Source organism: Lachnotalea glycerini (assembly GCF_003201285.1).
Classification (GTDB): domain Bacteria; phylum Bacillota; class Clostridia; order Lachnospirales; family Lachnospiraceae; genus Lachnotalea; species Lachnotalea glycerini.
In genome coordinates, this window is record NZ_QICS01000015.1 from 1 (window position 1) to 57,671 (window position 57,671).

A 57,671-nucleotide genomic window follows, 5' to 3' on the forward strand; every position below is an offset into this window, starting at 1 on the left:
CGAATAAAGAAATAAAAAAAGATAATAATAAAGGAATAAAATCATGTGTTAGATGACATAAAGTTCTTGAAAAGAACTAAAAAAAAGGTTATAATATAAAAAATATAGAGTTAAAATAGTGTCGATGAAAGCAAGAATTTAAAATTTACTTCAGAGAGCCGATGTATGGTGTGAATCGGTGTGAATTTAAATTTATCCACTTTCGGAGCCGCAAACGAAGAGTTTGAAGGTTGGTATCCTTTATCGTACTAATGAGTGGCAGTATATTTTCTGCAATTTGGGTGGCAACGCGGATTCCTTTCGCCCCATATTTATTTTTATGGTGCGTGAAGGTTTTTTTTATGCCTTGGAATGTAGAATTATGAAGCTCTTACTATGTTTTATTAAAATATGATATAGTAAGCAAACTATGCTGAATATAGGAGGAAAAATGTTAGATTTAAAGTTTTTGAGAGAAAATCCAGAGGTTGTAAAACAAAATATTAAAAATAAGTTTCAGGACAGAAAGCTTCCCTTAGTAGATGAAGTGATAGAACTTGATGTAGAAAGCAGAAAGACACAGCAGGAAGCAGATAATTTAAGAGCCAACAGGAAATCTTTATCAAAAAAAATCGGTGAATTAATGGCTAAGGGCAAAAAAGAGGAAGCTGAAGAAGTAAAGGCTCAGGTTAATGCGAATGCAAACAGACTTGCTGAATTAGAGAGTAAAGAAACTGAATTACTAGAAAAAATTACAAAAATCATGATGGTAATTCCAAATATTATTGACTCAAGTGTACCAATAGGTAAGGACGATTCAGAAAATGTAGAAATTAAAAAATATGGAGAGCCTGTTGTACCAGATTTTGAGGTACCATATCATGCAGAAATAATGGATAATTTCAATGGATTAGATTTAGACAGTGCAAGAAAGGTTGCGGGAAATGGTTTTTATTATCTAATGGGAGATATCGCCAGATTACATTCAGCCGTAATATCTTATGCCAGAGATTTTATGATTAATAGAGGCTTTACTTACTGTATTCCTCCTTTTATGATAAGGAGTGATGTTGTTACAGGTGTTATGAGTTTTGAGGAAATGGACGCAATGATGTATAAAATTGAAGGTGAAGATTTGTATCTAATTGGTACAAGTGAACATTCAATGATTGGTAAATTTATAGATACTATTATTCCAGAAGAACAATTGCCACATACTTTGACAAGTTATTCACCTTGCTTTAGGAAAGAAAAAGGAGCCCATGGAATTGAGGAACGTGGTGTTTACAGAATACATCAATTTGAAAAGCAGGAAATGATAGTTGTATGTAAACCAGAAGATAGTAAAATGTGGTTTGATAAATTATGGCAGAATACAGTAGATTTATTTCGCTCCTTAGACATACCAGTAAGAACCTTGGAATGCTGTTCTGGAGATTTGGCTGATTTAAAGGTGAAATCAATTGATGTAGAAGCATGGTCACCAAGGCAAAAGAAATATTTTGAAGTTGGGAGCTGCTCTAATTTAGGTGATGCACAGGCAAGAAGATTAAAAATAAGAGTAGTTGGGGAAGGTGGTAAGTACTTCGCGCATACATTGAATAATACAGTAGTTGCTCCTCCTAGAATGCTAATTGCTTTTCTAGAAAATAATTTAAATGCTGATGGAAGTGTAAGTATTCCAAAGGCACTTCAACCTTACATGGGTGGCAAAGAATTTATAAAATAAAAAATATTCAGTTATCAGTTATTTCCAAGCAACAGGTACTTCTATTGAAAAGCCAATTACATATAATATGTGATTGGCTTATTGCTATAGTTCATGTTATACTATAATCTGTAAAATAATATTAAGAAGGTAACATATGGATAGCACAAAGGATATTGTAAATAAAATTAATGATCAATATAATATGTTAAGTAAGGGGCAAAAGCGTTTAGCTGCTTATATCATGGATAATTATGACAAAGCCGTATTTTTAACAGCTACAAAGCTAGGTGAAGCTGTTGGGGTTAGCGAATCTACGGTTGTTCGTTTTGCAATGAATTTGGGATATAAAGGTTATCCTGAATTTCAAAAATCAATTGAAGAATTGGTTCAGGGTAGGTTAAATAAAATAGAAAAGATGGAAGTTACCTATGGACATAACAGCCAGTCACAAATTCTCGAAAATGTATTGGCTGCTGACGCAGAAAAGATAAAATATACGCTGGAACATACGGATGGGAAAGCCTTTGAGCAAGCTGTTGATACATTGATTAATGCCAGAAAGGTGTATATTATTGGTTTAAGAAGTTGTGCACCATTGGCAAGCTTTCTTGGGTTTTATTTTAATATGCTTCTTGATAACGTTTTACTGATTAATACAAATAGCACCACTGAAATATTTGAGCAAATGCTGCACATTGATAAAGACGATGCTATTATAGGAATCAGCTTTCCAAGGTATTCGATGAGAACCTTAAAGGCGCTTGAATTTGCAAATAACAAAAATGCGGCGGTTATCACCTTGACTGATAATATTCATGCTCCTATTAACTTATATTCCTCCTGCAATTTAGTCGCTAAAAGTGAAATGGTTTCCATTGTTGACTCGCTTGTAGCTCCTTTAAGTGTCATCAATGCTCTTGTAGTTGCGATCTGTATGAAGCAAAAAGAAAAGGTAATTACGACACTTGAAGAATTAGAAAGAATTTGGGACGAGTATCAGATTTATAATAACGATGAGATGAATTATTTGGATAGTCGTAGTATAGAAGAATTTGGATTGGGTGATAGGAATGAGTAAGGTTTTAATTGTTGGAGGCGGTGCAGCCGGTATGTTTGCAGCTATCTTTGCAGCTCGTAATAAAAATAAAGTAATTATATACGAAAGTAATGATAAGCTAGGTAAAAAGCTCTTTATTACAGGAAAAGGAAGATGCAATATTACAAATGCTTGTGATATGGAAGTGCTATTTGATAATGTAGTATCAAATCCAAAATTTTTGTATAGTGCATTTTACGGCTATAATAATTATGATGTTATTGATTTCTTTGAGGCTTTGGGAGTTAAAACTAAAATTGAAAGAGGAAACAGGGTGTTTCCATACTCAGATCATTCATCTGACGTTATTTCTGCTTTAACAAAAGAATTGCAAAGATTAGGTGTAGAAATTCATATAAATACGAAAGTTATGAACATTCTGATTGAAAATGGTCAGGCAAAAGGTTTGGAATTAGAAAATAAAAATGTTGTATATGGAGATCACATTATAATTGCCACAGGTGGTTTATCCTATCCATCAACAGGCTCAACAGGAGACGGATATCGGTTTGCCAGGTCAGCAGGACATAAGATAACCAAGCTTATGCCATCATTAGCACCGATAAGAGCCTTGGAGAGCTTTGTAAAGGATTTGCAGGGACTTTCATTAAAGAATGTAAAGGCGACGATATATGACGGCAGAAAGCAGCTATATAGCGATTTCGGAGAGATGATGTTTACACACTTTGGAGTAAGTGGACCACTGATTTTAAGTGCCAGTAGTTTGGTAGCAGATAAATTAAAGAATAAGCATTTAACTCTTAATATTGATTTAAAGCCTGCTTTAACAGAGGAACAGCTTGATAACAGAGTAGTAAGAGAGTTTGAAATATATAAAAATAAGCAATTTAAAAATGCAATTACAAGCTTGTTTCCTGCAAAGCTGATTCCGGTAATGATTGAACTTAGTAAGATTAGTCCTGATAAGAAGGTGAATGAAGTTACCAAAGAGGAACGAATTTATTTTGTTAATATTATTAAAAATATGGAACTTACTTTAACTGAACTTTGTGATTATAATCAGGCAATTATTACAAAAGGCGGTATTTCGGTCAAAGAAATTAATCCGTCTACGATGGAATCAAGATTGATAAATCATTTATATTTTATTGGTGAGGTTTTAGATTTAGATGCACTTACAGGAGGTTTTAATTTGCAGATAGCCTGGTCAACTGCTTATGCGGCAGGTATCGGTTTATAAATAAGCAGTTTATTTTAGGTTGTAAAGCAGATAAAAAGTTTAAGATTAAAATAAATTAATGATAGAAAGAGGATTTTACATGAGTTTTAGTATAGCAATAGATGGACCGGCTGGAGCTGGCAAGAGTACCATTGCAAAGACCTTAGCAAGAAAATTGGGATATATTTATGTTGATACAGGTGCAATGTATCGAGCTATGGCTTTATACATAATCAGAGAAAATATAAAGCCGGAGGAATCAGACAAAATTAGCATAGCCAGCAAAAATGCAAATATAACAATAGAGTACCATAAGGGAGAACAGATAGTAATTTTGAACGGTGAAAATGTAAATCCATTTATTAGATCAGAAGAAGTAGGAAATATGGCATCTGTAAGCTCCGCTAATAAAGAGGTTCGTTTAAAGCTTGTTGAATTACAAAGACAGTTAGCAGCAAAGGCAGATGTTATTATGGATGGCAGAGACATTGGAACCTATGTTTTGCCTGAGGCTGATATAAAAATATATCTAACTGCAAATTCATCAGTTAGGGCAAAAAGAAGATACGAGGAGTTGACTCAAAAGGGTATCCAATGTAATATAGAAGAGATTGAACAAGATATTATAGAAAGAGACAAAAGGGACAGTAACAGGGAGTTTGCACCTTTAAAGCAAGCAAGAGATGCTGTATTAGTAGATTCTTCCAACATGACAGCAGATGAAGTAATTGATACTATTATTAATTTAGTAAAATCTGAATAATTTGGAGGTAAGTGTGAAAGTAATATTAGCAAAAACAGCAGGGTTTTGCTTTGGAGTAAAGAGAGCAGTTGAAACCGTATATAAGCAGGTAGGAAAAGGAAATATTTATACGTTTGGTCCCATTATTCATAACGAAGAAGTGGTCAAAGATTTAGAAAATAAAGGGGTTAAGGTCATCAATTCAGAACAGGAGCTTCTCACAATCAGTGAGGGTACTGTAATTATACGATCGCATGGGGCAACCAAGCAAATATATGATATTTTAGAACAAAAAGGGGTAAACTATGTTGATGCTACATGTCCATTTGTTAAGAAGATTCATAAAATAGTTAGTGAATACAGTAAGAATGGATATGAAATTGTAATAATCGGGAATGATTCTCATCCGGAAGTTGAAGGGATAAAGGGATGGTGTAACTCAAAAGTTACGGTTATTGAAAATACGAAAGAAGCTTTGGAATATACGAATAGGAACAATCAAAAAGTGTGTATTGTGTCACAAACGACATTTAACTACAATAAATTTAAAGATTTAGTTGAAATTATTTCAAAAAAGGGTTATGATATAATTGTTTTAAATACGATTTGCAGCGCGACTGAAGAAAGACAGACGGAAGCTAGGAGAGTTGCAAGTCAGGTTGAAGCTATGATTGTTATAGGAGATAAGCATAGTTCCAATACACAAAAGTTATTTGAAATATGTAATGATGAATGTGAAAATACTTACTATATACAGACACTAGATGACTTGGATACGCAGTCCTTGCAGTTCTTTGGTAGCGTAGGTATTACAGCAGGGGCTTCAACCCCAAATAATATTATTGAGGAGGTTCATTCAAATGTCAGAAATGAGTTTTGAAGAAATGCTTGAAGAATCATTGAAAACAATACGTACAGGGGAGGTAGTTGAAGGCACTGTTATCGATGTCAAAGAAGATGAAATCATCTTAAATATAGGTTATAAATCGGATGGAATTATCACTAGAAATGAATATACAAATACCCCAAACGTAGATTTAACAACAGTAGTATCTGTTGGTGATTCTATGGAAGTAAAAGTTTTAAAGGTTAATGATGGCGAAGGACAAGTCTTGTTAACTTACAAGAGACTTGCAGCAGAAAAAGGAAATAAAAGATTAGAAGAAGCATTCAATAACAAAGAGGTACTTAAGGCTAAAGTGGATAAAGTATTAGAAGGTGGATTAAGTATTGTAGTTGATGAAGCAAGAATCTTTATTCCTGCCAGTTTGGTATCAGACAGCTATGAGAAAAATTTATCAAAATATGCTGGAGAAGAGATTGAATTTGTAATCAGTGAATTCAATCCAAAGAAGAGAAGAATTATTGGTGACCGCAAGCAATTATTGGTTGCTAAGAAACATGAATTGCAAAAAGAATTATTTGCAAAAATCAATGTTGGTGATGTAGTTGAAGGTACAGTTAAAAATGTAACAGATTTTGGAGCATTTATAGATTTAGGCGGAGCAGATGGATTACTTCACATTTCTGAAATGTCTTGGGGTAGAGTTGAAAATCCTAAGAAAGTCTTTAAAATCGGAGATACAGTAAAAGTTCTTATTAAGGATATCAGCGGAGATAAGATAGCTCTTAGTTTAAAATTTGCAGATACAAATCCATGGATAAGTGCAGCTGACAAATATGCAGTTGGAACAATTGTTACAGGTAAGGCTGCAAGGATGACTGATTTTGGAGCATTTATTGAATTAGAACCAGGCGTAGATGCTTTACTTCATGTGTCACAGATATCAAAAGAACATGTTGAAAAGCCTTCCGATGTTTTAAAAGTAAATCAGGAAATTACGGCTAAGGTTGTAGATTTTAATGCAGAAGAAAAGAAGATAAGTTTAAGTATAAAAGCATTAGAGGACAATACAGAAGAAACGACGAAAGAAGCTACGGAAGAATAATTTTATATTATGAATAAAGGATAAGGAAAACTTGCTTAGCAAGCTTTCCTTAATCTTTATGTACGCAAGCAACTAATATTTCTAAAGCTGATTGAATGTTAATGTGTAAATACTATAATATAAAAAGGAGTTGTCTAAATGGAAGGTTATGAAAAATTTAAAGACGACGTCTTCAAACTCACTAAAATTGATTTAGATGCATATAAAGAACGTCAGATGAAAAGAAGAATTGACACATTAATTACCAAAAATAATATTAAAACATATGATGATTATGTAAGAACGATAAAAGCAGATGCTAAGATGTTTAATGAATTTGTAAATTATTTAACAATTAATGTATCGGAATTTTATAGAAATCCAGAACAATGGGGTTTGCTTGACAAAGAGGTTTTTCCACGGCTGATTGAAATGTATGGTAAAAACCTTAAAATATGGAGTGCGGCGTGTTCGACGGGTGATGAACCTTATTCTCTGGTTATGGCGTTGTCTAAATTTTTACCACTTAATCAGATAAAGATAATTGCAACAGATATTGACAGTCAGGTGTTACATAAAGCTCAAGTAGGCTTATATAATGCTAAGAGTGTTGAAAGTGTTCCTAAGGAGTTTTTGAATAAATATTTCACTAAAATAGGGCAATCTTATCAGATCGGTGATGAGATTAAACAACGAGTAGAGTTTAAGCAACATAATCTTTTAAAGGATCCATATCCATCTGCCTGCAATCTAATTGTGTGCAGAAATGTACTTATTTATTTTACAGAGGAAGCTAAGGATGAAATCTATAAGAAATTTCATGATGCATTAGCTAGGGATGGTATTTTATTTATTGGGAGTACAGAACAAATTATGCAGTATAAGGAATTAGGTTTTGGTAGATATAAATCATTTTTCTATTCGAAGGAATAAATATTAACGAATTTGTATTATAATAAAATAGTAAGGAGTATACATGATATAGTACAAATGTATACTCCTTTATTTGCTTTTAAATGCTGACCAAAACATTTAATATATGCAGTACATATTTTTTAAATAAAACTTGATTGTTGAGAATTTCATCAGTTAATTCAAAAAAAGTACGTTTATCGTTATAATTTTGACGAAAACAAGGAATAATTATATTTTGCTCCTGCGGAAGAAAGTGTCCTGATTTTTTAATGTAGCAATTAGACGATTTTGCTTTTATTCGATGTTCTTTATCAACAAATGATGCAATACTTTTGTGAATCGCAATATCTTCACTTGGAAGATAGTAGTAATCTTTATAATTACTATAAAAGAACTTTAGCTCATCAGAAAACACTTTAATTTTAAGTTTTCCACTATTTTTATTACCTATAAAGTAATAGTCTTTATATCCGTAAGAAATTCTTTTAGGAAGCTCTAACTGAAAATTTAAATCTATGTAAAATTCAAATTGTTGTTGTTTATTCATGTCTGTATATTGCTTTACATGAAAGCCGGCTATAGAAAAAAGACCGTTAAAAAGCGAATGATATGAAAGCATAGGTAATAAACTGAATAGACCAAATATATCTTCCTTATTATGTAAAAGAAGTATTTGCTTTGCTTCTTCACTAGGGGTAGTTAAGTAATCTGAGTAGATATTGATTAATTGACCACCGTTATATTGGTCTTCACGTTGGATATCTAAAAAATTCTCTACTGTCTTTTGCTTTAGGTTCTCCAGTTTAAAAAACTTCTTATAAGGAGAAAGAAGTTTATACAAATCAATACTTTCTGTTTTTTCAAAAAAATTTGGAAAGTTATAATAGGCAGCTTTTTGCGTAAGATAAGGGATATCAAAACCGTTTCCGTTATAATGTAATACCGCATTGTAATTTTGCAAAAATTGAAAAAATGATTCAAGAATCGCTGGTTCATCTTGAACAGAATCAGCAAACCATTGTATTAATTTGAAAGTTTCATTTTGATAATATATACACCCTATCAAGTAACAAAAAGTATTTCGAGGTGAAAAACCTGTTGTTTCTATATCAAATATTAACACTTCTGAAAGTGTTAATTTATCTTTACAAAGAAGTGTTTGAAAAATGAAGTGAAATCCAGTCAAATCTTCATCATTGCTTTGCAAATCATAAGTTCTTATATACATATTTCTATCCTCAATTAAACATTGAAAGTTACCATCTTATATTAACTAGAAATAAAAAAATATGCAAGTACAATTCGTTTTTTAAATAAAATGAAAATACTTACATTTTAATTTTGATAAAAATTTCACATATAATATCTATTCTATGTACATTATAAAACACATTAAAATAAAAATAAAGTATAGAATTTGTATGATAAATCTAGTATATTATAAGATAGAGTAATGCGAAAAACAAATTTTATTGTAAAAAGTTACTACATTACTAAATATTAATATTTACATAGAAAGGTTGGATAATATGGGAGCGTTTACATTCAAAGGTGGTTTACACCCTTATGATGGAAAAGATTTATCAAAAGATCGACCTATTAAAACCGTTTTACCAAAGGGTGAATTAATATATCCATTATCACAACATATAGGTGCACCTGCTGTACCTGTAGTGGCAAAAGGAGATAGGGTTTTAAAAGGACAAAAAATTGCCGAAGCCGCAGGATTTGTTTCGGCTAATATTCATTCCTCCGTATCTGGTACAGTCAAGGCAATAGAACCTAGACTGACAGTAACAGGTGCAACTATTAATTCGATTATTATTGAAAATGATGGTGAATATGAAGAAATTGAGTATCAAAAAGTAAAATCTTTAGATCAATTATCAAAAGACGAGATAAGAAACCTAATTAAAGAAGCAGGAATTGTCGGTATGGGTGGAGCAGGATTTCCCACTCATGTTAAGCTCATGCCAAAGGATGACAAAGCAATAGATTATGTAATTGCCAATTGTGCAGAGTGCGAGCCTTATTTAACATCGGATTATCGAAGAATGTTAGAGGAGCCGGAAAAAATTGTAAGTGGATTAAAGGTTATACTAAAGCTGTTTGACAATGCAAAGGGAATACTTGCTGTAGAAGATAATAAACCAGATTGCATTGAGAAGTTGAATCAAATAGTTCAAAAGGAAGACAGAATTGAGGTTGTTTCATTAAAAACCAAATATCCTCAAGGAGCAGAGCGACAATTGATTTATGCCTCAACCGGAAGAGCAATTAATTCTTCTATGCTGCCAGCGGATGCAGGTTGTGTAGTTAATAATGTAGATACAATCACAGCTATTTATATGGCAGTTTGTGAAGGCAAGCCATTGATGCATAGAATAGTCACGGTTACAGGTAATGCAATTAAAAATCCTCAGAATTTCTTAGTAGCTACTGGTACCAACTATCATGAATTGATTGATGAGGCAGGCGGTTTTACAGAGGAGCCGGCTAAAATCATATCAGGAGGACCTATGATGGGATTTGCTATATATGATTTAGATGTTCCGACTACGAAAACATCATCGGCACTTCTTTGCCTGACAAATGATGATGTCGCAGAGCTTGCACCTAGTGCATGTATAAATTGCGGAAAGTGCGTCGAGGTCTGTCCTGGTAGAATTATACCATCAAGATTGGCAGATTTTGCTGAGAGACACGATGAAGCAAGTTTTGAAAAATATGACGGTATGGAATGCTGCGCATGCGGCTGCTGTAGCTTCATATGTCCAGCAAAAAGACAGTTAACACAGTCTATTAAATCTATGAGACTGCTAGTACTAGCCAATAAGAAAAAGAAATAGGAGGGATATAAAGTGAGTGATTTAAGGAATGTATCATCATCACCACATATAAGAGCTAAATTTACAAGCAGTAATATTATGCTAATGGTTTTAATTGCATTATTGCCTGCTAGTGCATTTGGTGTATATAATTTTGGATTGAAAGCGTTATTAATTATAATTATAAGCATGGCTACTTGCGTGCTAACTGAGTATTTTTATGAATATTTTATGAAGAAACCAATAACAATAGGTGATTACAGTGCCGCGGTTACGGGATTGTTGCTAGCACTTAATCTGCCATCCTCAGTACCATTATGGATTCCAGTTATTGGTGGTATTTTTGCAATATTAGTAGTGAAGCAGGTATTTGGAGGTCTTGGACAAAATTTTATGAATCCGGCTTTAGGAGCCAGATGCTTTTTACTTATCTCTTTTACAGGCAGAATGACAAATTTTACATATGACACTGTAACAGGTGCAACTCCTCTTGCGGTACTAAAGAGCGGAGAAAGCGTTAATACATGGAAAATGTTTCTTGGAACCATTCAAGGAACCATAGGGGAAACTTCTGTAGTGGCCATTATGATTGGAGCAATATTACTTTTGGCAATCGGAGTGATTAATGTTACAATACCAGCATACTACATTTTGTCTTTTGCAGTATTTATTATTATGTTTGGTGGAAAAGGATTTGATATTGATTTTGTTCTTGCACATTTGTGTGGCGGAGGTCTTATGCTTGGAGCGTGGTTTATGGCTACCGATTATGCAACTTCGCCCATTACACAAAAAGGTAGAATAGTTTATGGAATTATTCTGGGAATTCTGACCGGATTGTTTCGTCTATTTGGAGGATCAGCAGAAGGAGTTTCCTATGCAATTATTTTTAGCAACCTTTTAGTACCTCTTATAGAAAGAGTGACTCTCCCTACAGCTTTTGGAAAGGAGAAGAAAAAAGCATGAATAAAAAAATAATAAAAGATGCAGTAATGCTCACGTTAATTACATTAATTGCAGGTCTTTTGCTAGGTTTGGTGTACGAAATTTCTAAAACACCTATAGAGCAGCAGAAATTATTAACCAAACAAAAGGCTTTTCAGGCTGTGTTTGAGAATGCAGTGGAATTTAAAGAAGATGAATCGATCGATTTAAGCAAAGCACCTGAGGTTCTGGCACAGGCTGGATATGAAGAGGAATCCATTGAAGAAATTGTAGAGGCACTTGATTCAAGTGGAAGTGTTCTTGGCTATGTAATGAATGTAACAACCAGTGAAGGCTATGGCGGAGACATTACATTTACACTTGGAATACAAATGGATGGAACTGTTAACAGTTATGAAATATTAAGTATTAGCGAAACGGCAGGACTAGGTATGAAAGCAAAAGAATCTGATTTTAAGAGCCAGTTCGACAACAAGAATGTAGAAAGTTTCCAATATACAAAAACGGGTGCGTCAGCTGAAAATGAAATTGATGCAATTAGTGGTGCCACCATTACAACAAATGCAATAACAAACGGAGTGAATGCTGGAATTGTATTTTTTAATAGTATTAAAGAAGGGGGAAACAAATAATGAATAAAGTGGTAGAAAGACTTTATAATGGTATTGTGAAAGAAAATCCTACTTTTGTACTAATGCTTGGGATGTGTCCTACTCTTGCTGTAACGACTTCAGCAGTAAATGGACTAGGTATGGGACTTACGACTACAGTTGTACTTATCATGTCAAATATGTTAATATCGATGCTTCGAAATATTATTCCTGATAGGGTGAGAATGCCGGCCTACATCGTAATTGTAGCTTCCTTTGTTACAATTGTTCAGTTTTTACTAGAAGGCTATGTACCTAGTCTTTATGATTCACTTGGTATTTATATTCCTTTAATTGTTGTTAACTGTATCATTTTAGGAAGAGCAGAAAGCTATGCATCTAAAAACCCAGTTGTTCCGTCTATTTTTGATGGTGTTGGTATGGGACTTGGTTTTACAGTTGGACTGACATGCATTGGTACAGTAAGAGAGTTAATTGGTGCGGGAATGATATTTGGACATCAAATTATGCCGGCAGCTTATGAGCCTATTACTATTTTTATTTTAGCACCGGGAGCTTTCTTTGTATTAGCATTGCTAACAGCAATTCAGAATAAAGTAAAATTAAATATTTCAAACAAAAATAATACAACGGTATCAACAGGATGCTCAGAAGGTGGCTGTGCAAGCTGCACGAATGGAAGCTGTGGTGGAAGAGTTTTTACAGTTGATAAGAAAGAAATGTAGGGGGTGGACATAAATGAAAGAATTAATTATTATACTTATTAGTTCCGCATTAATCAATAATGTTGTATTAAGCCAGTTTTTGGGACTATGTCCATTTCTTGGAGTGTCTAAGAGAGTTGAGACAGCGGCTGGTATGGGTGGAGCTGTTATATTTGTTATAACAATTGCATCTGCTTTTACAAGTATCATATATAAATTTGTATTGGAAAAAACTGGTTTGGAATATATGCAGACAATTGTATTTATTCTTGTTATTGCAGCTTTAGTACAATTTGTAGAAATGTTTTTAAAGAAAACAAGTCCTGGATTATATCAGGCACTTGGAGTTTATTTACCACTTATTACAACCAATTGTGCTGTATTAGGTGTTGCATTAAACAATGTAACTAAATCATATAATATTATACAGGGTGTTGTAAATGGATTTGCAACGGCGGTTGGGTTCACTATTGCAATCGTTATTATGGCAGGAATCAGAGAAAAAACGGAATATAATGATGTTTCACCAGCTTTCAAAGGTTCACCTATTGTATTAATAACAGCAGGTCTCATGGCAATTGCATTTTTTGGTTTTGCTGGACTAATATAGGAGGAATAAACATGAGTATAACAGGAATTATAATAGCAGCAACTGTAGTTGGTGCGACTGGATTAATCATTGGATTATTCCTTGGAGTAGCAGGCGAAAAATTAGAGGTTGAAGTAGATGAAAAAGAACTACAGATTAGAGATGCATTACCTGGAAACAATTGTGGAGGATGTGGCTACGCTGGTTGTGATGCATTAGCAAAGGCAATTGCACAAGGCGAAGCAGAGGTAGGTGCCTGTCCGGTAGGTGGAAGTCCTGTTGCAGAAAAAATTGGTGGAATCATGGGTAAACAGGCAGGAGAGACAGTTAGAATGACAGCCTTTGTAAAATGTGCAGGAACCTGTGACAAAACGAAACAAAATTATGAATACTATGGAGTAGAAGACTGTAAGATGTTGGCATTTGTTCCGGCGGGTGGACCGAAAACCTGTAATTATGGCTGTATGGGATATGGAAGCTGTGTAAAGGTATGTCCGTTTGATGCAATTCATATTGTAGATGGAATTGCGTATGTGGATAAGGAAAAATGTAAGGCATGCGGTAAATGCGTAGCTGAGTGTCCAAAGCAGTTGATCGAACTGGTTCCTTATGAGACAAAGCATTTGGTGCAATGTAATTCTAAAGATAAAGGTAAAGATGTAATGAAAGGCTGCTCAGTTGGCTGTATCGCATGTAAAATGTGTGAAAAAGTATGTGAATTTGACGCGATTCATGTTGTAGATAATATTGCACATATTGATTATAATAAATGTACGGCATGTGGTAAGTGTGTAGAAAAATGCCCGAAGAAGATTATACTATAAAAATAATGATATAATACATTTATCTGTATGTAAATGTGATGCTGCATGAATAGAGGAAAATATGAATGCTGAATTACTAAAATGCTTAAAACCTGTAACAGAAGAAGAACAAAGAATACTAATTGGAGATAAACAGATTAATAGGGGAATTTATACAACGAGTAGTGAATTTACAATTGACAGCAATAAAATGCTTAATAAGGGAAGCTTAATTGACATCAGAACACATACTCGTTTTATAGGTTTTCCAGCCCATAAACACAATTACATTGAAATTATGTATATGTGTACAGGAAAAACAACGCATATTATTAATGGTAACACAAGAGTCATTTTGGAAAAAGGTAATTTGCTGTTTTTAAACCAGTTTTCTTATCATGAGATTTTACCTGCAAAAATGAATGATATAGGAATTAATTTTATCATTTTACCAGAATTCTTTGACGAAGTATTACCTATGTTAAATAAGGAAAATGCTTTAAGTGATTTTCTGGTAAACACATTAAGGCAAAATACGAAACGAGCCAGTTATCTGCATTATAAAGTAGCTGATATCATACCGATACAGAATCTGGTTGAAAATCTGGTGTGGGATTTACTCAATAAGCAGCATAATCATAGACAAATTGATCAGACCACTATGGGACTTCTATTTATGCAGTTAGTAAATCAAACGGAACGTATTGAGCATGATGAGCAAAATCTAATGTATCATACGGTTGCAATTAAGGTACTTAAATATATTGAAGAAAGTTATAAAATTGCGAATCTTACTGAATTGGCAAACCAGCTTAATCATTCGGTATCCAGTCTTAGCAAGATGATAAAAAGCAGTACGGGAAGTACCTTTAAAGAGCTTTTGCAAAACAAAAGGTTAAATCAGGCAACTCATTTGTTAACAGCAACTAAACTACCTATAACAGATATTATTTATATGGTAGGATATGATAATACCAGCTATTTTCATCGCATTTTTAAAAAGAAGTATAATGTTAGTCCAAAACAATATAGAGATATGGAAAATAAGGACGTAAAAATATAAAAAACAAGTCCTTGTTTCAAGAACCTGCTTTGTATATAATCAATATATAAAGCAGGTTTTTTATTTCATAAGAAAGACCTTGTTGTTAACATATACAAGTATTGATTCCTATGAAATAAAAATACAATGCGCACGAATGCAAGTGGAAAATGTCACTGAGTGACTACATTCGGCATTGGAAAGCGGTCAAGTCTTTCATGAGTGAGGGATTAGAGAGCTGATGCGGACTAGTCAGTTTTTTTGATCTAAATTGTACAAATTTTTATTTTAAGTAAAATATATAAAGTGATCTAAAAGATTATTGTGTGAGAAAGGGAAAGGTGGAGAAATAGAATGTATGATGTAAAGAAAGGCTATGAGGTAGCAAAGGAATTTTATGCCCAGTATGGTATAAATGTAGACAAAGCAATAGAAATAGCAAATGCTACGCCAATTTCAATGCATTGCTGGCAAGGGGATGATGTTGCCGGCTGTGAGAAAAAAGAGGATTCAACCTTAACCGGAGGAATACAGACAACTGGAAATTATCCGGGTAAAGCCAGAAATGGAGAAGAGTTGCGTGCAGATATTGAGACTGCTATGAAATTTATACCTGGTGAGCTTAAGCTTAATTTACATGCAAATTATCAAGAGTCAGATACATTTATCGATCGTAATGAAATCGATCCAAAGCATTTTGATAAATGGGTAGACTGGGCAGTAGAAAAGGGTATTGGTCTGGATTTTAATCCAACTTATTTTTCGCATCCAAAGAGTGCCAAAGCAACTTTATCCTCCGCTGACAATGAAATCCGTGAATTTTGGATTGAGCATGGAATCAGATGCCGTCAAATTGGCGAATACTTTTTCAAAAAGACAGGAAAACCGTGCATTATCAACCATTGGACGCCAGATGGTGACAAGGAAGTACCAATTGATACAATCGGACCAAGACAAAGACTAAAGGATAGCTATGACCAAATCTTTGAGGCAACCAAGGATGTGAAAGGTGTTATTGATGGTATTGAGTCAAAGGTATTTGGTATTGGAGCAGAAAGCTTTACAGCGGGTTCTCATGAATTTTGTATGGGTTATGTAATGAAAGCGAATAAGGATCATATTATTATGACTCTTGATACTGGGCATTACCATCCAACAGAAGTGGTTTCTGCAAAATTAGCCTCTATCTTTACTTTTTCAGACAAAGTATTATTACATGTATCACGTCCGATTCGCTGGGACTCCGATCATGTGGTAAGTTTTGATGATGAAACAAGAGCAATTATGGAAGAGCTGGTGCGTATGGACAAATTAAAGGATACTTATATCGCTACTGACTTTTTTGATGCATCAATAAATCGGATTGTTGCTTGGGTAACAGGTCTTAGAAATACAAGAAAAGCTATGTTGGCGGCTTTGCTACAACCAGTTGATGTGATGAAAGAAATTGAGAGGAATGGAGACGTTAGTGCGCGACTGGCATATAAGGAAGAATTTAAGGCAGCCCCATTTGCATTCGTATGGGATTACTATTGTCAACAGCAAGAGGCAGGAGTTGGACTTGAATGGCTAGATGAAGTAAAGAAATATGAAGATGTGATTCTATCAAAGAGAGCTTAATCATTTAATTAATAAATATGTAATAACAGTCGTAATAGCAGGAGCGTTGATATAACAGCTTTTCGCATTACGGCTGTTTTCATGTGAAGAAAATTGTTAGAAATCGAAAGCATGTGCTATGCTTTGGCAAAAAGGTAAGTGATAATAAAAATCATTCTGGAAGTCTTGATAATTCACTATAAAAGAGAGTATAATAAGAAAATATGGAGTTTATTGGATTTTACAGTTAGAAGCAAAAAATGATCTTTTTCGTATTGAAAACAAGATGAAGAAAGGAAATTAAAATGACAAAAATTGATATTATATCTGGCTTTTTAGGAGCTGGCAAAACAACTTTAATAAAGAAACTAATTAAAGAAGCCTTTGAAGGTGAAAAATTAGTATTGATTGAAAATGAGTTTGGAGAAATTGGAATTGATGGAGGCTTTTTAAAAGATTCGGGAATTGAAATTACAGAAATGAATTCCGGATGTATCTGCTGTTCTTTAGTTGGAGATTTTGGAACAGCCTTACAGGAAGTATTAGACAAATATGTGCCTGATCGAGTAATCATTGAACCCTCAGGTGTAGGAAAACTTTCAGATGTAATTAAGGCTGTTCAAAATTTAAAAAACGAAAATATAAAATTGAATAGCTTCGTAGCTGTGGTAGATGCGATTAAGTGCAAAATGTTTATGAAAAATTTTGGAGAATTTTTTAATAATCAAATAGAGAGTGCTAAGACTATCGTCCTTAGTAGAACGGATAAATTAAGTGATGAGAAGCTTGATACATGTGTAAAAGCCATTATAGAGCATAATGAATATGCAGCAATTATAACAACTCCTTGGGAAAAGTTGAATGGAAAAACAATTTTGGAGGCAATGGAGAAGAAAGAAGATATGGCAGAAAAACTGTTGCAAGAAGTAAAAGAGCATGACGAAGCGTGTTGCGGTCACGATCACCCTCATGAGCATGGCGAGGAATGTTGCGGTCACGATCACCCTCATGAGCAGCATGGCGAGGAATGTTGCGGCCACGATCATTCTCATGAGCATGACGAAGCGTGTTGCGGTCATGATCACAATCATGAGCATGGCGAAGCTTGTTGTAGTCACGATCATCCTCATGAGCATGACGAGGAATGTTGCGGTCACGATCACCATCATGAACATGACGAGGAATGTTGCGGTCACGATCACCATCATGAACATGACGAGGAATGTTGCGGTCATGATCACGATCATGAGGGACATCATCATGCAGATGAAGTATTTACCAGTTGGGGAAAGGAAACCCCTAGGAAGTATAATAAGTCAGCTTTAGAGGAGATATTAAAAAAGCTGGCAAATACTACTGACTTTGGTGTGGTTCTTAGAGCAAAAGGTATTGTGCAGTCAGATGAGGGCACTTGGATGCAGTTTGATTTAGTTCCGGGTGAATATGAAATCAGAGATGGCGAACCGGATTATACAGGCCGTTTGTGCGTAATTGGTACTAAATTAAAGGAAAGCGAAATTGAGACATTGTTTAACAGGTAAGAAAGGAAAGAAAGATGGAAGTACCAGTTTATTTATTTACAGGATTTTTGGAAAGTGGGAAAACTGGATTTATAAAGGATACCATACAAGACCCCAATTTTTCACATGGTGAAAAGACATTAATTATTTTGTGTGAAGAAGGGTTGGAGGAGTTTGATGAAACATTTTTAAAAGAAAACGGCGCTTCAATTGTTATTGTGGAAAGTGAAGAAAAATTCACCGGGCAATTTCTGAAAGACTGTAGCGTGAAATACGATCCCGAACGGGTTTTTATTGAGCTGAATGGAACATGGGATACCAAGAAATTCCTAAATATGAGTTTTCCAAAATATTGGGAAGTGATTCAGATTATAACCTTAATTAACGGAGAAACCTACCAGTCGTATATGAACAATATGCGTTCTATGCTGGTTAATCACTATACAGATTCGGATATGGTAATATTTAATCGCTGTACGAATGATATGGATAGGGCAGCATTTCGAAGAAGTGTAAAGGCAGTGAATCGAAAGGCACAGGTATATTTTGAGGGAGATGAGCTTGATTCTCAGGATACTTCTGAATTATTACCGTTTGATTTGAATGCAGAAATAATAGAGATTGAAGATGATGATTACGGCATCTGGTATATAGATGCTATGGATCATCCTGAAAAGTATAAAGGAAAGACTATTTCCTTTACTGCGTTAGTTTACAAACCAAAACAGTTAAATGAGGGATTGTTTGTTCCAGGTAGACATGCTATGACATGCTGCGCAGATGACGTTTCCTTTATTGGGTTTATTTGTAAGAGTCAGAACGCAGATAAGCTAAAGCATAGACAGTGGATTAAAATTACGGCAGAAGTTCGAATCGAATACAGAGAGGAATATAAAGGCAAAGGTCCCGTACTATATGCGAAAAAAATAGCCGCCGGTAAGAAACCTGAGGAAGATTTGGTTTATTTTTATTAAAATATTTTTGATATACGATTCTTAAGAGAAAAATACCTTTTTATTTTGAAAGGTATTTTTTTTTTGGGAAATACTAAAGTAATAGAATCACAAAAGATAATTGACAATACAGTTATATATACACATGTATTGACAAAAAATAAAATTCGTGTCATAGTAAATAACGGAGTATGGAAAATACATGGTAGGAATAATGGATAGGAGAAATACATGAAGGATTTAGTAGAGGAAATTAATCAATTAAAGAAAGAGAAAGACGCTGTTATATTAGCACACTATTATGTAATGGATGATATACAAGATATTGCGGATTATGTGGGTGATTCATATTATTTGAGCGAAATAGCCACTCAGGTTTCACAAACCACAATTTGCTTTGCTGGTGTTAAATTCATGGGTGAGAGTGCTAAAATATTATGTCCGGATAAGACAGTGTTGCTTCCAGAGGTATTGGCAGACTGTCCAATGGCCGGAATGGCTGATGTAGATAAAATTATAGAAATGAAAGAAAAATATAATGACTTAGCAGTTGTATGCTATATCAATTCTTCGGCAGAACTTAAAATGTATTCTGATGTTTGTGTGACAAGCTCAAATGCAATTAAAATTGTAAAAGCACTTCCAAATAAAAATATTTATTTTATACCGGATGAGAATCTAGGTAGATACGTGGCATCGCAAGTGCCTGAAAAAAAGTTCATTTTTAATGAAGGGTTTTGTCATGTGCATACTAGTATTTCAAAAGAAAATGTTTGGAAAGCAAAAATTGCAAAACCCCAAATGAAAGTACTTGTACATCCAGAATGTAAAAAAGATGTACTTGAATTAGCAGATTATATAGGAAGCACATCAGGAATAATTGACTATGCAACAAAAAGTAAAAGCAGTGATTTTTTAATATGCACGGAATTAGGAGTATTACATGAGCTGAAAGAGAAAAATCCTGATAAACATTTCTGTTCGGTAGGACATAGGCAATTTTGTCCTAATATGAAAAAGATAACACTTGAGAAAGTAGCCAATAGCTTAAGAAATATGGAAACAGAGGTCAAGATAGCAGAGAATATGAGAATAAGAGCGTTCATGCCCTTAAAGAAAATGTTGGAGTTGGCAAATGGAAGATAATTTATATGATGCAATTATTGTAGGCACAGGTGCAGCCGGTTTATTTACGGCTCTATCCTTGCCTAACGAATGCAAGGTTTTAATGATTACAAAGGATGAAATAACAAAAAGTGATTCCTATCTGGCACAGGGAGGTATTGCCACGTTGCGCAGCTTAGACGATTACGATTCGTATTATGAGGATACGATGAAAGCAGGTCGATATAAAAATAACCCTGAATCGGTACAAGAAATGATATGTTCTTCTCAAAATATTATTTCAAAATTGGTAGATTATAAGGTAGATTTTGATAAGACGAAAGAGGGTACCTTTGAATATACAAGAGAGGGAGGGCATTCAACTTATAGAATTCTGCACCATCAGGATATAACGGGTAAGGAGATAGTAGAAAAGCTTTTGATGGAAGTAAAAAAGCATAATAATATAAGTATTTTGGAAAATACATGGATGCTTGATTTGATTATCAAGAATAATGAATGCAGCGGAATTGTTTCAAGTTGTGAGGAAGAACTTAGCTGTTATTATGGAAAAGCAGTTTATCTTGCTACGGGAGGGCTTGGAGGAATTTTTAAAAACTCTACCAATTATTCTCATATTACCGGTGATGGTTTGTGTATATCTCTGCGACATGGTATTGAAATTCATGATATCAATTATATACAAATACATCCTACTGTATTGTATTCTCAAAAGGAAGGCAGAAGATTTCTGATATCAGAGTCCGTTCGAGGAGAGGGAGCCGTATTACTCAATGAAAAAAAAGAGCGCTTCGTTAACGAATTATTGCCAAGAGATTTACTGACTGAGGCTATTTATGATGAGATGAATAAATATCATACCAATCATGTTTATTTAAGTCTTGCAAATATAAAAAAAGAAAAAATATTGAGACATTTCCCTAATATTTATAATAGATGTCTGGAGGAAGGGTATGATGCATTTGATGAATTGATACCCGTAACGCCGGCACAGCATTACCTTATGGGTGGTATTAAGACAAATATCAATGGAAGAACATCAGCAAAGCATCTTTATGCAGTTGGTGAGACAGCTTGCAACGGAGTACATGGTGCAAATCGGCTGGCTAGTAATTCCTTACTTGAAAGTCTGGTATTTGCAAGAAATGCAGCAAGATGTTTTGTAGAAAGTGACTACAATCATGTGGTTCTTCAACCTTGTGCAAGAGTAGATTTAGAAAAATACAAGGATAAGAATCAGTGGCAAAAGGAGAATAGAAAATTGCTTTCAAATGAAATAAAGAGAAGGGATAAGAATTTTTATGATAAATGGTGTAAATTTAAAGGTTAATATAGATGAATACCTGCTCAATGCATTGAGAGAGGATATAACGAATGAGGATGTTACAACAAACGCTGTGATGAGAGAAGAAGCAATAGGAGAGGCGGAGTTGATATGTAAAGAAGATGGAATCATATGCGGACTTGGGGTATTTGAAAGAGTATTTCAATTGTTGGATAGCAACATCGTTTTTGAAACGTCTTATAAGGATGCAGACCGTGTAAAGAACAAGGAATTAATAGGAGTCATTGAGGGTGATATCCGTGCAATTTTGTCAGGTGAGAGAACGGCACTTAATTATTTACAAAGAATGAGTGGAATTGCAACTATTACAAATGAATATGTAAAGGAATTAAAGGATTATAAGACAAAACTACTTGATACCAGAAAGACAACTCCAAATATGCGTCTCTTTGAAAAATATGCGGTTACGGTAGGAGGAGGAGCCAATCACAGGTATAATTTATCAGATGGCATTTTACTTAAAGACAACCATATAGGGGCGGCAGGCAGTGTCACAAGGGCGGTTAAAATGGCTAGAGAGTATGCACCTTTTGTCCGTAAAATAGAAGTAGAGGTAGAAACTCTTGAAATGGTTAAAGAAGCCCTAGAAGCAAAAGCAGATATTGTCATGTTGGATAATATGAGTAATGAGGATATGGCAGAAGCCGTGAGAATAATTCATGGTAAGGCTCAGACAGAATGCTCGGGTAATGTTACGAAAGAGCGATTGCTGGAAATTGCCGAAATCGGAGTTGATTTTGTATCGTGTGGAGCTCTAACACATTCCGCTCCTATTTTAGATTTTTCACTTAAAAACTTACATCCGAAAATGAAGTTACAAAAATAGTAAAAACTATATGTTTTGTGTTTTAAATCAATAAAAAATAAATAACGAATAAGAAAACAATATTATTGTCAAGTTAAAAGCCTATTATATCCCAATGAAAGTATAATAGGCTTGATTGTTTTATAAAGTAGAAGAGGTCAAGAGATTCAATATAGCAGGTGAATAATTAATTTGATTTAAAGAAGAGTTATCTGAGGCAGATTTATTCTTTGATTCATCAGACTCATCATCATTATTTGTTATTTCTTTATTATTAATAAAAAGATTAATAAAAGTTAAATAATCATCATAGTTAAATAAATCCTTTAATTCTTTTATCTTTTCTTGTAGACTATCGGAAAGCCCTTTATCACTGCTTGTTGTATTGTTATAAGATGTAGACGCAGAATAGGTAGTATCCGGCACATCAACTCCAGATTGCATGTAAGCAGTAACCTTTACGACATAATCTTGTGTTTCCTTAAAGGGTGGAATACCGCCATATTTATTTACGTTATTGCCTCCAGCGTTATAGGCAGCTAAGGCATAAGAGATATTTCCATCATAGGTATTTAATAACTCTGATAAATATTTAGCACCACCCATAATATTTTGCTCTGGATCAAAAGAATCTGTAACTCCTAAGGAGGAAGCGGTTGCAGGCATAAGCTGCATAATTCCTTGAGCACCACAGCGAGAAACAGCATCCGCATTAAAGTTTGATTCCTGTTTTCCAACAGCCTTTAATAAATTGACCGAAATATTATATTTATTGGCGGCACGCTCAAAAATATCACTTAAAGTAGAAGTTTCTCCCAAATATGAAGAAAATGATCCAGTTACACTTGTACTGGAAACATTATTATCTTTAGTACTTACATTTTCATAACCGTCTACTCGATTTACTCCTAACATGTATTCACCTCATTAATTATTTTAAAGTATAATTTTAAACATCTGCTACGTTATTGTTATATCTAATTTTATAGTAAAATCATAATAATTACAAGTATTTATTGATAATTTATGAAAAATTTATTCATTTATATGATAAATGCAGAAATAGTATTTTTAGATATTCAAATAAAGCGATTTACTTTAAGATATCCTTTACATAGAATCCCTATAAAATAATGTGAATAGATGTTTGAAGTTTAGATAAGGAATGATTTGACTAACCAGATTGAATAAACTATAATGTGGTAAAAAGAGAAGTAAAGGAGAGTTATATGCCATATATAAGTACAAAAACAAACGTAGAAATTAGTAAAGAAAAAGAGATAGCCATGAAAGAAAGGTTTGGAAGAGCAATAGAATTAATACCGGGGAAAAGCGAAAATTGGTTAATGTGCGCTTTTGATGGAGGACAATCTATGTATTTTAGAGGGGATGGAAGCAACAATATAGCATTTATTGAAGTGAAAATTTTCGGAAAGTCTACAAAAGAAGCTTATCAAGCATTAACAAAAAAGATTACGGAAATTATAAGTGAAGAACTTCTTGTTTCAACGGATAAGATTTATGTAAAATATGAGGAAGTAAGTATATGGGGATGGGATGGTAGCAATTTTTAATTCAATGGAAATTGAGTGAATCACTAATTGGTAAGAAAAATTTTTCATAATGTATTAGGGAGGATAGCTATGTATCAACATCATAAGGAATCATTAGAAATTTTGGTTGAATTCTTTAAGAAAAGAGAAGAAGTAATTGCAATTGTATTTGGGGGATCAGTAGCTAAGGGAACGGAAAGACCGGATTCAGATCTAGATGCAATGATTATTGTAACGCAGGAAGAATATGAAAAGAGAAGAATAAACAAAACACTTTCTGAAACGATTAACGGAATGTGTACTTATGAGAAAGGATATTTTGATATTAAGTATATGACTAAGGAGTATCTTCAGATGGCGGTACATAAAGGAAGTGAACCAACCAGGAATTCTTTTTTGTGTGCCCGGGTTTTATTCAGCAAGGATGATGAAATTGAGAGTATTGTGAATCAAATCCCTATTTTTCAAAAGGAAGAAAAAGATGATAAACAGCTTTCCTTTTATAGTGCACTGATGGTGAATTATCATTATTTCTGGAAAGTTTGTAAGCCGGAAGGTTATATGAGAATCCATGTGATGTCTGAAATAATCTATATGGTATACCGTATGATACTCCAAAAGAATGAAGTGCTGTTCGCATCCAACCGAAAGCTGGAGGAAATAGTTGAACAGATGAAGTATAAGCCAAAAGAAATTGTAGTGTTGGGTAAAAGCTTTGCTAAATCAGGACTGGACAGTGATTGTGATGCATTTGTTACAGCTTTTTTGGAATGGTCGGATTACAAAGAGGAGGACTATAGTAAAGTTTTGACAAGATATCAGGAGGACTATGAAACTTGGTGGTTAAAGCCCAGACCATTGGTAAATGAGTGGTAGTAAAAAAGTAGAAAAATGAATTGGGGAGCTGATGCGTTAAAGAAGTAGGTAAGGAGGGAACGAATGGTGAGTAAAATAGCATTTTTCTGTATTCCGGCACATGGACACACCAATCCTACATTAGAAGTTGTTAAGGAATTGGTAAAGAGGGGAAATGAAGTCTGGTATTATTCTTATGATACAATGAAAGATAAGATAGAATCTACAGGAGCAAGGTATATTTCTTGTGATAAGTATGATATCCAGATGAATTTAAAACCAGAAGATGCGGAGCGTGTTGGAAAAGATATTGCTTTTTCAATGGAAATATTAGTGAACACTACGCTGGCATTAGATGAGGCAATTATTGAGGAAATGAAGGACTGGAAGCCGGATTGCATTGTAGCGGATTCTATGGCTGCATGGGGGAAAATGACTGCTTTTAAGTTAAATATTCCATTTGTTTCATCTACAACTACTTTTGCATTTAACCGATATTCTTCTAAAATTATGAAGCAAGGAATCATTCCTCTATTTAGTATGTTGCTTTCAATGTCAAAAGCAAAGAAGAGCATCAAGAAGCTGCGGGATAAGGGATATCCGGTAAAGGGCGTATTGTCAATGATACAAAATGATAATGAAACCAATACAATTGTATACACTTCACCAGAATTTCAGCCATGCGCTGAGACATTTTCGGATAAGTATACTTTTGTTGGACCATCTGTACGTCAAATCGACTATAAAATCACAAAGACTGTTACAAAGACTATTTACATATCTCTTGGTACGGTAAATAATCAAGATAGTTCCTTTTTTCGGAATTGTATGTTAGCATTAAAAGACAGTGATATGAACGTGATAATGTCAGTTGGTGATGTGATTGATATGGCTTTGTTGGGCAATATTCCCGCAAACTTTCAAGTTGAAAGAAGTGTAAACCAAATTGAAGTATTACAACAAGTAGATTTATTTGTCACGCATTGTGGAATGAATAGTGTAAATGAAGCACTGTATTATAAAGTACCGTTGATACTGTTTCCACAGACAAGCGAACAGGGCGGGGTAGCCTACCGTGTAAATGAATTAGGTGCTGGAGTCTATTTGAAAGACAATAGTGTGTCGGCTATAAAGGAAGCGGTAAAAGAGATACTCAATAATCCCATTTACAAAAAAAATGCAGAAATAATAGCAAAAGACTTTCATAAATGTGGCGGTCCTAAATTGGCGGCTAATAAAATATTAGAAGTTGCCGGGAAATAAAAATTATTTAATCTCTAAGCTAAAATTTGAAAGGCGAGGTATAAACCATGATTGTAATTATGCAAAGAGAGATGTAGCAGAAATAATTATGAAAAATCAGAGGAGATTGAAAATAGTATGAAAGAAGTTTATGAAAAATGTCCAGTATTGGAAAATGATAAATATTTATTGCGGTTGGTTGAGATAGATGATGCTAAAGATTTATTAAAAGTGTATAGTGATGTAAGGGCAGTTCCCTACTTTAATAGTGATAATTGTAATGGTGATAATTTTTTCTATAAAACGTTTGTACAAATGCAAGAGGCAATAAAGTATTGGATTTTGGAGTATGAGAGAAAAGGATTTGTAAGATGGTCAATAATTGATAAAAATAGTAATGAAATAATTGGGACAATTGAATTATTTCATAGAACTTCCCAAGATCATTTTAATGCATGTGCAATTCTGAGGATGGATTTAAGAAGTGACTATGAAAATGAAAAATGTGTCTATGAATTATTAACGATTATATTATCCACTGCATATGATTTGTTTGAATGCACTATGATAGCGACAAAAGCTGCATCATTTGCAAGGGAAAGAATTGATTCATTAAAGCGTATTGGTTTCAAACAATCAGAAGATAAATTGACAGGTCATGATGGAACGGAATATGGTAACTATTGGATTCGCTTAAAATGATAACAAGGAGAGCTACATAGTAAGTCGCACTTTTATATAATAGAAGTAGGATGGATTTTATAAAATAAGAGAGTGCTAAATATTATATGAAAATGTAAACGGAGAAGTTAAGTGTTTTATTAGAGCTCTATAGTCTTGAGTATCCCAGATTATTTTTGGGATACTTTTTTAGTTCACAGGAAAGACCTTGGTGGTAACGTAAAAAAGTTTGATTCCTATGAAATAAAAACACGATGCGCATTCAAAAACATAAATAGTACAAATACCTATTTACTATAAACAACACTTTGTTGTATAATGAACATGAATATTATTAATAATATGCAAAGTAGATAAAGAGAGGAGTTATTTAATGGAACGTAAACAAAAGATAAAAAAAAGCAGTTTGCTATTCAAAAATGTTTTAATTAATTTAGTAATTGTAATTGGTCTAATTGTAACAATTGTAACTATTTTATATCAGCTAAGTGCAAGAGAGATTACAAGGGAAATTGAGGAGCAAATTCACTTAAAGTTGGAGAGTGCGAAAGATGATATAGAAAACACTCGGACTAATCAAGAACAGCAGCTTTCAATTTTAAGCAATACCTCTGACGTTGAGGAGATAATGTATGGGCATGATGCCAGCAATTTCAGAAATCAGGTTGATGAATTACTAGAGAGCTATCAATTTATGGAAAACGTTTTGCTTATTGACAGTACGGGGAAGGTGTTGTTTGATTCCGGTAATAAGGAAACCAGTGAGCTTGACCTTTCATCCCGTGCTTATTTTCAGGAAAGTATAAAAGGAAATACGGCACATAGTGATATTTTAGTATCACAGGGAACCGGCAATTTAATAGAAATGGTAAGTGTTCCAATTGAAAGAAGCGGAAAAGTAATAGGAGTTCTCGCAACATCCATGAATATTGATTATATTAAGTCGGTTTTACAGGAAATAAAGGTGGAAGAGAGTGGATATGCATTTCTTTTAGATGAGAATGGTAATTTTATTTATCATCCAAACTCGGAATTAATTAATACAAGTATGACTGAGGCAGGTGTTTTGGAATTAAATGAAGCATGGCCAGATATGCAGGCGGGTAAGGAAGGTGTGGTTTATTATACTTACGACGGAGTGAAAAAGATGACGTTGTATCTACCTATAGGAAGCTGGACACTTTCTATTAATGCTGTCAAATCAGAATATTTATCGGCAGTCAACGCAATGCTTCAGGAAATTTTGATTATTGGATTTGTGATGCTTATTCTTGCATCAGGAGCTTCGGCACTAAATTCCTATTTAACCGTCAAAAAAATTAAAAAAGTACAGAAAGTAATGGGAGTTGTGACTCGCGGAGATATGACAGTGCAGGTAGAAGAACAGAATTTGAAAAAGTGCTGGGAAATATTAAACTGTGACAAGACAGAATGTCCAGGCTATAAGAATGAAAATTTAAAATGCTGGGAAATGTCAAATACATTATGTAGGGGCGAGGTTCAGGCTGATGCAATAGCAAAGATTGATAATTGTAAAAAGTGCCACGTATTTGAAGCATCTGAGGGAGATGAGCTTGGCCAGATGACAAGAAGTCTTAGTGTAATGATTAAAACAATGAGAAATTTGATTTTTAATATTTCGCAAATAGCGGAGCAGTTATCAAGCTCAAGTCAAGAGCTATCAAGTGCCTCGGAGGAGACTACAACATCAGCAGAAAGTATATCGGAAAGAATGGAAGAAATGAGTTCGAATGCGCAAAACCAGACAGAATACGTAGAAAGTATTAATTTAATGGCACATGAAATGAATTCAAAGCTATACGACTCTGTTGGTAAAATTAATCATATGGCAGAGGAAGCTGGTATTGTAAATCAGAAAGCTAAGGCTGGAGAAGAAAAAATAGGTGATACCATTAATGGGATGGAGCAAATTAAGTCTCATACGAAAAAGATAGAATCGGTAATGGATGAACTGATTCAACAATCTGCTGAGATTGGAAATATTAATAGTATGATTACTTCAATAGCAGAAGAGACAAATCTCTTATCGTTAAATGCTTCTATTGAGGCGGCAAGGGCAGGGGAGAACGGAAAAGGTTTTGGAGTTGTAGCAGATGAAATCGGTAAACTGGCTTCCCAATCGCAGGAATCAGCAAAAGGAATTTCAATGCTGATTGAACGAATTACAGAAAGCATTCAATCTGCAAGTGATCTAATGCATACCGAAACAGAGTTTGTACAAGAGGGTATCCAATCAGTTCAAGAATCTAAAACTGCATTCGAAGAAATTGCTCATACGGTATATGAATTAGTGGATAAAATGAAAGAAGTGGTTGACTTTGTAGAAACGGTAAGGGGATCTAGTGTTTCGGTAACAGAGGCAATGGAAAAAATGGCTGGTATTATTGAGGAATCTGGTAGTGATGTAGAGGAAATAACGGCTTCCACTGAGGAACAGACAAGTGTTTCAGAAGAAATTGCAAGATCGGCCACAGAGCTAGCACAAATGGCAGAGGAGCTCATGAAAGCAGTGAGTGAATTTAAGGTATGATATTTTAAAAAGTAAATATTTTATTTCATGAATGAGGATGTCTCTGTTTTATAAGTTTTTGCTTATAAAAAGGGAGCATCCTTATTTAATGATAGGGTCGGGCTGTTTTTTATTTTATGAAATTGATTCCTTGAATAATAATAGATCTTGTGATAAAAGCCATTTCTTTTGGAGACTCTTTTAACCCGCTTTGAAGCCATTCACTAAAAAGACCAATACAGCCAGACAGCATGTAATTAAAATAATATTCAAAATTGTCTGCTTTATTTTTGCTAAACAGTAAGTTCCAGTCATGGAAGCATTTTGCGCGAACAATATTTTTTAATTTTTCTATGAAAGCTATGTCACCGTTTGCACTAAGAAGTGCTGCACAAATCGCTTCATTTTCTTTCAAAAACTTAAATATGTCTTCTAGTAAGGTCAAAGGATAGTCTGTCACATTCAACGGATTATATACGTTTAAAACGATTTGAAATTCTTCAAACATTTCTGCTTCAATTTGATTCACCATATCAAAAATATCTTTATAGTGAAGATAAAATGTACCTCTGTTTAAATCAACTTTTTCAGTTAGTTCTTTCACTGAAATTTCTTTGAAACTCTTGATGCTCATCAATTCTGTAAGCCCTTTTTTTAGAGCATATTTAGTTTTGCGGATTCGTCTATCTGCTGTTTTTTCTTTCATTAGAAGCCTCCAATCTAAAGTATGAAATAATATAATACTTTGAAATAGTGATAAATATTATGATATTATTTATTTGTGGGATATAAGATATAGTAATGATTACTATGCTCATTATAATTAATAATTATTTGAAAAACAACACTAAGTTGATTTAACGAAAAAAGTATATTAGTGTATAGAAGCCAAAAAATGATTGTATCAAATTGAATGGATTGAAATTTTGCAATTATAATATATAATAAAAAGAGAGTAAGTTTTTCGATAAAATAAATTAGATAGTCCTTTTCTTTAAGGCAACTATTTGAATGATGGAGGTAGTATGCAAGGATATAACTGCATTATAGTATATAATGAAAAAAATAACAGATTGTTGTTTTGTAAACGAAGTAAAGCTCCTTATTTGGGTCTGTACAATCTGGTTGGCGGCAAAATCGAACAAAAAGAAGATGGATTTGAGGCAGCTTATCGGGAACTCGAAGAGGAGACTGGAATCAATCGAACACAGATTATACTGAATCATATGATGGATTTTACATATTATAATCAAAACTGCTACGTTGAGGTTTATGTTGGATATTTAAAAGAGAATGTTGTATTGCGTGAAGAAGCTCATCCACTTGTTTGGATGGGGTTAGGAGAGGACTTTTTTGATCGTAATCGGTTTGCAGGTGAAGGTAATATTGGTCATATGCTAGAACAAGTAAAATGTTACGGTGTAGGTATAACGAAAACCTTATAAAAGAGTGTATGTTTGTATATGAGAAAATAATAAAGGTGCCTATTAACTTAAATGCTAAATAGGCACCTTATGATTTATTCCATGATAGCTGTTACATAATAGGTAGTCTTTCCTTTTTCAAAAGGAATAAGATTGCTGAACATTTCTTTATCATCAACAATCAATTTTGAAATTCCTTTTTGAGTATTATGTTCATTTTTAATCGAGATATAGTAAATAGCATTACGAAATTCTCTTGTTATTGTAAAATCTCCAAACCCAGAAGGAACACAAGGATTAATGACAAGACCCTTGTAATCGGGCTGAATACCTAATATATATTGAGATACATTAACAAAAGTCCAGGCAGCGGTACCAGTCAGCCAGCTATTTTTTGCTTCACCATGAAAAACTGCATCTGCTCCGGCGATCATTTGCGAATATACATATGGTTCCGTGCGATGTATTTCACTGATATCCTCTAGATATGCAGGACACGTTTTTTGGTAAATCTCAAAGGCTCTGTCACCTCTTCCGATTACTGATTCAGCAATGGAAACCCAAGGATTATTATGACAGAAAATTCCTGCATTTTCCTTATATCCTGGCGGGTAAGAAGAAATTTCACCAAGATTTAGATAATATTTGCTATAAGCAGGTTGAAGCAACATGATTCCATACTTTGTATCAAGATGTTCTTTGACAGAGTCTAGTGCTTTCTTGGCAAGACCTTCCTCTACACCTATTCCTGCAAGAACGCAAAAACCTTGAGGCTCAATAAAAATTTTCCCCTCTGTACATTCGTGTGAGCCTACTTTATTACTGTTAGCATCGTAAGCTCGAAGAAACCATTGACCATCCCAGCCACTTTCCAAGACTGCCTTGTTCATGGATTCTACGGCTGCTAAAGCACGAACTTCCTCTTCAAAATCATTTAGCTCATGGCAGATAGTGGCGTATTCCTTTCCATATTTTACAAACATTCCTGCAATAAAGACCGATTCTGCAATAGGACCTTCCGAAGGACCTGTTGTTTGAAAAGACTCACCAGGCTCTTTTGAAAAGCAGTTTAAGTTAAGGCAGTCGTTCCAGTCAGCACGCCCAATCAAAGGAAGCTTATGTGGTCCTAAATGGGTTAAAGTGTAGTCAAAAGAGCGTCTTAAATGTTCTAATAGGGATGCGGTTTTACTTTCGTCGTTGTCAAATGGGACAGTTTCACCTAGTATGGATAAATCTCCGGTTTCTCTTATGTAGGCAGACACACACGCAATCAGCCATAGTGGGTCGTCATTAAAGCCGCTGCCGATATCTAGGTTACCTTTTTTGGTAAGTGGCTGATATTGATGATATGCGCTGCCATCTTCAAATTGAGTGGAGGCTATATCAATGATACGTTCTCTTGCTCTGTCTGGAATTAGATGAACGAAGCCTAGCAAATCCTGGCAAGAATCACGAAATCCCATACCACGTCCTGTGCCTGATTCATAATAAGAGGCTGATCGAGACATGTTAAAAGTAACGATACATTGATATTGATTCCAGATATTTACCATTCGACACAGTTTGTCGTCCTTGCAGCTAACGACGTATTTGGAAAGTAATTGATTCCAGTGATCCTTTAAATTATTCAAAGCTACGGTTACCTGTTCATCGCTTGAATAGCGGCTAAGCATTGCCTTTGCAGGCTTCTTGTTAATTATATTTAATGATTCCCATTTATCTTCTTCTTTATTTTCAATGTAGCCAAGTACAAATATTAGGCTTTTGGATTCTCCGGGCTTTAGAGTTATGTTAAAATGGTGGGAACCAATTGGACTCCATCCGCTGGCAATCGAATTGGCAGAGCACTTGCTATTTACTACGGCCGGATCATCCGTTGCGTTGTATGCTCCTAGAAATGCATCACGACTGGTGTCAAAGCCGTCAGCCTTTTGATTGGCTGCAAATATGGCATAATGGTTGCGCCGCTCTCTGTATTCCGTCTTATGATAGATTTCACTTCCGTCAACTTCAACTTCTCCGATACTTAAATTACGCTGAAAATTTGTCATATCGTCTACCGCATTCCATAAGCAAAATTCAACGTAAGAAAATAGGGAAAATGTTTTCGTGTCAGTTGAATCATTTGTTAAGAGAACTTGATTGATTTCACAATTATCTTCAAGCGGTACAAAGGCAGTAACGCAGGCTTTCAGTTTGTTCTTGGAAGAAGTAATTCTGCTGTAACCTAAGCCATGACGGCATTCATAGGAATCAAGCTCAGTCTTGGTTGGCTGCCAGCCCGGATTCCATATAGTACCGTTATCATTTATATAGAAATATTTTCCACCGGTATCAGTCGGAATATTATTGTAACGGTAGCGTGTCAGTCTTAAAAGTTTAGCGTCCTTATAGAAAGTATAACCGCCGCAGGTGTTCGAATATAAGGAAAAGAAATTGTCACAGCCCAAATAGTTAATCCAGGGAAGTGGCGTTTTCGGTGTTGTAATTACATATTCTTTTTCGTTGTCATCAAAAAATCCAAATTTCATAGTACATTCTCCATTTCGATCGTTATAATAGGGAACTAAATAGTTACGTGTAGAAAACGATTAAGTAAAAATCAAATTAGAATCTAATGTCAATAGTATAGCTTATAACCCTTTATAAATCAATATACAAGTGATGAAATAAATAAAAAATTCGATCAGTCAGATATTACCAAATATCCAAACTATAGTAAAGGTATTCGTAAATTTATCCATTTAATAGTAAAAAAATAAAGAATAAGTATAAATAAAGGATTATAAGAGAACTTATTAACTAATACTAGGGTAAAAACAAACAAAAAATATAAAATAGTACTTGCAAAAACATAAATAGTGTTGTATATTTAAATTACGAAAACGATTAAGTTAATTAAAACTCTGTTTAAATGGTCGCTTGATGAGTATAATAAACAGGACAATACATACAGAATAAAGCTTTTATTATTGTTAAACCGACATTTTTTAAATTGGAGGAGTACAAATGGTATCTATGAAAGATATATCCCTAAAATGTGGGGTGTCAGTGGCAACAGTCAGTAAAGCATTAAATAATCACAGCGACATTGGAGAATCAACGAAAGAATATATCAAAAAGACAGCAAAGGAAATGGGATATTTTCCAAATTCATCGGCAAGAGCACTAAAGACAAACCGAACTTATAACATAGGAGTTTTGTTTGTGGATGAGGCACAAAGTGGATTGACTCATGAATATTTTTCACATGTCTTGGATAGTTTTAAGGTTACTGCAGAACAGAATGGATATGATATTACCTTTATCAGCAGACATAATGTACGTAATTCTATGTCGTATTTAGAGCATAGCAGATACAGAGGAGTAGATGGGGTAGTAATAGCATGCGTTGATTTTCATGATTCCGAGGTGATTGAGTTAGTAAGCAGTGAGCTGCCAGTTGTGACGATTGATTATACATTTAATAATCGAATAGCAGTTATATCAGATAACATAAAGGGTATGAAAGATTTAATTACTTACATATATGATATGGGACATAGAAAAATTGCTTATATACATGGAGCAGATTCCGCAGTTACGCAAAACCGTGTGGGCAGCTATTATAAAACGTTGGAGAGTCTGGGGATTGCAGTACCGGATGAGTATGTAAAAGAAGGTATTTATCATGATACGGAATCTTCTGCTATTTTGACCAGAGAGCTTTTAAATTTAAAGGAGCGGCCAACCTGTATTATTTATCCGGATGATTTTTCCTGTATAGGGGGAATCAATATAATTAAGGAAAAGGGACTTAAGATTCCGGAGGATATTTCAGTTGTCGGTTATGACGGTTTAAGACTTTCGCAAGTATTAGATCCAAAACTTACGACATTAAAGCAAGACACAAAAAGTCTGGGAATGCTTGCCGCTGAGAAGCTGATTCATTTAATTGAAAAACCAAAAACAGCGGTAATTGAAAGAATAGTTGTGGAAGGTGAGGTCCTAAAGGGTGGATCGGTAATTAAAATAGGGTAGTACCAGTTAAACAATATTAACTGTACAAAAATAAAATAATTAATTAAGGGAGGAAACAAAATGAAGAAAAAAATGTTGGCGTTAGCACTAGCGGCATCAATGGCAACAGTTTCACTAACAGGGTGTGGTGGATCTTCAACTACAACGACAGAGGCAACTACGAATGAAGCGACAGATACAGAAAAGGAAACAGAAACCTCAGAGACTGCGGATACAGCAACGGCTACAGACGCAGCAGACGAGGAGGTACCTGAAAATGAGGTGATTGGAAATACTAACGCAGAAGATGCATTTTATGTATATTGCTGGAATGCAGATGTTATGAATAATGTTATAACATATTTCAATGAAACATATCCAGAGGACGCAGACCGAATTGTATATGTCAATACAGGTGGAACTGATTTCTATCAGACTAAGATTGATGCTTTATTAGATGATCCTACAAATCCTCAATATCCAGATATGATTGCAATGGAAATGGACTATATCATGAAATATACGGATAGTGATTATACACTACCTGTAAGTGAGCTTGGAATAACAGAAGCAGATATGAAAAATATGTACCAGTATACAATTGATGCAGCGACTGTAAATGGCCAAGTAAAAGGTTTATCTTGGCAGGCTTGCCCTGGGGCTATGATGTATAGAAGAAGTCTTGCAGAGAAATATCTAGGAACATCAGAACCAGATAAAGTACAAGAGTTCTTTAAGGATTGGGACACTATGCTTGCAACTGGAAAGAAAATTGTGGCAGATTCCAATGGAGCAACTAAATTATTTTCAGGTGTAGATGATGTCAAACGAGTTTATCAGGCAGCCAGAGAAACAGCATGGTATGATTCAAACTCAAAGCTGACTGTAGAAGATACAATGTTAGATTACATGGATTATGCAAAAGCATTACAGGATGCAGGTCTGACAAACGGAACAACTCAGTGGACTGATGAATGGGCAGCAAATGTTCAAAATGATAACACCTTTGCATATATGGGATGTACCTGGTTCTTACATTGGACTTTAAAGGCTAATTGCGGTGGCACAAAAGCAGGCGAAGGAACTTATGGAGACTGGGCTATGTGCGCAGGACCACAGCCATATTACTGGGGAGGTACATGGCTTGGTGCAACAAAGGATTGTTCGGATAAAAATCTTGCCGGTAAAATTATGAAAGCAGCAACCTGTGATACAGAAGTAATGAAAAATATTTGCAAGGGATCTTTGGATTATGTAAATAACAAAGAAGCCATTGCTTCCTTAAGTGAAGAAGGAGTTGGCAAATTTGATTTCCTTGGAGGTCAGGATTTCTTGTCATATTTTTCTCCTCTTGCAGAGGAAATTGAACTTCCTGCTATGTGTGGTGAAGACTTCTATATTACAACAGCTTTTGATGATCAGGTAACCTCATATGTAAATGGTGACAAAGATAAAGAAACGGCTGTAAAAGATTTTAAGAGTTATGTAGTTGATTTATATCCTTATTTATCAGCAGAATAAATATAAATTTACGAGGGGTTTATATAATGAAAGTTTACATAAACTAAAGGATATAAATGCAACATAAAGCATTATATTATGCCAGTATGATAAGTACTGGCATAATATAAATGATCCGAGATTTTAGATATTTTATAATACCAATCAATTATGATTTGGGATTATAAAATATCTAAAACAATAAAGGGATAAGGAGAGTAGAGTATTATGGCTGACTTGAGTCAAAAGAGCAATGTAAAGAAGAGAAAAACAGTTGAATACGGCAGATATGGGTATTTGTTTATTGCACCTTTCTTCATCGTATATGCAATATTCCAGTTTTGGCCGTTGCTATATACGATATGGATGAGTCTTATGGAGTACTATTCCAAAGGCTTAAAAGAAATTGGACCTAATTTTGTAGGACTAAAGAATATTGTTAATGCGTTTATTACAACTGAAAATGAAGGAACAGTACTATTTCATACATATACATTCAGGGCACTTGGCAATACAGTTTTTATGTGGATGCTTAACTTTATACCACAAATTCTGCTTTCTTTATTGTTAGCGTCTTGGTTTACCGATACGCGTGTAAAATTAAAAGGACAGGGTATTTATAAAATAACCATGTTTATGCCAAATATTATTACGGCAGCTTCACTAGCTGTACTGTTTTATTCTCTTTTTAGCATTAACGGTCCAATGACTCAGCTTTTAAGATGGATTGGAGTGATTGGTGAGGGTTATGATTTTATGAAGCATAAGCTTCCAACACAAATATTGATTGCTTTTATCCAGTTTTGGATGTGGTATGGAAACACGATGATTGTACTGATTGCCGGAATCTTAGGAATTAATCCCAGTCTGTTTGAGGCTGCAAGAGTAGATGGAGCAAGCAGCAAACAAATTTTCTTTAGAATTACATTACCTCTTCTTAAACCAATTACTTTATTTGTTTTAGTAACCTCTTCTATAGGTGGTTTACAGATGTATGATATTCCTGCATTGTTTAATGTTAGTCAGGGTGGAGACGGACTTCCGGATTTTGCATCCACTACTATTGCCATGTATATTAGAAAGCTGACTCTTGCCAGCAAGGATTATGGAAAAGCAGGTGCTGCCTCAGTGGTATTATTTTTAGTAACATTATTAATTAGTCTTTTCTTTTTCTTTATTCTTGGGGACAAAGAAGAACGAGTAACTAAAAAAAATAGGAAAGGAGTATAAGTATGAGTACACAAGCTGTATTAGATAAAAACATAAAGAAGTCATCTGATACTAAACTGGAAAGCTTAAGCAGAAATATTAAGAAACAACGAATAGTTCGAAACATAATTTGCATTTTCTTATGTATCATGAGTTTACTGCCTTTTTATATCATGATAATTAATTCAACAAGACCAAGTGCAGCGATACAACAGGGATTATCTCTGATTCCGAGTAATCAGTTTCTATCGAATGTAAGAAAATTAATTGTTAAATCAGCTGGAGTAGGTACTCCTCTTTATAAGGCGATGTTTAACAGTTTGTTTATATCGGTACCTGCAACGTTTTTCGCTGTTTATTTTTCAAGCATGACAGCTTATGGAATTTATGTGTATCACTTTAAATTAAGAAAGATTGCCTGGTCCTTTATCCTTGGAATTATGATGATTCCAATGCAAGTTTCTATTATAGGATTTTACAAATTTATGATACAGCTCGGTATGAACGATTCTTATATACCGCTTATTATTCCGGCTATTGCTGCGCCATCTACAGTATTTTTTATGAGACAATATATGAAGACGGCATTACCTTTAGAAATAGTTGATGCTGCAAGAATTGATGGATCAGGAGAATTTAATACTTTTAATACGGTAGTAATGCCTCTCATGAAGCCAGCAATAGCTACGCAAGCAATATTTGCGTTTATTGCATCATGGAATAATTTGTACACCCCATCTATTATACTGTCTTCTTCGACAAAGTATACATTACCAATGTTTGTACAGGTGCTTAGAAGCGAGCAGTTTCGTTCGGATTATGGGGTTATTTATGCAGGCTTGCTATTAACGGTACTGCCGTTGTTTGTAGTATATTTTGCATTATCAAAATATATCATTGCTGGAGTTGCATTAGGTGGAGTAAAGGAATAGTAGAGCAGATAAAAAGTCATTAGCGATATGCTAGTGACTTTTTATCTATTGTTAGATCCTGCTATTTCAGAATGTCAACAATCGTTTTAGTTACAATTGCTTTCATGATGGTATAATCAATACAACTGTGCTTATGATATAAATACTCATGACAATAATTTTCTACCATATCATATACGATATGCAGTTTCTCATGAGGATGAGTAAAATGATAACCATGAGATGCAAGCACTTGAGTAAGCATTTCAATCAGATTCTCTTCATAATTTATTATATATTCAGCAATATCAGAATCTTGATACGACATTGCACTAAATTCTTCCTGTGCTTTTGGCGTTGAAAGGTGCGCAAGAACGATATTATCTATAATTTTAGTGATTGTTTCTTCAAGATCAAAATCTGTAGGGAGTGTTTGCAGCACTGAAAAAATAGCATTACTCATATTAGTGGCAAAATAATCCCAAACAGCTATAAAAATATCCCTTTTATCAATAAAATAATTATATATAATACCTGTTGAAACTCCAGCTCTTTTAGCAATTTGCGCAGTATTGGTATTATGATATCCCTTTTCACAGAGCAATTCAAATCCAGCCCTTATTATTTTGTTCTTTTTTTCTATAGAGCGCTTCTGCTTTGGCTCCCGGATATTTCTATTTATCAAATAAGTTCCTCCTTTTCAGATTGTTACCAACAATAAATATCTTTATTTCATTATAGTAGTTTAGTAGTTAAATGTAAATATGAAAAAAAATTCAGATTCTATATTGACAATTTATATTTTCCTGACATATAATAAATATGAAATTTAATTCAGGTTATACAATTATTACAAAAAGACAAGACAAGAGAAGTGAGGCAAGGCTTCGCATCTACTGGTATGTGCATTTTTTGTTGCACGATTGGAGGCAGATATGAAAAGAAAAAAAGATATTTTGAAAGGATTAACGGTTGTCGCCGCCTGTGTTCTTTTGATAGCGGTTTATGTTGTTGTAAGCAACAAACCATTGAAATTGATGACAGAAACTACGACAAAGGGTTCCATACAAGAGGTAGTAGACGTAAATGGAGATATTGAAAGTGAAAATACTAAGGTGTACTATTCAAAAGTAACGGCTACAGTTGAACAGCTTACAATTAAAAAAGGGGACAGTGTTAAAGCAGGGGATCAATTAGTTTTATACGATACAAAGGATTTAGAAACGTCAGTTGAACAAGCTAAATTAGGGACAAAAGCGAGTATGGAAAGCTATCAGTCCTCTCTTAACAACAATGCTAAAAATAATACAAATTATGCGAATGCGACTACTTCACTAGGAATACTGGAGCAGCAGATAGCAGATGAAAAGTCATATATTTCAAGTATACAGGAATCTTTGACAAGTGCAAATGAAATAGCTTCTGAAATCACAGCAGTTACATCCCAAATGGCAAGTACGACAGATTCAAAAGCATTGAAAAAGTTACAAAATAAGTTGGATTCCCTTAATTGCGATTACGATAGCTATGATGTTTCTTCCTTGACAGGAGATTTGGCCTACCACCAAACAGAACTATCTCAGTGTCTTACTTCACAGTCTGAGTATAAAGCACAGCAAAAAACGGCAGATGCTAGTTTGATTGACAGTGCAGCTAAAGATCAGCTAAAGACAGTTGGAGAATCTGCTCAGCTTTCACAAAGTCAGGCGGAGGAGGAACTATCAAAAGCAAATCAGGGAATCGTTGCAGAATTTGATGGTATTATTACTGGTTTAGATATTGAGGCAGGCTCTTATGTACCAGAGGGTTCACGACTTCTTGTTTTAGAAAGCAGCAATGAGCTAAAGGTTGTTGTAAATGTATCGAAATATGACATTGGAAAGATTGAGTTAGGGCAAAAGGCAGTGGCGAGTGTAGCAGGAAATGAATATGAGGGAAGTGTTAGTAAAATAAGCCGGGTGGCTGATACGGATACTTCGGATAAGCCACAGGTTTCAGTTGAAATACATATTAATAATCCAGATGATAAAATATATATCGGATTGGAAGCAGATGTAGATATATATACGGAAGAAAAAAATGATATTGTTACAGTTTCTTCCACGGCTGTTTATAGTGATGATGATGGAAATTATTGCTATACGATTGAAAATGGACTTGTGACAAAGAAATATTTTACAAAGGGAATTGAGTCAGATTCACTGGTTGAGCTAACCGATGGAATAGCGGAGGGAGAAATAGTGATAACAGATTCAATTACCGATGACAGTGTTGGCAGAAAAGCTTCTGCAATGAAACATTGAGAGGAGATATCATATGGCAGAACCAATCATTGAATTTAAAGAAGTAGCCAAATCCTATCAACGTGGAGATAGAATCTTTTATGCATTAAGACACGTAAATCTCACAATTCATGAAGGGGAAATGGTTGTAATACTAGGTCCTAGTGGCGCTGGAAAGAGTACTCTTTTGAATCTGCTCGGCGGTATGGATACTGCAACAGAGGGTTCCATTATTTTTGAAGGAGTGGATATTACAAAATATAATGATAATCAGTTGACGCAATATCGTGCTAAAAATGTGGGAGTTGTATTTCAATTCTATAATTTAATTCCTACCCTGACAGCTTACGAAAATGTTGCATTAATGAAAGAGATTGAAGAAAATACATTAGATCCAAAGAAATGTATGGAAGCGGTTGGATTAGGCGAACATTTTCATCAGTTTCCGGCTCAGATGTCAGGTGGTGAACAACAAAGAACTTCGATTGCAAGGGCATTAGCCAAAAATCCAAAGCTATTATTGTGCGATGAACCAACAGGAGCACTCGATACAGAAACAGGCAGAGGAGTACTTGAACTGTTGCAAAAAATGAGCAGTGAAAGCCAGCATACGGTAATTATGGTTACACATAACAGTTCCTTTGCAGATATTGCTAACAAGGTGATAAGGGTGAAAAACGGAACAGTTGAAAGTATTACAATCAATCAAAAACCGATTAATGCAAATGAGGTGAGTTGGTAAATGCTGAATCGAAAACTTTTGCGAGACTTACTGAAAAATAAAATACAATTTATATCCATTTTTTTAATGTCCTTTCTTGGTCTACTGGTTTTCGTTGGTCTTGATGCTGAGGGGAATGGTCTTGGAACTTCATCAAAATCCTATTATGATGCTACCAATTTAGCAGATTTATGGGTAATGGGAAAAGGCTTTACCAATGAGGACATACGGATTATTGAAAATCTAACAGGGGTTGCACATGCTGAAAGAAGATTACAGATTAATACAACGGCAGTTTTAGAAAATGAGCCATTTGTTCAACTTAACTTTATTGAAGAGAATGAAGTTTCAAAGCTTTATCTAAAAAGTGGAGAAAAATACAGTTCTTCTTCGGAGGGCATCTGGTTGGATGAATTATTTGCAAAAGGACAGAATTTATCCATAGGGGATACGATTACGCTGGAATATAACGGAATGAAAATCACAGAAGAAATAAAGGGATTGATTATTCACCCTGAATATGTTTTTTTTCTTGCAGATGAAGGCGCGATGATGCCAAATTATGGTTCCTATGGCTATGGATTTTTGTCTAGTAAAGAATTTCCAGTGCAAAATCAATTCGTATATAGTGAATTACTTGTTGATGTTGATCAGGATGTCAATCTAACAAGAATAAAAGATGCCATAAAGAGTCAAATAGATTCAGATAATCTTGTCATTACAGATAGAAAGCAGAGCCTAAGTTATTCAACCTTTGATGCAGAAAAACAACAGCATATTTCAATGGGGTTTATGTTTCCGATTGTTTTTTTACTCATAGCCATTCTTGGAATTGTAACAACTATGACCCGTATGACGTCGAATCAAAGGATTCAAATTGGAACGCTAAAAGCGTTGGGATTTACCAAGCAAAAGATTACATTACATTATATGTCTTATGGCTTTGCAATCAGTCTGATTGGAGGTCTTATGGGAGCTTATGTGGGTTACTCCTATTTACCCTTGCTATTTCGGGAAAATATGATGGAAGCCTATACTTTACCTGTATGGGAAGTAAGTATGTCTTCGAACTCCTATATAGCAATACTAGCCAATGTATTTATTTCTACTTTGGTAAGCTATCTGGCGTGTCAACGAGAATTAAGAGATCCTCCTGCAACTACCTTAAAGCCTGTGGTTCCAAAAAAAAGTAAGCCTACTTTTATAGAGAAAAGCGCTTTATGGAACAGATTGAATTTCTCTGTCAAATGGAATTATCGTGATATTATAAGAAATCGAATACGTACATTAATGGGTATTGTGGGTGTAATCGGTTGTACTATGTTGATGGTATGTGCCTTTGGTTGTAGGGATTCTGTTACGGATATGACATCCTGGATGTATGGAGAGATTATGACTTGTAATACAAAAATAATTTTTTCTGACTTGGCAGGTGATGCGAGTAAGATAGATTATGCGAAGAAATACGAAGGACAGCTAATAGAAGAAAAAGCAATCGAACTGGCTGTCAAAAATCTGAAAAAGACAGGAAGCATTACCGTCTTAGATAAAGGTAATTACATTCATTTTCAGGATGATAAACTAAGTCACATCAACTTAAGCCAAAATGGTATCGCATTATCTTACAAAATGGCTCAAAATCTTGGTATTGATATTGGAGATTTTGTAGAGTGGCATATTGTTGGAGAAACAAAATGGATTAAATCTCGTGTTGAACAATTATATCGTTCACCAGCCAATCAGGGAATCTCAATGAATCGGAAAACGTTTGAAAATCTTGAACATACTTTTTGCGCTACTGCATTGTTAACCAATAAGTCGCCTGAAACAAACCTATCAGATCAAGATGAGATTCAGGCAGTTCAAAATATTAATAAGTTGAAGCAGGATATGGATAAGAGTATGGAAATGATGAATACGATGGTGGGGATACTGATATTAGCTGCAGTTTTGCTGGGAGTTGTTGTGTTATATAACCTTGGAGTACTTACCTTTGTTGAGAAAACAAGAGAAATAGCTACATTAAAAGTTTTAGGCTTTAGCAGTAAGCAAATAAGAGGAATATTGCAAAAACAAAATTTGTGGGTTACCATAGCAGGTATCATCATTGGATTGCCGATAGGGTATCAGTTTTTGGTGGTGTTGTGTTCTACTTTATCGGAATCCCAGGATTTGGTACCAAGTGTAACTATTCTGTCCTATTGTTTTTCAATAGGAGGAACTTTTGCAGTTTCGACATTGGTCAATTGGTTATTATCCGGTAAGATCAAAACAATCAATATGGTTGATGCTTTAAAGGGAGTTGAATAATCAATTCGACATATAAAATAAAATAAGAAAAGAACTTCTACAGACTTGAGTAATAAATGGTTATCGGTTATAATAGTGGGGAATGAGCAAAAAAGATTCGTTCTGTTTGCAAATTCCCTATTACAATCTGATTTCAAAGTTAGGAAACTTTCTGAGAAAAAAGGCCATGCTCACAAAAGTTAAATTATTATCAAACTTATCATGTGCCTTATTTTGTGTAGGGTGCATTTTTATTTACCCAAAATAAAAAATCAAATTTAAAGAAAAAGGAGGACAAAATGAAAAAAAGATTAAAGGTTATACTATTGATGATGACTGTATTACTACTATTACTTAATGGCTGCCAAAAAGCAAATGATGTAAGTACGGATATTCGTGTCGGTTCGTTAAAGGGACCAACTTCAATTGGACTGATGAGACTAATGGAACAGGCATCCAATAAGGAGGCAGAGAATAATTATACTTTCACAATGGAAACCACAGCAGATGCGCTTCTTCCGTTAATTATCAAGGGAGAATTGGACATTGCACTGGTACCGGCTAATATAGCTAGTATCTTATACCAAAAGACGGAGGGCAAAATTTCTGTCATTGATATTAATACGCTGGGTGTACTCTACATGGTTTCTGGTGATAGTAGTATAAACTCATTGGATAGTCTAAAAGGAAAAACGGTGTATTTAACAGGAAAAGGAACGACTCCAGATTATGTCATTCAATATTTATTGGCACAGGCGGGATTAACAGACGAAGTTACACTAGAATACAAATCAGAAGCGACAGAGGTAGCCGCTTTATTGAGCAAGGAACCGGAAAATATCGGATTGCTTCCACAACCCTTTGTTACGGCTGCACTGGCTCAAAACGACAAGCTTAGTATCGTTTTAGACTTGAATAAGGAATGGAATGAGCTTCAAGGCGAAGAAGGCAGTTCTTTGGTTACAGGAGTAACAATCGTAAGAAATGAATTTCTAGAGGAGCATAAAGAAGCCGTTTTAAAATTTATGGAAGAGCATGAAACTAGTGCAAACTATGCAAATGAACATACAACAGAAACAGCAAAGCTCGTTGAAGAAGCTGGCATTATTGAAAAAGCTGCTATCGCTGAAACAGCAATACCATATTGCAATATTACTTATTTGGATGGAACAGAGGCTAAAACTGCATTAGAGGGTTATTTACAGATATTATTCGATCAAAATCCTGAGTCTGTTGGAGGAGAGCTTCCGAAAGAGGATTTTTATTATATCCCCTAATCAGAGTAAAAGGGAAACTGGAAAGTGAGGCACCTTATGAAAGAACCTGCATGTATAAAAGAGAAAAAAAAGATGAAAAGAGCAACTATTTTGTTGTTTTGGCTGTTGCTATGGCAGGTTTTTGCAAGTATAACAAATAATGCTATTTTGCTGGTAGGGCCTTTCCAAGTATTAAAAGAAATATTGATACTGGTAAAAACAGTGGATTTTTATACAACTGTTTTGATGTCTTTAATACGTATTGCAGGTGGCTTTGTAATCGGATTTTTATTAGGTATGTTCCTTGGAATTGCAGCGTTTTTTAAACCTATAATCGGGGATTTGTTTTCACCGGTCATATCCTTACTAAAATCAATACCCATTGCCTCCTTTGTGGTTTTATTATTGATTTGGACAGGGTCAGATTATCTTGCTGTATATGTTTCAATACTGGTCGTGTTTCCAAATGCCTATCTTCATACAATTATGGGACTGAATCATACAGACCAGAAGCTTCTTGAAATGGCAGAGGTATTTCAAATGAGCTTTTCTAAAAAATTTCGTTATCTTTATAAGCCTGCTATGATTCCTTTTTTAATAACCTGTATGGAGGTTGCAGTAGGAATGAGCTTTAAATCAGGTGTGGCAGCCGAAGTAATTGGCACACCAAACAATTCCTTTGGAGAAAAATTATATATGTCCAAAATACAATTGAACACATCTGGAGTTTTTGCGTGGACGATTGTAATTATTTTGGCCAGCTACGCAATGGAGAAAGGTGTCTTATATGTACTAAAAAGATATAAGGAAAATCGATTTACATTGTTTTCACAAAAAATGCATTTAGCTGAAAATGGAAGAACATATAAGAAACACGAAGTAACAAGACTAGAGCTTGATTGCATAAAAAAGCAAACTGAAGATCCGCAGCCAGACAACCCTAAAGAAGCTGGCAGTGCTCCTGATATCCAAATTAGAGATTTATCAAAGTTTTATGATTACAAAAAAGTATTTTATAAGGTAAATCTACAATTGGAGAAAGGAAAGATTTATTGCCTGATGGGTCCTTCCGGTTGCGGAAAAACCACGTTATTTCGTATACTACTTGGTCTGACAAAGCCAGACGAAGGAGAAATCATAGGAGTTAAAAAGAGAGAGATTTCGGCAGTATTTCAAGAACCAAGACTACTGGAGGATTATTCGGCAATTGAGAATGCTTTTTTGTTTGGTTTGCTCTCTAAAAATGATTTTGATGAGCAACAGGAATTTTGCAGGCTTCTTTTGGCAGAGGATGCTGATAAATCAGCTAAGGAACTTAGCGGAGGGATGCAGCAAAGAGTCGCTATACTAAGAGCTATGGCACTAAAAGCATCAGTTATTGTGTTAGATGAGCCTTTTACGGGATTGGATGAAGAAACAAAAAGAAAAACGGCCAACTATATTTTAGAAAAAAAGGGAAATAAAACACTGATTGTATCAACTCATAATAAAGAAGATGTACTTTTATTGAAAGGAGAAATGATAGATGGAAACAAGAGTGGCTTTAATTGGAATTATGGTAGAGAAGAGTGAGGCGGTGGAAATGCTTAATTCCTTGCTAAGTCAATACAAAGAATTTATTATAGGAAGAATGGGAATTCCTTATCAGAAAAAAGGAATTTCTTTAATTAGTATTGCGATTGATGCACCTGCTGATGAAATTAGTGCATTATCAGGTAAAATAGGACGTCTGGCAGGTGTTTCGGCAAAAGTAATCTACCAAAAAGCCTAGTAACTTATTTTTCCATCATTAAGGTGAGTGTATGAATGAATCATGTTTTGCACAAATTAACAAGGTATTTAATGTAATTGTTTAGTAATTGCAGTTTTTGTGTACAAGCAATTTGTAGATGGAGGAATATGAGAGAATTAATTGATCAATTAGTTAATTCAAGTGAATTAACATCGAATGAATATGCGTATTTGTTAGAGCACCTTGATAATGAAAATCAAGAGTATTTGCGTCAGAAGGCGGCAGAGAAGGCGAAACAATATTATGGTAAAGCGGTTTATGTAAGAGGCTTGATTGAATTTACCAATTATTGCAAAAACGATTGTTATTATTGTGGAATTCGAAAGAGCAACCACAATGCAATAAGGTATCATTTGACAAAGGAAGAAATACTGAATTGCTGTGCAGAAGGTTATCAGCTTGGGTTTCGGACATTTGTACTTCAAGGAGGAGAAGACGTTTCATATCAAGATTTAGATATTGTGTCTATAATCGAAGCCATTAAGGAAAAATATTTTGATTGTGCCTTAACCTTATCAATCGGGGAAAAAAGCTACGACTCATACTTAAAGTATTATAAAGCAGGTGCAGACCGATATTTACTTCGCCATGAAACTGCAAACTCAAAGCATTACAATAATTTACATCCAGACAGTTTGTCAGCCGAAAACAGAAAGAGATGCTTATACGATCTAAAGGAAATCGGCTATCAGGTGGGATGTGGTTTTATGGTTGGATCGCCTCATCAGACAACTGAAAATATAGTAGAGGATTTGATGTTTATTAAAGAGTTGTCACCGCAAATGGTTGGAATTGGTCCGTTTATTTCCCACAAGGATACACCTTTTAGGGAATTTGCAAATGGTTCAGTTGATATGACATTGAATCTGATTGCAATTATTCGCCTGATGCTTCCCAATATTTTGATTCCTGCCACAACAGCACTTGGAACATTGGATCATAAAGGCAGAGAAAAAGGAATTTTAGCAGGAGCAAATGTATTGATGCCTAATTTATCTCCGACTGACGTTCGTAAAAAGTATATGCTTTATGACAATAAAATTTGTACAGGAGATGAAGCTGCACAATGCAGGCAATGTCTACAAAGACGAATCGAGGCAATCGGCTACCAAATTGTTGAAGACAGAGGTGATTGTAAGCCATTGAAATAATCAAATGAATCAATAAAATGTGTAATGTTTTTAACGTGCATTATCGTATAAATGTATATCAATAAATTTGATCACAGAAGAAAAGAAGAAAAGAATTTAAATGAAAGGATAAATGCAAACACGTAACTTTCATCTTTGTGTTTGCGTTTCAAATGAGCATTAGGCATGTTTGTTTGAAACACGGTATAAATTATGTACAATGTAAAATCACCAAAAGCAGAAGAATTCATTAATCATGAAGAAATATTAGCTTCCATAGAGTATGCAAAAGAGAATAAGAGTAATCGAAATTTGATTGAGTCATTAATTGAAAGAGCAAGTGACTGTAAAGGATTAAGTCATAAAGAAGCGCTGGTATTACTGGAATGTGACCAGGAGGATTTAAATCAGAAGATGTTTTCACTTGCGAAAGAAATCAAGCAAAAAATATATGGAGACAGAATTGTCATGTTTGCACCATTATATCTGTCAAATTATTGTGTGAATGGCTGCGTTTACTGTCCTTATCATATGAAAAATAAGCATATTAGACGTAAGAAACTCACACAAGAAGAAATTCGGAGTGAAGTCATTGCACTTCAGGATATGGGACATAAAAGACTTGCTCTTGAAACAGGGGAAGATCCAGTGAATAATCCAATTGAATACGTACTGGAAAGCATCAATACCATCTATAGTATAAAGCATAAAAACGGCGCAATCCGTCGGGTTAATGTAAATATAGCTGCTACAACAGTAGAAAATTACGAAAAGCTTAAGGATGCAGGTATAGGAACTTATATCTTGTTTCAAGAGACTTACCATAAAGAAAATTATGAAAAATTACATCCAACAGGACCAAAACATGATTATGCCTATCATACCGAAGCAATGGATCGGGCTATGGATGGCGGTATTGATGATGTTGGAATCGGTGTTTTATTTGGCCTAAATATGTACAGATACGATTTCGCAGGATTGTTAATGCATGCAGAACATTTAGAGGCCTATAAGGGAGTAGGACCGCATACCATCAGCGTTCCTAGAATCAGACCTGCAGATGATGTAGATCCTTCGGAATATAAGGACGCGTTATCAGATGAGCTGTTTGCTAAAATAGTAGCTATAGTACGAATCGCTGTTCCATATACCGGAATGATTATTTCAACCAGAGAATCAAAAAAGACAAGAGAAAAAGTTCTAAAATTAGGTGTTTCACAAATCAGCGGCGGCTCTAGAACCAGTGTCGGTGGTTATGCTAAAGAAGAAGCCGACGAGGACAATTCTTCTCAGTTTGATGTAAGTGATACAAGAACACTGGATGAAATAGTGAACTGGCTTTTAGAGCTAGGCTATATCCCAAGCTTTTGTACTGCCTGTTATCGGGAAGGACGTACCGGTGACCGTTTTATGCAGCTTGCTAAGTCAGGACAAATTTCAAACTGCTGTCAGCCAAATGCCTTAATGACGCTTAATGAGTATTTGGAAGACTATGCTTCAGAAGATACGAAAGAAAAAGGTAAAAAAGTAATGAAAGAGCAACTGGAATTTATAAAAAGTGATAAGGTTAAGTCAATCGCAAAGCAGCACATAAATGAAATGGCAGAGGGGAAACGTGATTTTAGGTTTTAACTTTACATTAATACACCATTGGAGGTATCTATGAGTTTAACGAAAACACCAAGGGCCAATCAACTGCACATTGGCATATATGGAAAACGAAACAGTGGTAAATCATCTCTTATTAATGCAATTACAAGTCAGGATATTGCACTTGTATCTGAAATTGCAGGTACAACCACAGATCCTGTTTATAAGACAATGGAAATCAGCGGAATTGGACCATGTGTATTTATTGATACGGCAGGCTTTGATGATGAAGGTGAGCTTGGAAATAAAAGAATCGAGAGGACGAAACAAGCTCTTGAAAAAACAGATATAGCTATTGTAGTCTGTTCGGATTACGATTTGGCAATGGAAAAGGAATGGATTGATCAGCTTAAAAAAGCGGAAATACCATTTATAACTGTTATTAATAAGGTGGATGTTTTAAAAAATAGCGAGGAGCTTGAAGAACAGGTAAAAGCTTTAACGAATATGAAACCTGTTTTAGTTAGTTGTAAAGAGAAAATCGGAATGGAAGATTTGCTCGAAATACTCAGAAGAAATGTGCCAAAGGACTATGAAGCGAAAAGCATCACGAAGGATTTAGTAAAGGAGGGAGATATTGTACTTCTTGTCATGCCTCAGGATATACAGGCGCCAAAGGGGAGACTTATTTTGCCTCAGGTTCAGACACTTCGTGATTTGCTGGATAATAAATGCCTGATATTATCTGCTACAACGGATCATTTAGATGATGCGTTGGCGTCTTTGACAAAGCCGCCTGCACTTATTATTACAGATTCGCAGGTATTTAAAACCGTATACGAAAAGAAACCAAAGGAAAGTAGGCTTACCTCATTTTCAGTGCTATTTGCCAAGCACAAAGGAGATATAGAATATTATGCGAAGAGTGCACAAGCAATCGGTAGACTTACAAAAGATTCTAAGGTACTGATTGCGGAGGCATGTACTCATGCACCGCTTGCAGAAGATATTGGAAGAGAAAAGATCCCAAGAATGCTTAGAAAGCTTGCAGGAGATGAAATTGATATCAAAATTGTCAGCGGAGTGGACTTTCCAAAAGATTTAACATCGTATGATTTAATTATTCAATGCGGAGCGTGTATGTTTAACCGAAAATATGTGATGAACCGAATTGAGCAGGCAAAGGTTTCAAAGGTACCAATGACCAATTATGGGGTTGCAATAGCATATCTGAATGGAATACTAGATAAAATTGATTATTAAATCGAACTTTAGAATATAAAGTACTCCCATCAGGGTACCAATTTGGATGTAGGGTAGTTGCGTACCCATTCAAATATAAGCATGTAAGCAAAGCTTACACTTTTTAAAAATATCTGTTATAATAAATAGTGTTGCGCAAAAGTTTAGAATTATTTTGCGCAGCACTTTTATAGTTTATAGATAGGAAATAGCTTATGAGGCACAGAAAGGAAATATTATTTATGAGTAAGAAAATGAGACTGTTTATTCCCTGTTATTATGCTTTTTTTGCAAATGGCATGATGGCACTTGTATTAGGGTCTATATTAACGTATTTAATCAAAGAAGCTAGGCTAAGCTACAGTATAGCGGGAGGCTTGTTATCAGCCTTTGCGATTGGGAATTTACTTGCTAGCTTTGTAAACCCTGCCATGGCAGGAAAAATCGGAAGAAAGAAAACCACAATCATTCTATCGGCATTAGTACCGATTGATTTATTCATGATATCATTAATTCCAGCGACGCCAGTTCTATATGTAGCCTGTATTTTGCTTGGAATAGGAAGAGGATCTGTCAGTATTATTAATAATATGGTTGTTAATGACTATGATGGTACACCGTTTGCATTAAACTTATTACATACCGTATTTGCAATGGGCGCATTTCTGGCTCCATTTTTAACTTCACTTTTTGTAAATGCGGGACTAAATTGGAGGTATATCATATATACGGTAACGTCCTTATCTTTACTGTCTGTACTTGGATACGTTACATTACCGTTAGAGGATAAAAAGAATAACAGAGAAAAAAATAAAAATCAATCGACACAAAAGGAAAATGGATTTTTAAAAAGCCCGGATTTTTATTTCTGCGGCCTATTGCTATTTTTTTATTTAGGTGTTGAAAATTGTGTTAATGGATGGTTCGTTACTTATTTTAAGGGCATTGGTATAATGAGCGATACATATGCTACGAATCTAGTGTCCATAACTTGGATAGTCATAATGCTTGGAAGATTGACAACAGGTTATTTGTCAAAGAAGCTTTCCAAATATAAAATTATGTTAATTAATTGTAGCTGTACCGTAGTATTCTTTGGTCTGCTTATAGCAACCAAAAATCTTACAGTTATTACCATTGCGGTAATCGGCCTTGGCTTTTTCTTTGCTGGAATTTATCCAACGGGTATCGCAAACGCAGGTGAGTTGATTAAGGGTTCTACGGCAGGCATGTCAATGCTGCTTGCAATGGCGGCTATGGGTGGAATTATAACACCACAGCTTGTCGGAGTGATTGCCGATGGGAGCATCGGATTAACTGGTGCAATCACGTTCTTAAGTGTTAATGTGGCAATGATGCTCTTGTTTGCTGTTATAAGCTATAATCGCTCAAAAAATCAGATTGTATAGCAACAAAGTACTAATTTCTGTTATCATGTGCTAATTTTAAGATGTACTAATTGAAATAAATAAGATATACTTATAATATATTTTGTAGAAAGGTATGTACAATCAATTTGTACAAGAGGTGACGAGATGAAAAGAGTGTTCTTAATTGTTTTAGATAGCTTTGGAATTGGTGAACTGCCGGATGCAGCGAAATTTCATGATGAAGGAAGTAATACCATTAGAGCAACATCAACCAGTAAATTTTTCTCAATGCCTAATATGCAAGAGCTTGGATTATTTAATATAGATGGCGTAGATTGTCGCGATAAGAACGAAAAACCAACTGGAAGCTTTGCCAGAATGACAGAGGAATCTCAGGGAAAAGATACAACAATAGGTCATTGGGAAATAGCAGGGATTCAATCGCCAAAGGCTTTGCCAACCTATCCGTCTGGTTTTCCTAAAGAAATATTGGAGCAGTTTAGCAAAGAAACGGGAAGAGGCATCCTTTGTAATAAGCCTTATTCGGGAACTGATGTAATCAGAGATTATGGCAAGCAGCATGTGGAAACCGGGGATTTAATTGTATATACTTCGGCAGACAGTGTATTTCAAATAGCGGCTCATGAGGCAGTAGTGCCGATAGAAACTCTTTATGAATACTGTAAGATTGCGAGAAAGCTATTGGTTGGCCAACATGGGGTTGGGAGAGTAATAGCAAGACCGTTTGATGGAGAGTTTCCAAATTATAAGAGAACAACAAGGCGTCATGATTTCTCTATGTTTCCTCCAAAAGATACGATGCTTACAAATTTAAAGGAGCATAATTTTGATGTCATTGCAGTCGGCAAAATAAATGATATCTTTGCAGGTCAGGGAATTACAGAATATGTTTATACTAAGAATAATGATGAGGGTATTGATCGAACATTAGAATACTTAGATAAGGACTTTAACGGACTTTGCTTTATTAACTTGGTTGATTTTGATATGCTCTACGGACATAGAAATGATATAGACGGATATGCAAAGGCATTGACTAGTTTTGACAATCGTCTTTCTTCTATTATGGATAAATTAAAAGAGGAAGATATTTTAATGATTACAGCAGACCATGGTTGTGATCCCAGTACACCATCAACGGATCATTCAAGAGAATATACTCCTTGGGTGATTTATGGAAAGCCAGTCAAGGAGAATATGAATTTAGGAACATTAGACAGTTTTTCAGATATTGCAAAAACGATCGTTGATTATTTTGAAATCCAATCAGATATTGCAGGAAAATCATCACTAAAAGATATTATAAAATAGAAGACGAAAAAATACTCCCATTGCAGGAAGCCTAAAGATATAAAGAAAATGCATTGGGAGTATTTTTTTCATAATTCAATTTCATAATAATTGAATTTTATCTGAGTTATTTTAAAGTAATATATCCATGAAATTCATTTGTTGTCGTGTATTGTTAGTATAATTATTTGAAATATTACAATCCGCTTACAATTATCGTTAATGAGTTTATATTTATAGATATTTATGATAAAATATTTTAAATTTATTATTAATTATGATTTTATTTGTTGATGTAACTATGTTCTTTAATATAAATAATAATATAAATAAATTGGTTAGGTGGATGTGACGATTAATACTGATATATACTCTGTAAGAAAGGAAAAATTTATGTATTTAATAATACATCTAGGGTGATTAATTTGATAGAGAAGAGATATAATAACTCGAATTTGGAAGAACTTAAAAAAAATAAACGGTTTGCAGAGACACATGGTTCTTTAGCAATGAAGATTGCATTATGTATTTTTATTATTATTAATTTCGTATTAAAAAAAAGTATATATGAATTAATTTTAGTTTTTTTAAGCGGTTCACTTTTTGAAGAAATATATAAATACAAATATAGTAAGTCAAAAGAAGATATGATAGCAATAATATCTTTGTTAATTATGGTTATTTCTATTTTTGTTTTGTATCTGATAAAAGACTTTGATTAAAAAATACTCCCATTGCAGGAAGCCTAAAGATATAAAGAAAATGCATTGGGAGTATTTTATTTCATTTTCACATTATCAAGTAAAGCTCGATATCTATCTTCATGCGATTTTTCGATGGCAGCAACCATACGAAATTGTGCAGCAAGAGCAGGAAACTTTCTTCTGCGTATTAGTAAAGTTTTTGTACATTTCCGCAGATATTTGAACTATCTTAAATCAACAATTTAGGTAAAATAAAACAGATATCATAATAATATATGTATTAAAATAACATGTAAATTGATGGAAACTTCAAGTGGAAATGATTCAAATGCTGAGTCTTTCGAATCTACGTCAAAAAGCTCTTCTGCAAATGCAGAATCCAATCATACAAAGGATACTGGGACAGAGAAGAAATACAAGGAATCAAATGATGAGCTTAAAAAGCTAAAAGAGGAAAAGAAAGAATTTGACAAAAAAATCAAAACGATAGACAAGTTAATTACAGATAAAGATTACAGTACTAAGTCTGAAAAAGAACTTCTTGATGAACAAGCAAAGCTAAAAGCAGAACGAATAGCTAATAAGTCCCTTGATATTCATGGTGAAAGTCAATATAATTGTGCAGAACTGATGCAAAATGACTATCATGGCGGTGATAATCAACATTTTTGGATTATTCCATGCAAAGATGTAAATGCAGTAAAAATAGTTGCAGTTCATTCAGAAAAAGTATTTAATGTTACTGGTGGTATTTTCAATAATCATACGAGAATTCAGCAGTATTACGAAAATGGAATGACTTCGCAGATATTTAAGCTCATAAAGGTGGAGTAGTTATTGAAAGTTCTTGTAATAAAGTACCTCTATTTTGAAGTTGCGATATTGAGCAATTCATAATAGAGGTATTTTAGAGTGAATATATAATTTTAAATACAAATAGCAAAAAATCTTAGTTAATAGAAAGTAAGAAAGAATAAAAAAGTAACCTCTTGACAATTCTTTCATGATTAGTATAAACTTAATAGGTTATTGACTACGATGAATGGTGAAAGCACCGTTTGGATAGATTTAGGAGGATTTACATTGGCTGATTTGAATAAAGAAATAGAGAAGAGAAGAACCTTTGCGATTATTTCTCATCCGGATGCAGGAAAGACAACGCTTACGGAGAAGTTTTTGTTGTATGGGGGAGCAATTAATCTGGCAGGTTCAGTAAAGGGAAAAGCGACTGCAAAGCATGCAGTGTCTGACTGGATGGATATAGAAAAGGAAAGAGGTATTTCAGTTACCTCCTCTGTGCTTCAATTTAATTATGACAATTATTGCATTAATATATTGGATACACCGGGGCATCAGGATTTCTCCGAGGATACTTATCGAACACTTATGGCAGCAGATTCTGCGGTAATGGTAATTGATGCTTCAAAGGGTGTTGAAGCACAGACCAGAAAGTTGTTTAAGGTTTGTGTTATGAGAAATATACCGATTTTTACCTTTATCAATAAGATGGATCGAGATGCAAGAGATACCTTTGAACTTTTAGATGATATTGAAAAGGAGCTTGGAATTTCAACCTGTCCGATTAACTGGCCCATTGGTTCGGGGAAGGAATTTAAGGGTGTGTATGACAGAAATACAAAATGCATTACCACGTTTTCAGATACCCAAAGAGGTACAAAAGAAGGCGCAGCCTTGGAAATATCAATTGATGATAGCAATCTTACTAATTTAATAGGAGAGAGCTTTGTCAATACTTTGAATGATGAAATCGAGCTTTTAGATGGAGCCAGTGCAGAGTTTGATATTGAATTAGTAAGTCAGGGTAAATTGTCTCCGGTATTTTTTGGTTCTGCATTAACGAATTTTGGTGTAGAGATATTTTTGAAGCATTTTCTTAAAATGACCTCTTCTCCATTACCTAGAAAGTCAAATATAGGCGAAATCAGTCCTTTCAGAGAAGATTTTTCTGCTTTTGTTTTTAAAATTCAGGCAAATATGAACAAGGCACATCGAGATAGAATTGCTTTTATGCGAATTTGCTCTGGAAAATTTGATGCCGGAATGGAAGTTACCCATATTCAGGGTCAAAACAAAAAGCTTCGTTTATCGCAGCCACAGCAATTGATGGCTCAGGAACGTAAAATCGTGGAAGAAGCATACGCTGGAGATATTATCGGTGTATTTGATCCGGGCATATTTTCGATTGGAGATACCTTATGTAGCGGCTCTGAAAAATTTGAATTTGAAGGGATTCCCACCTTTGCTCCGGAGCATTTTGCAAGAGTAAGACAGGTTGATACAATGAAGCGCAAACAGTTTGTTAAGGGGATCAATCAGATTGCTCAGGAGGGTGCAATTCAGATATTCCAGGAATACAATACCGGTATGGAGGAGATTATAGTTGGTGTTGTCGGAGTGTTGCAATTTGAAGTCTTAAAATACCGTTTAGAGAATGAATACAATGTTGAAATCCGTATGGAGAATCTTCCGTATGAGCATATTAGATGGATAGAGAATAAAGAGGTTGATTTAGATAAACTGGTCGGAACCTCAGATATGAGAAAAATCAAGGATTTAAAGGGCAATCCGTTGTTATTGTTTGTCAATAGCTGGAGTATAGGTATGACACTTGATCGTAACAAAGGACTTAAATTATCCGAGTTTGGCAGATGATTGATTCGTAGAAATTGCAATTTAAATACGGGTTTTATAGATAGTACTCAAATCATATGTTTACAGAATGGAATTTATGTGATACATTATAAAAAGACAGGGAGCTTGTGGTGCAGGCTGAGAGGAAGTAATCAAACTTCGACCTATATAACCTGATTTGGATAATGCCAACGTAGGGAAACAAGAGATGAATTCGAGCTCATACACTATGTAGGTAGGTATGAGCTCTTTTTATATATAGAAAAGACCACACGATTAAAGTAAGATAGTAGGAGAATTCTATATTAAAAAGAGCATTAGACTTACGCCGATGATTCGCAGATTTCTATTGTTATAATATCTTTTGGCTGGCAGTATTCGGGTTATAAGGCAATAAAATAAACACTGTCAACAGGAGGATTAAGAAATGAGAAATTATGCAACACAGATGGAAGCGGCCAGAATAGGGATTGTTACCCAAGAATTAAAAACAGTGGCTTCCAAAGAAAGAATGACCATAGAGGAATTATTGCCTCTTGTAAAAGAGGGTAAGGTAGTAATATGTGCCAATAAAAATCATAAGTGTTTAGATCCGGAAGGGATCGGAAGTATGCTTAAAACCAAAATTAATGTAAATCTTGGGGTGTCACGTGACTGTAAGGATATTGAGCTAGAGTTGCAAAAGGTCATGTCTGCTGTACATATGGGCGCCCATTCTATCATGGACTTATCATCACATGGAAATACGATTCCTTTTCGTAGGAAATTAACATCAGAATGCCCCGCTATGATAGGAACTGTTCCGGTTTATGATTCAGTCATTCATTACCAAAGAGATTTAGCGAATTTAACGGCAAAGGATTTTATTGATGTGGTAAGGCTGCATGCTGAGGATGGTGTGGATTTTGTAACATTACATTGTGGAATTACGAGAAAAACGATTGAACAGATTAGAAAACATAAAAGAAAAATGAATATTGTATCCAGAGGAGGATCTTTAGTATTTGC

At 34.6% G+C, this 57,671-nt stretch carries 50 protein-coding genes, 1 riboswitch and 1 other annotated feature (1 of these 52 running past the window's edge); of the genes, 45 read left to right on the top strand and 5 right to left on the bottom strand.

Annotated features, from left to right (window positions below; translation table 11 throughout):
* Positions 1-112 precede the first annotated feature (112 nt).
* Positions 113-311, top strand: a binding site (T-box leader).
* A 119-nt stretch (positions 312-430) separates the two neighbouring features.
* The 7 genes from serS (at position 431) to C8E03_RS18910 (ending at position 7,569) form a co-directional block, all read left to right on the top strand.
* Positions 431-1,708 (top strand): serine--tRNA ligase, encoded by a 1,278-nt coding sequence (serS, locus tag C8E03_RS18880; protein WP_110291837.1) that lies wholly within the window; start codon positions 431-433, stop codon positions 1,706-1,708.
* A 136-nt stretch (positions 1,709-1,844) separates the two neighbouring features.
* Positions 1,845-2,768, top strand: coding sequence for a MurR/RpiR family transcriptional regulator (locus tag C8E03_RS18885; RefSeq protein WP_094376204.1), 924 nt, complete (start codon positions 1,845-1,847; stop codon positions 2,766-2,768).
* Complete coding sequence (locus C8E03_RS18890; RefSeq protein WP_110291838.1) at positions 2,761-3,987, top strand: BaiN/RdsA family NAD(P)/FAD-dependent oxidoreductase; 1,227 nt, start codon at positions 2,761-2,763, stop codon at positions 3,985-3,987. Before C8E03_RS18885 ends, C8E03_RS18890 begins: the two co-directional genes overlap by 8 nt.
* 79 nt (positions 3,988-4,066) lie before the next feature.
* Positions 4,067-4,729, top strand: coding sequence for a (d)CMP kinase (gene cmk / locus C8E03_RS18895; RefSeq protein ID WP_094376206.1), 663 nt, complete (start codon positions 4,067-4,069; stop codon positions 4,727-4,729).
* Between the two features lie 13 nt (positions 4,730-4,742).
* Positions 4,743-5,588 carry a 4-hydroxy-3-methylbut-2-enyl diphosphate reductase gene (gene ispH, locus C8E03_RS18900; protein WP_094376207.1) on the top strand — a complete coding sequence of 282 codons (846 nt, stop codon included), beginning with the start codon at positions 4,743-4,745 and terminating at the stop codon, positions 5,586-5,588.
* Positions 5,569-6,657, top strand: coding sequence for a 30S ribosomal protein S1 (rpsA, locus tag C8E03_RS18905; RefSeq protein ID WP_094376208.1), 1,089 nt, complete (start codon positions 5,569-5,571; stop codon positions 6,655-6,657). Before ispH ends, rpsA begins: the two co-directional genes overlap by 20 nt.
* Before the next feature lie 138 nt (positions 6,658-6,795).
* A complete protein-coding gene (locus C8E03_RS18910; protein WP_094376209.1) occupies positions 6,796-7,569 on the top strand; it encodes a CheR family methyltransferase in 774 nt (257 codons plus the stop codon).
* A gap of 79 nt (positions 7,570-7,648) precedes the next feature.
* Here the strand turns inward: C8E03_RS18910 and C8E03_RS18915 are convergent, their stop codons facing one another.
* The gene (locus tag C8E03_RS18915) at positions 7,649-8,779 is read right to left on the bottom strand and encodes a ribonuclease H-like domain-containing protein (protein ID WP_094376210.1); all 1,131 of its coding nucleotides are present in this window, start codon (positions 8,777-8,779) and stop codon (positions 7,649-7,651) included.
* A gap of 301 nt (positions 8,780-9,080) precedes the next feature.
* Between C8E03_RS18915 and rsxC the strand changes: the two genes are divergently transcribed.
* From rsxC to nadC, 13 genes are all read left to right on the top strand, one after another.
* Positions 9,081-10,400, top strand: a complete 1,320-nt coding sequence (rsxC, locus tag C8E03_RS18920; protein ID WP_110291839.1) for an electron transport complex subunit RsxC — start codon at positions 9,081-9,083, stop codon at positions 10,398-10,400.
* 12 nt (positions 10,401-10,412) lie between these two features.
* Positions 10,413-11,345, top strand: a complete 933-nt coding sequence (locus C8E03_RS18925; protein ID WP_110291840.1) for an RnfABCDGE type electron transport complex subunit D — start codon at positions 10,413-10,415, stop codon at positions 11,343-11,345.
* Positions 11,342-11,956 carry an RnfABCDGE type electron transport complex subunit G gene (locus C8E03_RS18930; protein WP_094376213.1) on the top strand — a complete coding sequence of 205 codons (615 nt, stop codon included), beginning with the start codon at positions 11,342-11,344 and terminating at the stop codon, positions 11,954-11,956. Before C8E03_RS18925 ends, C8E03_RS18930 begins: the two co-directional genes overlap by 4 nt.
* Positions 11,956-12,660 (top strand): electron transport complex subunit RsxE, encoded by a 705-nt coding sequence (gene rsxE, locus C8E03_RS18935; RefSeq protein WP_110291841.1) that lies wholly within the window; start codon positions 11,956-11,958, stop codon positions 12,658-12,660. The genes C8E03_RS18930 and rsxE overlap by 1 nt, the downstream gene beginning before the upstream one ends.
* 13 nt (positions 12,661-12,673) lie before the next feature.
* Positions 12,674-13,249 carry an electron transport complex subunit RsxA gene (gene rsxA, locus C8E03_RS18940; RefSeq protein ID WP_094376215.1) on the top strand — a complete coding sequence of 192 codons (576 nt, stop codon included), beginning with the start codon at positions 12,674-12,676 and terminating at the stop codon, positions 13,247-13,249.
* Positions 13,250-13,260: 11 nt separating this feature from the next.
* Positions 13,261-14,052, top strand: a complete 792-nt coding sequence (locus tag C8E03_RS18945) for an RnfABCDGE type electron transport complex subunit B (protein WP_094376216.1) — start codon at positions 13,261-13,263, stop codon at positions 14,050-14,052.
* Between the two features lie 61 nt (positions 14,053-14,113).
* Positions 14,114-15,094, top strand: a complete 981-nt coding sequence (locus C8E03_RS18950; protein ID WP_094376217.1) for an AraC family transcriptional regulator — start codon at positions 14,114-14,116, stop codon at positions 15,092-15,094.
* 333 nt (positions 15,095-15,427) lie between these two features.
* The gene (locus C8E03_RS18955; RefSeq protein ID WP_110291842.1) at positions 15,428-16,693 is read left to right on the top strand and encodes an L-rhamnose isomerase; all 1,266 of its coding nucleotides are present in this window, start codon (positions 15,428-15,430) and stop codon (positions 16,691-16,693) included.
* 284 nt (positions 16,694-16,977) lie between these two features.
* Entirely contained in the window at positions 16,978-18,213 is a 1,236-nt protein-coding gene (locus C8E03_RS18960) for a CobW family GTP-binding protein (RefSeq protein WP_110291843.1), read from the top strand.
* A 14-nt stretch (positions 18,214-18,227) separates the two neighbouring features.
* A complete protein-coding gene (locus tag C8E03_RS18965; protein ID WP_094376220.1) occupies positions 18,228-19,166 on the top strand; it encodes a TIGR03943 family putative permease subunit in 939 nt (312 codons plus the stop codon).
* Positions 19,167-19,376: 210 nt separating this feature from the next.
* Complete coding sequence (gene nadA / locus C8E03_RS18970; protein WP_110291844.1) at positions 19,377-20,291, top strand: quinolinate synthase NadA; 915 nt, start codon at positions 19,377-19,379, stop codon at positions 20,289-20,291.
* Positions 20,281-21,600 (top strand): L-aspartate oxidase, encoded by a 1,320-nt coding sequence (locus tag C8E03_RS18975; protein ID WP_110291845.1) that lies wholly within the window; start codon positions 20,281-20,283, stop codon positions 21,598-21,600. Before nadA ends, C8E03_RS18975 begins: the two co-directional genes overlap by 11 nt.
* On the top strand, positions 21,572-22,441 hold the full coding sequence (gene nadC / locus C8E03_RS18980) for a carboxylating nicotinate-nucleotide diphosphorylase (RefSeq protein WP_094376223.1): 870 nt from the start codon (positions 21,572-21,574) through the stop codon (positions 22,439-22,441). The genes C8E03_RS18975 and nadC overlap by 29 nt, the downstream gene beginning before the upstream one ends.
* 120 nt (positions 22,442-22,561) lie before the next feature.
* On the opposite strand, the gene C8E03_RS18985 is transcribed toward nadC, so the two are convergent.
* Positions 22,562-23,335: a lytic transglycosylase domain-containing protein gene (locus C8E03_RS18985; RefSeq protein WP_110291846.1), complete on the bottom strand. Its 774-nt coding sequence runs from the start codon at positions 23,333-23,335 to the stop codon at positions 22,562-22,564.
* Positions 23,336-23,649: 314 nt separating this feature from the next.
* Between C8E03_RS18985 and C8E03_RS18990 the strand changes: the two genes are divergently transcribed.
* The 5 genes from C8E03_RS18990 to C8E03_RS19010 all read left to right on the top strand — a co-directional run bounded on the left by C8E03_RS18990 (position 23,650) and on the right by C8E03_RS19010 (position 29,302).
* The gene (locus C8E03_RS18990) at positions 23,650-23,994 is read left to right on the top strand and encodes a phenylpyruvate tautomerase MIF-related protein (protein WP_094376225.1); all 345 of its coding nucleotides are present in this window, start codon (positions 23,650-23,652) and stop codon (positions 23,992-23,994) included.
* A 69-nt stretch (positions 23,995-24,063) separates the two neighbouring features.
* On the top strand, positions 24,064-24,849 hold the full coding sequence (locus C8E03_RS18995) for a nucleotidyltransferase domain-containing protein (RefSeq protein ID WP_094376226.1): 786 nt from the start codon (positions 24,064-24,066) through the stop codon (positions 24,847-24,849).
* Between the two features lie 63 nt (positions 24,850-24,912).
* Positions 24,913-26,091 carry a macrolide family glycosyltransferase gene (locus tag C8E03_RS19000; protein ID WP_330410872.1) on the top strand — a complete coding sequence of 393 codons (1,179 nt, stop codon included), beginning with the start codon at positions 24,913-24,915 and terminating at the stop codon, positions 26,089-26,091.
* Between the two features lie 117 nt (positions 26,092-26,208).
* Positions 26,209-26,772 carry a GNAT family N-acetyltransferase gene (locus tag C8E03_RS19005; RefSeq protein WP_094376227.1) on the top strand — a complete coding sequence of 188 codons (564 nt, stop codon included), beginning with the start codon at positions 26,209-26,211 and terminating at the stop codon, positions 26,770-26,772.
* A 352-nt stretch (positions 26,773-27,124) separates the two neighbouring features.
* Positions 27,125-29,302 carry a methyl-accepting chemotaxis protein gene (locus tag C8E03_RS19010; protein ID WP_110291847.1) on the top strand — a complete coding sequence of 726 codons (2,178 nt, stop codon included), beginning with the start codon at positions 27,125-27,127 and terminating at the stop codon, positions 29,300-29,302.
* A gap of 109 nt (positions 29,303-29,411) precedes the next feature.
* On the opposite strand, the gene C8E03_RS19015 is transcribed toward C8E03_RS19010, so the two are convergent.
* Positions 29,412-29,987, bottom strand: a complete 576-nt coding sequence (locus C8E03_RS19015; RefSeq protein WP_110291848.1) for a TetR/AcrR family transcriptional regulator — start codon at positions 29,985-29,987, stop codon at positions 29,412-29,414.
* 319 nt (positions 29,988-30,306) lie between these two features.
* Here C8E03_RS19015 and C8E03_RS19020 point away from each other — a divergent pair, with 319 nt between their 5' ends.
* Positions 30,307-30,726: an NUDIX hydrolase gene (locus C8E03_RS19020; protein WP_110291849.1), complete on the top strand. Its 420-nt coding sequence runs from the start codon at positions 30,307-30,309 to the stop codon at positions 30,724-30,726.
* A 74-nt stretch (positions 30,727-30,800) separates the two neighbouring features.
* On the opposite strand, the gene C8E03_RS19025 is transcribed toward C8E03_RS19020, so the two are convergent.
* Positions 30,801-33,236, bottom strand: a complete 2,436-nt coding sequence (locus tag C8E03_RS19025; protein WP_094376231.1) for a GH36-type glycosyl hydrolase domain-containing protein — start codon at positions 33,234-33,236, stop codon at positions 30,801-30,803.
* Positions 33,237-33,714: 478 nt separating this feature from the next.
* On the opposite strand from C8E03_RS19025, the gene C8E03_RS19030 reads away from it, so the two are divergent.
* From C8E03_RS19030 to C8E03_RS19045, 4 genes are all read left to right on the top strand, one after another.
* Positions 33,715-34,725, top strand: a complete 1,011-nt coding sequence (locus tag C8E03_RS19030; protein WP_110291850.1) for a LacI family DNA-binding transcriptional regulator — start codon at positions 33,715-33,717, stop codon at positions 34,723-34,725.
* Positions 34,726-34,785: 60 nt separating this feature from the next.
* Positions 34,786-36,225, top strand: a complete 1,440-nt coding sequence (locus C8E03_RS19035; RefSeq protein ID WP_110291851.1) for an ABC transporter substrate-binding protein — start codon at positions 34,786-34,788, stop codon at positions 36,223-36,225.
* Between the two features lie 207 nt (positions 36,226-36,432).
* Positions 36,433-37,434: a carbohydrate ABC transporter permease gene (locus C8E03_RS19040; protein ID WP_094376234.1), complete on the top strand. Its 1,002-nt coding sequence runs from the start codon at positions 36,433-36,435 to the stop codon at positions 37,432-37,434.
* A gap of 2 nt (positions 37,435-37,436) precedes the next feature.
* A complete protein-coding gene (locus C8E03_RS19045; protein ID WP_110291852.1) occupies positions 37,437-38,345 on the top strand; it encodes a carbohydrate ABC transporter permease in 909 nt (302 codons plus the stop codon).
* Between the two features lie 61 nt (positions 38,346-38,406).
* On the opposite strand, the gene C8E03_RS19050 is transcribed toward C8E03_RS19045, so the two are convergent.
* Positions 38,407-39,009, bottom strand: a complete 603-nt coding sequence (locus C8E03_RS19050; protein WP_242993652.1) for a TetR/AcrR family transcriptional regulator — start codon at positions 39,007-39,009, stop codon at positions 38,407-38,409.
* A 250-nt stretch (positions 39,010-39,259) separates the two neighbouring features.
* Between C8E03_RS19050 and C8E03_RS19055 the strand changes: the two genes are divergently transcribed.
* The 15 genes from C8E03_RS19055 to thiC all read left to right on the top strand — a co-directional run.
* Positions 39,260-40,627, top strand: coding sequence for an efflux RND transporter periplasmic adaptor subunit (locus C8E03_RS19055; protein ID WP_110291853.1), 1,368 nt, complete (start codon positions 39,260-39,262; stop codon positions 40,625-40,627).
* A gap of 13 nt (positions 40,628-40,640) precedes the next feature.
* Positions 40,641-41,348: an ABC transporter ATP-binding protein gene (locus C8E03_RS19060; protein WP_110291854.1), complete on the top strand. Its 708-nt coding sequence runs from the start codon at positions 40,641-40,643 to the stop codon at positions 41,346-41,348.
* Positions 41,349-43,637, top strand: coding sequence for an ABC transporter permease (locus C8E03_RS19065; protein ID WP_110291855.1), 2,289 nt, complete (start codon positions 41,349-41,351; stop codon positions 43,635-43,637).
* Positions 43,638-43,915: 278 nt separating this feature from the next.
* The gene (locus tag C8E03_RS19070; RefSeq protein WP_110291856.1) at positions 43,916-44,893 is read left to right on the top strand and encodes an ABC transporter substrate-binding protein; all 978 of its coding nucleotides are present in this window, start codon (positions 43,916-43,918) and stop codon (positions 44,891-44,893) included.
* Between the two features lie 72 nt (positions 44,894-44,965).
* Positions 44,966-46,444, top strand: coding sequence for an ATP-binding cassette domain-containing protein (locus tag C8E03_RS19075; protein ID WP_170123070.1), 1,479 nt, complete (start codon positions 44,966-44,968; stop codon positions 46,442-46,444).
* Positions 46,398-46,643 carry a TM1266 family iron-only hydrogenase system putative regulator gene (locus C8E03_RS19080; RefSeq protein WP_094376241.1) on the top strand — a complete coding sequence of 82 codons (246 nt, stop codon included), beginning with the start codon at positions 46,398-46,400 and terminating at the stop codon, positions 46,641-46,643. Before C8E03_RS19075 ends, C8E03_RS19080 begins: the two co-directional genes overlap by 47 nt.
* Positions 46,644-46,771: 128 nt before the next feature.
* Positions 46,772-47,815, top strand: coding sequence for a [FeFe] hydrogenase H-cluster radical SAM maturase HydE (gene hydE / locus C8E03_RS19085; RefSeq protein WP_094376242.1), 1,044 nt, complete (start codon positions 46,772-46,774; stop codon positions 47,813-47,815).
* A gap of 192 nt (positions 47,816-48,007) precedes the next feature.
* Complete coding sequence (gene hydG / locus C8E03_RS19090; protein WP_094376243.1) at positions 48,008-49,426, top strand: [FeFe] hydrogenase H-cluster radical SAM maturase HydG; 1,419 nt, start codon at positions 48,008-48,010, stop codon at positions 49,424-49,426.
* A gap of 30 nt (positions 49,427-49,456) precedes the next feature.
* The gene (gene hydF, locus C8E03_RS19095; RefSeq protein WP_094376244.1) at positions 49,457-50,647 is read left to right on the top strand and encodes a [FeFe] hydrogenase H-cluster maturation GTPase HydF; all 1,191 of its coding nucleotides are present in this window, start codon (positions 49,457-49,459) and stop codon (positions 50,645-50,647) included.
* A gap of 221 nt (positions 50,648-50,868) precedes the next feature.
* Positions 50,869-52,035, top strand: a complete 1,167-nt coding sequence (locus C8E03_RS19100) for an MFS transporter (protein ID WP_094376252.1) — start codon at positions 50,869-50,871, stop codon at positions 52,033-52,035.
* A 126-nt stretch (positions 52,036-52,161) separates the two neighbouring features.
* Complete coding sequence (locus C8E03_RS19105) at positions 52,162-53,328, top strand: phosphopentomutase (RefSeq protein WP_110291858.1); 1,167 nt, start codon at positions 52,162-52,164, stop codon at positions 53,326-53,328.
* Between the two features lie 404 nt (positions 53,329-53,732).
* Positions 53,733-54,029, top strand: a complete 297-nt coding sequence (locus C8E03_RS19110) for a DUF6442 family protein (protein WP_110291859.1) — start codon at positions 53,733-53,735, stop codon at positions 54,027-54,029.
* A gap of 282 nt (positions 54,030-54,311) precedes the next feature.
* Positions 54,312-54,845 carry an RICIN domain-containing protein gene (locus C8E03_RS19120; RefSeq protein ID WP_094376247.1) on the top strand — a complete coding sequence of 178 codons (534 nt, stop codon included), beginning with the start codon at positions 54,312-54,314 and terminating at the stop codon, positions 54,843-54,845.
* Between the two features lie 204 nt (positions 54,846-55,049).
* Positions 55,050-56,684, top strand: coding sequence for a peptide chain release factor 3 (locus C8E03_RS19125; protein WP_456298599.1), 1,635 nt, complete (start codon positions 55,050-55,052; stop codon positions 56,682-56,684).
* Between the two features lie 87 nt (positions 56,685-56,771).
* Positions 56,772-56,881, top strand: a riboswitch (TPP riboswitch).
* A gap of 209 nt (positions 56,882-57,090) precedes the next feature.
* Positions 57,091-57,671: the start of a phosphomethylpyrimidine synthase ThiC gene (gene thiC, locus C8E03_RS19130; RefSeq protein ID WP_094376249.1), read on the top strand. It continues 724 nt past the right edge of the window; 581 of the gene's 1,305 nt are visible here — the first part of the coding sequence; its start codon is at positions 57,091-57,093; the stop codon falls past the right edge of the window.

Bases quoted from the DNA above. Each gene is read 5' to 3' on its own strand.
- C8E03_RS19120 (WP_094376247.1), top strand. From the start codon at position 54,312: ATGGAAACTTCAAGTGGAAATGATTCAAATGCTGAGTCTTTCGAATCT.
- rpsA (WP_094376208.1), top strand. From the start codon at position 5,569: ATGTCAGAAATGAGTTTTGAAGAAATGCTTGAAGAATCATTGAAAACA.
- C8E03_RS18915 (WP_094376210.1), bottom strand. From the start codon at position 8,779: ATGTATATAAGAACTTATGATTTGCAAAGCAATGATGAAGATTTGACT.
- C8E03_RS19010 (WP_110291847.1), top strand. From the start codon at position 27,125: ATGGAACGTAAACAAAAGATAAAAAAAAGCAGTTTGCTATTCAAAAAT.
- C8E03_RS19035 (WP_110291851.1), top strand. From the start codon at position 34,786: ATGAAGAAAAAAATGTTGGCGTTAGCACTAGCGGCATCAATGGCAACA.
- cmk (WP_094376206.1), top strand. From the start codon at position 4,067: ATGAGTTTTAGTATAGCAATAGATGGACCGGCTGGAGCTGGCAAGAGT.
- C8E03_RS19125 (WP_456298599.1), top strand. From the start codon at position 55,050: ATGAATGGTGAAAGCACCGTTTGGATAGATTTAGGAGGATTTACATTG.
- C8E03_RS18950 (WP_094376217.1), top strand. From the start codon at position 14,114: ATGAATGCTGAATTACTAAAATGCTTAAAACCTGTAACAGAAGAAGAA.
- C8E03_RS19005 (WP_094376227.1), top strand. From the start codon at position 26,209: ATGAAAGAAGTTTATGAAAAATGTCCAGTATTGGAAAATGATAAATAT.
- C8E03_RS18965 (WP_094376220.1), top strand. From the start codon at position 18,228: ATGGAAGTACCAGTTTATTTATTTACAGGATTTTTGGAAAGTGGGAAA.
- C8E03_RS19055 (WP_110291853.1), top strand. From the start codon at position 39,260: ATGAAAAGAAAAAAAGATATTTTGAAAGGATTAACGGTTGTCGCCGCC.
- C8E03_RS19060 (WP_110291854.1), top strand. From the start codon at position 40,641: ATGGCAGAACCAATCATTGAATTTAAAGAAGTAGCCAAATCCTATCAA.
- serS (WP_110291837.1), top strand. From the start codon at position 431: ATGTTAGATTTAAAGTTTTTGAGAGAAAATCCAGAGGTTGTAAAACAA.
- C8E03_RS19070 (WP_110291856.1), top strand. From the start codon at position 43,916: ATGAAAAAAAGATTAAAGGTTATACTATTGATGATGACTGTATTACTA.
- C8E03_RS19065 (WP_110291855.1), top strand. From the start codon at position 41,349: ATGCTGAATCGAAAACTTTTGCGAGACTTACTGAAAAATAAAATACAA.
- C8E03_RS18945 (WP_094376216.1), top strand. From the start codon at position 13,261: ATGAGTATAACAGGAATTATAATAGCAGCAACTGTAGTTGGTGCGACT.
- C8E03_RS19040 (WP_094376234.1), top strand. From the start codon at position 36,433: ATGGCTGACTTGAGTCAAAAGAGCAATGTAAAGAAGAGAAAAACAGTT.
- nadA (WP_110291844.1), top strand. From the start codon at position 19,377: ATGAAGGATTTAGTAGAGGAAATTAATCAATTAAAGAAAGAGAAAGAC.
- C8E03_RS18930 (WP_094376213.1), top strand. From the start codon at position 11,342: ATGAATAAAAAAATAATAAAAGATGCAGTAATGCTCACGTTAATTACA.
- rsxA (WP_094376215.1), top strand. From the start codon at position 12,674: ATGAAAGAATTAATTATTATACTTATTAGTTCCGCATTAATCAATAAT.
- C8E03_RS18885 (WP_094376204.1), top strand. From the start codon at position 1,845: ATGGATAGCACAAAGGATATTGTAAATAAAATTAATGATCAATATAAT.
- C8E03_RS18910 (WP_094376209.1), top strand. From the start codon at position 6,796: ATGGAAGGTTATGAAAAATTTAAAGACGACGTCTTCAAACTCACTAAA.
- C8E03_RS19080 (WP_094376241.1), top strand. From the start codon at position 46,398: ATGGAAACAAGAGTGGCTTTAATTGGAATTATGGTAGAGAAGAGTGAG.
- hydF (WP_094376244.1), top strand. From the start codon at position 49,457: ATGAGTTTAACGAAAACACCAAGGGCCAATCAACTGCACATTGGCATA.
- rsxC (WP_110291839.1), top strand. From the start codon at position 9,081: ATGGGAGCGTTTACATTCAAAGGTGGTTTACACCCTTATGATGGAAAA.
- C8E03_RS18990 (WP_094376225.1), top strand. From the start codon at position 23,650: ATGCCATATATAAGTACAAAAACAAACGTAGAAATTAGTAAAGAAAAA.
- C8E03_RS18985 (WP_110291846.1), bottom strand. From the start codon at position 23,335: ATGTTAGGAGTAAATCGAGTAGACGGTTATGAAAATGTAAGTACTAAA.
- hydG (WP_094376243.1), top strand. From the start codon at position 48,008: ATGTACAATGTAAAATCACCAAAAGCAGAAGAATTCATTAATCATGAA.
- hydE (WP_094376242.1), top strand. From the start codon at position 46,772: ATGAGAGAATTAATTGATCAATTAGTTAATTCAAGTGAATTAACATCG.
- nadC (WP_094376223.1), top strand. From the start codon at position 21,572: ATGATAAATGGTGTAAATTTAAAGGTTAATATAGATGAATACCTGCTC.
- C8E03_RS19100 (WP_094376252.1), top strand. From the start codon at position 50,869: ATGAGTAAGAAAATGAGACTGTTTATTCCCTGTTATTATGCTTTTTTT.
- C8E03_RS18975 (WP_110291845.1), top strand. From the start codon at position 20,281: ATGGAAGATAATTTATATGATGCAATTATTGTAGGCACAGGTGCAGCC.
- C8E03_RS19045 (WP_110291852.1), top strand. From the start codon at position 37,437: ATGAGTACACAAGCTGTATTAGATAAAAACATAAAGAAGTCATCTGAT.
- C8E03_RS18960 (WP_110291843.1), top strand. From the start codon at position 16,978: ATGACAAAAATTGATATTATATCTGGCTTTTTAGGAGCTGGCAAAACA.
- C8E03_RS19020 (WP_110291849.1), top strand. From the start codon at position 30,307: ATGCAAGGATATAACTGCATTATAGTATATAATGAAAAAAATAACAGA.
- C8E03_RS18995 (WP_094376226.1), top strand. From the start codon at position 24,064: ATGTATCAACATCATAAGGAATCATTAGAAATTTTGGTTGAATTCTTT.
- C8E03_RS19105 (WP_110291858.1), top strand. From the start codon at position 52,162: ATGAAAAGAGTGTTCTTAATTGTTTTAGATAGCTTTGGAATTGGTGAA.
- C8E03_RS19075 (WP_170123070.1), top strand. From the start codon at position 44,966: ATGAAAAGAGCAACTATTTTGTTGTTTTGGCTGTTGCTATGGCAGGTT.
- C8E03_RS18955 (WP_110291842.1), top strand. From the start codon at position 15,428: ATGTATGATGTAAAGAAAGGCTATGAGGTAGCAAAGGAATTTTATGCC.
- C8E03_RS19030 (WP_110291850.1), top strand. From the start codon at position 33,715: ATGGTATCTATGAAAGATATATCCCTAAAATGTGGGGTGTCAGTGGCA.
- C8E03_RS18890 (WP_110291838.1), top strand. From the start codon at position 2,761: ATGAGTAAGGTTTTAATTGTTGGAGGCGGTGCAGCCGGTATGTTTGCA.
- C8E03_RS19000 (WP_330410872.1), top strand. From the start codon at position 24,913: ATGGTGAGTAAAATAGCATTTTTCTGTATTCCGGCACATGGACACACC.
- rsxE (WP_110291841.1), top strand. From the start codon at position 11,956: ATGAATAAAGTGGTAGAAAGACTTTATAATGGTATTGTGAAAGAAAAT.
- C8E03_RS19025 (WP_094376231.1), bottom strand. From the start codon at position 33,236: ATGAAATTTGGATTTTTTGATGACAACGAAAAAGAATATGTAATTACA.
- C8E03_RS19015 (WP_110291848.1), bottom strand. From the start codon at position 29,987: ATGAAAGAAAAAACAGCAGATAGACGAATCCGCAAAACTAAATATGCT.